At 66.0% G+C, this 56,856-nt stretch carries 53 protein-coding genes, 8 tRNA genes and 1 pseudogene (1 of these 62 only partly in view); 35 read left to right on the top strand and 27 right to left on the bottom strand.

What is annotated here, in order from left to right; translation table 11 throughout:
- Positions 1-714, top strand: partial view of a 3-mercaptopyruvate sulfurtransferase gene (gene sseA, locus EXR94_00310; protein MSR01173.1) — the 3' portion only. Its footprint begins 138 nt before the window's first position; 714 of the gene's 852 nt are visible here — the last part of the coding sequence; its start codon lies beyond the left edge, outside the window; its stop codon occupies positions 712-714.
- Here the strand turns inward: sseA and EXR94_00305 are convergent.
- A complete protein-coding gene (locus tag EXR94_00305; GenBank protein MSR01172.1) occupies positions 711-2,312 on the bottom strand; it encodes a hypothetical protein in 1,602 nt (533 codons plus the stop codon). The two genes, sseA and EXR94_00305, sit on opposite strands and share 4 nt — an antisense overlap.
- A 64-nt stretch (positions 2,313-2,376) precedes the next feature.
- Here EXR94_00305 and EXR94_00300 point away from each other — a divergent pair, with 64 nt between their 5' ends.
- The 4 genes and pseudogenes from EXR94_00300 (at position 2,377) to EXR94_00285 (ending at position 5,689) form a co-directional block, all read left to right on the top strand.
- On the top strand, positions 2,377-2,916 hold the full coding sequence (locus EXR94_00300; GenBank protein MSR01171.1) for a hypothetical protein: 540 nt from the start codon (positions 2,377-2,379) through the stop codon (positions 2,914-2,916).
- Positions 2,917-2,970: 54 nt separating this feature from the next.
- Positions 2,971-3,846 (top strand): sulfurtransferase, encoded by an 876-nt coding sequence (locus EXR94_00295; protein MSR01170.1) that lies wholly within the window; start codon positions 2,971-2,973, stop codon positions 3,844-3,846.
- A gap of 25 nt (positions 3,847-3,871) precedes the next feature.
- Positions 3,872-4,450, top strand: a pseudogene (locus tag EXR94_00290) (polyisoprenoid-binding protein).
- Positions 4,451-4,456: 6 nt separating this feature from the next.
- Positions 4,457-5,689 carry an NADP-dependent isocitrate dehydrogenase gene (locus tag EXR94_00285; GenBank protein MSR01169.1) on the top strand — a complete coding sequence of 411 codons (1,233 nt, stop codon included), beginning with the start codon at positions 4,457-4,459 and terminating at the stop codon, positions 5,687-5,689.
- Between the two features lie 17 nt (positions 5,690-5,706).
- Here EXR94_00285 and EXR94_00280 read toward each other — a convergent pair whose 3' ends face one another.
- Positions 5,707-6,606: a heme A synthase gene (locus EXR94_00280; protein MSR01168.1), complete on the bottom strand. Its 900-nt coding sequence runs from the start codon at positions 6,604-6,606 to the stop codon at positions 5,707-5,709.
- A gap of 470 nt (positions 6,607-7,076) precedes the next feature.
- On the bottom strand, positions 7,077-9,221 hold the full coding sequence (locus EXR94_00275) for a hypothetical protein (protein ID MSR01167.1): 2,145 nt from the start codon (positions 9,219-9,221) through the stop codon (positions 7,077-7,079).
- A 339-nt stretch (positions 9,222-9,560) separates the two neighbouring features.
- Here EXR94_00275 and EXR94_00270 point away from each other — a divergent pair.
- The 6 genes from EXR94_00270 (at position 9,561) to galE (ending at position 11,087) form a co-directional block, all read left to right on the top strand.
- Positions 9,561-9,634: transfer RNA gene (locus EXR94_00270), tRNA-His, on the top strand.
- A 32-nt stretch (positions 9,635-9,666) separates the two neighbouring features.
- A tRNA-Trp gene (locus EXR94_00265) sits at positions 9,667-9,739 on the top strand.
- Between the two features lie 17 nt (positions 9,740-9,756).
- A tRNA-Glu gene (locus EXR94_00260) sits at positions 9,757-9,833 on the top strand.
- A gap of 7 nt (positions 9,834-9,840) precedes the next feature.
- A tRNA-Glu gene (locus EXR94_00255) sits at positions 9,841-9,912 on the top strand.
- 77 nt (positions 9,913-9,989) lie between these two features.
- Positions 9,990-10,062 (top strand) — tRNA-Lys (locus EXR94_00250).
- Positions 10,063-10,076: 14 nt separating this feature from the next.
- Positions 10,077-11,087, top strand: coding sequence for a UDP-glucose 4-epimerase GalE (gene galE / locus EXR94_00245; protein MSR01166.1), 1,011 nt, complete (start codon positions 10,077-10,079; stop codon positions 11,085-11,087).
- Here galE and EXR94_00240 read toward each other — a convergent pair.
- The 4 genes from EXR94_00240 to EXR94_00225 are packed head-to-tail and all read right to left on the bottom strand — an operon-like array spanning position 11,014 to position 16,044.
- Positions 11,014-12,093 (bottom strand): FHA domain-containing protein, encoded by a 1,080-nt coding sequence (locus EXR94_00240; protein ID MSR01165.1) that lies wholly within the window; start codon positions 12,091-12,093, stop codon positions 11,014-11,016. The two genes, galE and EXR94_00240, sit on opposite strands and share 74 nt — an antisense overlap.
- Entirely contained in the window at positions 12,078-13,409 is a 1,332-nt protein-coding gene (locus EXR94_00235; GenBank protein MSR01164.1) for a serine protease, read from the bottom strand. Before EXR94_00235 ends, EXR94_00240 begins: the two co-directional genes overlap by 16 nt.
- Entirely contained in the window at positions 13,346-14,737 is a 1,392-nt protein-coding gene (locus EXR94_00230; protein MSR01163.1) for a hypothetical protein, read from the bottom strand. The genes EXR94_00235 and EXR94_00230 overlap by 64 nt, the downstream gene beginning before the upstream one ends.
- Complete coding sequence (locus tag EXR94_00225) at positions 14,734-16,044, bottom strand: aminotransferase class I/II-fold pyridoxal phosphate-dependent enzyme (GenBank protein ID MSR01162.1); 1,311 nt, start codon at positions 16,042-16,044, stop codon at positions 14,734-14,736. The genes EXR94_00230 and EXR94_00225 overlap by 4 nt, the downstream gene beginning before the upstream one ends.
- Before the next feature lie 100 nt (positions 16,045-16,144).
- On the opposite strand from EXR94_00225, the gene EXR94_00220 reads away from it, so the two are divergent.
- The 3 genes from EXR94_00220 to EXR94_00210 are packed head-to-tail and all read left to right on the top strand — an operon-like array spanning position 16,145 to position 19,270.
- The gene (locus EXR94_00220; protein ID MSR01161.1) at positions 16,145-17,488 is read left to right on the top strand and encodes an amidohydrolase; all 1,344 of its coding nucleotides are present in this window, start codon (positions 16,145-16,147) and stop codon (positions 17,486-17,488) included.
- Positions 17,489-17,495: 7 nt separating this feature from the next.
- Positions 17,496-18,794, top strand: a complete 1,299-nt coding sequence (locus EXR94_00215) for an APC family permease (GenBank protein MSR01160.1) — start codon at positions 17,496-17,498, stop codon at positions 18,792-18,794.
- Entirely contained in the window at positions 18,662-19,270 is a 609-nt protein-coding gene (locus EXR94_00210; GenBank protein MSR01159.1) for an acyl-CoA thioesterase, read from the top strand. Before EXR94_00215 ends, EXR94_00210 begins: the two co-directional genes overlap by 133 nt.
- 3 nt (positions 19,271-19,273) lie before the next feature.
- Here the strand turns inward: EXR94_00210 and EXR94_00205 are convergent, their stop codons facing one another.
- Positions 19,274-20,206, bottom strand: a complete 933-nt coding sequence (locus EXR94_00205) for an amidinotransferase (GenBank protein ID MSR01158.1) — start codon at positions 20,204-20,206, stop codon at positions 19,274-19,276.
- On the bottom strand, positions 20,203-21,912 hold the full coding sequence (gene ggt / locus EXR94_00200) for a gamma-glutamyltransferase (protein MSR01157.1): 1,710 nt from the start codon (positions 21,910-21,912) through the stop codon (positions 20,203-20,205). The genes EXR94_00205 and ggt overlap by 4 nt, the downstream gene beginning before the upstream one ends.
- Positions 21,913-22,435: 523 nt before the next feature.
- Here ggt and EXR94_00195 point away from each other — a divergent pair.
- Genes EXR94_00195 through EXR94_00175 form a run of 5 tightly spaced genes read left to right on the top strand, consistent with a single transcriptional unit; the run spans position 22,436 to position 28,145 of the window.
- The gene (locus EXR94_00195) at positions 22,436-23,008 is read left to right on the top strand and encodes an XRE family transcriptional regulator (GenBank protein MSR01156.1); all 573 of its coding nucleotides are present in this window, start codon (positions 22,436-22,438) and stop codon (positions 23,006-23,008) included.
- Positions 23,005-23,391 (top strand): PaaI family thioesterase, encoded by a 387-nt coding sequence (locus EXR94_00190; protein ID MSR01155.1) that lies wholly within the window; start codon positions 23,005-23,007, stop codon positions 23,389-23,391. Before EXR94_00195 ends, EXR94_00190 begins: the two co-directional genes overlap by 4 nt.
- Before the next feature lie 21 nt (positions 23,392-23,412).
- Positions 23,413-24,858, top strand: coding sequence for an APC family permease (locus EXR94_00185; GenBank protein ID MSR01154.1), 1,446 nt, complete (start codon positions 23,413-23,415; stop codon positions 24,856-24,858).
- The gene (locus EXR94_00180) at positions 24,855-26,327 is read left to right on the top strand and encodes a D-glutamate deacylase (GenBank protein MSR01153.1); all 1,473 of its coding nucleotides are present in this window, start codon (positions 24,855-24,857) and stop codon (positions 26,325-26,327) included. Before EXR94_00185 ends, EXR94_00180 begins: the two co-directional genes overlap by 4 nt.
- Positions 26,328-26,348: 21 nt before the next feature.
- Positions 26,349-28,145: a DNA mismatch repair protein MutS gene (locus EXR94_00175; GenBank protein ID MSR01152.1), complete on the top strand. Its 1,797-nt coding sequence runs from the start codon at positions 26,349-26,351 to the stop codon at positions 28,143-28,145.
- 72 nt (positions 28,146-28,217) lie between these two features.
- On the opposite strand, the gene EXR94_00170 is transcribed toward EXR94_00175, so the two are convergent.
- The 8 genes from EXR94_00170 to EXR94_00135 form a co-directional block, all read right to left on the bottom strand.
- The gene (locus EXR94_00170; GenBank protein ID MSR01151.1) at positions 28,218-28,877 is read right to left on the bottom strand and encodes a hypothetical protein; all 660 of its coding nucleotides are present in this window, start codon (positions 28,875-28,877) and stop codon (positions 28,218-28,220) included.
- A 202-nt stretch (positions 28,878-29,079) separates the two neighbouring features.
- Positions 29,080-29,976 (bottom strand): hypothetical protein, encoded by an 897-nt coding sequence (locus EXR94_00165; GenBank protein MSR01150.1) that lies wholly within the window; start codon positions 29,974-29,976, stop codon positions 29,080-29,082.
- Complete coding sequence (locus EXR94_00160; GenBank protein ID MSR01149.1) at positions 29,973-30,335, bottom strand: copper resistance protein CopC; 363 nt, start codon at positions 30,333-30,335, stop codon at positions 29,973-29,975. Before EXR94_00160 ends, EXR94_00165 begins: the two co-directional genes overlap by 4 nt.
- 69 nt (positions 30,336-30,404) lie before the next feature.
- A complete protein-coding gene (locus EXR94_00155) occupies positions 30,405-31,244 on the bottom strand; it encodes a hypothetical protein (GenBank protein MSR01148.1) in 840 nt (279 codons plus the stop codon).
- Entirely contained in the window at positions 31,190-31,804 is a 615-nt protein-coding gene (locus tag EXR94_00150; GenBank protein MSR01147.1) for an SCO family protein, read from the bottom strand. Before EXR94_00150 ends, EXR94_00155 begins: the two co-directional genes overlap by 55 nt.
- Positions 31,801-32,406 (bottom strand): phosphatase PAP2 family protein, encoded by a 606-nt coding sequence (locus EXR94_00145; GenBank protein MSR01146.1) that lies wholly within the window; start codon positions 32,404-32,406, stop codon positions 31,801-31,803. Before EXR94_00145 ends, EXR94_00150 begins: the two co-directional genes overlap by 4 nt.
- Positions 32,403-33,611 (bottom strand): alanyl-tRNA editing protein, encoded by a 1,209-nt coding sequence (locus EXR94_00140; protein MSR01145.1) that lies wholly within the window; start codon positions 33,609-33,611, stop codon positions 32,403-32,405. The genes EXR94_00145 and EXR94_00140 overlap by 4 nt, the downstream gene beginning before the upstream one ends.
- A gap of 45 nt (positions 33,612-33,656) precedes the next feature.
- Positions 33,657-33,730: transfer RNA gene (locus EXR94_00135), tRNA-Arg, on the bottom strand.
- A gap of 103 nt (positions 33,731-33,833) precedes the next feature.
- On the opposite strand from EXR94_00135, the gene hutC reads away from it, so the two are divergent.
- Genes hutC through EXR94_00115 form a run of 4 tightly spaced genes read left to right on the top strand, consistent with a single transcriptional unit; the run spans position 33,834 to position 38,216 of the window.
- Positions 33,834-34,577: a histidine utilization repressor gene (hutC, locus tag EXR94_00130; protein ID MSR01144.1), complete on the top strand. Its 744-nt coding sequence runs from the start codon at positions 33,834-33,836 to the stop codon at positions 34,575-34,577.
- Positions 34,574-36,262: a urocanate hydratase gene (locus EXR94_00125; GenBank protein MSR01143.1), complete on the top strand. Its 1,689-nt coding sequence runs from the start codon at positions 34,574-34,576 to the stop codon at positions 36,260-36,262. The genes hutC and EXR94_00125 overlap by 4 nt, the downstream gene beginning before the upstream one ends.
- A 5-nt stretch (positions 36,263-36,267) precedes the next feature.
- Entirely contained in the window at positions 36,268-37,800 is a 1,533-nt protein-coding gene (gene hutH, locus EXR94_00120) for a histidine ammonia-lyase (GenBank protein MSR01142.1), read from the top strand.
- An 11-nt stretch (positions 37,801-37,811) separates the two neighbouring features.
- On the top strand, positions 37,812-38,216 hold the full coding sequence (locus tag EXR94_00115; GenBank protein MSR01141.1) for a hypothetical protein: 405 nt from the start codon (positions 37,812-37,814) through the stop codon (positions 38,214-38,216).
- Here the strand turns inward: EXR94_00115 and EXR94_00110 are convergent.
- On the bottom strand, positions 38,176-38,997 hold the full coding sequence (locus EXR94_00110) for an SURF1 family protein (GenBank protein ID MSR01140.1): 822 nt from the start codon (positions 38,995-38,997) through the stop codon (positions 38,176-38,178). The genes EXR94_00115 and EXR94_00110 overlap by 41 nt on opposite strands.
- 68 nt (positions 38,998-39,065) lie before the next feature.
- Between EXR94_00110 and EXR94_00105 the strand changes: the two genes are divergently transcribed.
- The 6 genes from EXR94_00105 to EXR94_00080 all read left to right on the top strand — a co-directional run bounded on the left by EXR94_00105 (position 39,066) and on the right by EXR94_00080 (position 42,777).
- A complete protein-coding gene (locus tag EXR94_00105) occupies positions 39,066-39,740 on the top strand; it encodes a hypothetical protein (GenBank protein MSR01139.1) in 675 nt (224 codons plus the stop codon).
- 162 nt (positions 39,741-39,902) lie between these two features.
- Positions 39,903-40,322: a hypothetical protein gene (locus tag EXR94_00100; GenBank protein MSR01138.1), complete on the top strand. Its 420-nt coding sequence runs from the start codon at positions 39,903-39,905 to the stop codon at positions 40,320-40,322.
- Positions 40,319-40,843, top strand: a complete 525-nt coding sequence (locus EXR94_00095) for a hypothetical protein (GenBank protein ID MSR01137.1) — start codon at positions 40,319-40,321, stop codon at positions 40,841-40,843. The genes EXR94_00100 and EXR94_00095 overlap by 4 nt, the downstream gene beginning before the upstream one ends.
- Before the next feature lie 5 nt (positions 40,844-40,848).
- Entirely contained in the window at positions 40,849-42,537 is a 1,689-nt protein-coding gene (locus tag EXR94_00090; protein ID MSR01136.1) for a TonB-dependent receptor, read from the top strand.
- A gap of 49 nt (positions 42,538-42,586) precedes the next feature.
- A tRNA-Leu gene (locus tag EXR94_00085) sits at positions 42,587-42,668 on the top strand.
- 37 nt (positions 42,669-42,705) lie between these two features.
- Positions 42,706-42,777 (top strand) — tRNA-Thr (locus EXR94_00080).
- A 90-nt stretch (positions 42,778-42,867) separates the two neighbouring features.
- On the opposite strand, the gene EXR94_00075 is transcribed toward EXR94_00080, so the two are convergent.
- Complete coding sequence (locus tag EXR94_00075; GenBank protein ID MSR01135.1) at positions 42,868-43,380, bottom strand: hypothetical protein; 513 nt, start codon at positions 43,378-43,380, stop codon at positions 42,868-42,870.
- Between the two features lie 179 nt (positions 43,381-43,559).
- On the opposite strand from EXR94_00075, the gene EXR94_00070 reads away from it, so the two are divergent.
- Positions 43,560-43,817, top strand: a complete 258-nt coding sequence (locus tag EXR94_00070) for a hypothetical protein (GenBank protein MSR01134.1) — start codon at positions 43,560-43,562, stop codon at positions 43,815-43,817.
- On the opposite strand, the gene EXR94_00065 is transcribed toward EXR94_00070, so the two are convergent.
- The 5 genes from EXR94_00065 to EXR94_00045 all read right to left on the bottom strand — a co-directional run bounded on the left by EXR94_00065 (position 43,814) and on the right by EXR94_00045 (position 47,854).
- Positions 43,814-44,179: a zinc ribbon domain-containing protein gene (locus EXR94_00065; protein ID MSR01133.1), complete on the bottom strand. Its 366-nt coding sequence runs from the start codon at positions 44,177-44,179 to the stop codon at positions 43,814-43,816. The genes EXR94_00070 and EXR94_00065 overlap by 4 nt on opposite strands.
- The gene (locus EXR94_00060) at positions 44,176-44,751 is read right to left on the bottom strand and encodes a hypothetical protein (protein MSR01132.1); all 576 of its coding nucleotides are present in this window, start codon (positions 44,749-44,751) and stop codon (positions 44,176-44,178) included. Before EXR94_00060 ends, EXR94_00065 begins: the two co-directional genes overlap by 4 nt.
- The gene (locus EXR94_00055) at positions 44,748-46,781 is read right to left on the bottom strand and encodes a heme lyase CcmF/NrfE family subunit (GenBank protein ID MSR01131.1); all 2,034 of its coding nucleotides are present in this window, start codon (positions 46,779-46,781) and stop codon (positions 44,748-44,750) included. Before EXR94_00055 ends, EXR94_00060 begins: the two co-directional genes overlap by 4 nt.
- Positions 46,778-47,455, bottom strand: a complete 678-nt coding sequence (locus EXR94_00050) for a zinc ribbon domain-containing protein (GenBank protein MSR01130.1) — start codon at positions 47,453-47,455, stop codon at positions 46,778-46,780. The genes EXR94_00055 and EXR94_00050 overlap by 4 nt, the downstream gene beginning before the upstream one ends.
- A 78-nt stretch (positions 47,456-47,533) precedes the next feature.
- The gene (locus EXR94_00045) at positions 47,534-47,854 is read right to left on the bottom strand and encodes a hypothetical protein (GenBank protein MSR01129.1); all 321 of its coding nucleotides are present in this window, start codon (positions 47,852-47,854) and stop codon (positions 47,534-47,536) included.
- 141 nt (positions 47,855-47,995) lie between these two features.
- Between EXR94_00045 and EXR94_00040 the strand changes: the two genes are divergently transcribed.
- The 3 genes from EXR94_00040 to EXR94_00030 are packed head-to-tail and all read left to right on the top strand — an operon-like array spanning position 47,996 to position 50,285.
- Positions 47,996-48,253, top strand: coding sequence for a hypothetical protein (locus EXR94_00040; protein MSR01128.1), 258 nt, complete (start codon positions 47,996-47,998; stop codon positions 48,251-48,253).
- A 5-nt stretch (positions 48,254-48,258) separates the two neighbouring features.
- Complete coding sequence (locus EXR94_00035; GenBank protein ID MSR01127.1) at positions 48,259-49,518, top strand: class C beta-lactamase-related serine hydrolase; 1,260 nt, start codon at positions 48,259-48,261, stop codon at positions 49,516-49,518.
- A complete protein-coding gene (locus EXR94_00030) occupies positions 49,428-50,285 on the top strand; it encodes a sulfite exporter TauE/SafE family protein (protein ID MSR01126.1) in 858 nt (285 codons plus the stop codon). Before EXR94_00035 ends, EXR94_00030 begins: the two co-directional genes overlap by 91 nt.
- A 571-nt stretch (positions 50,286-50,856) precedes the next feature.
- On the opposite strand, the gene EXR94_00025 is transcribed toward EXR94_00030, so the two are convergent.
- Entirely contained in the window at positions 50,857-53,184 is a 2,328-nt protein-coding gene (locus EXR94_00025) for a hypothetical protein (GenBank protein ID MSR01125.1), read from the bottom strand.
- A gap of 42 nt (positions 53,185-53,226) precedes the next feature.
- Positions 53,227-53,484, bottom strand: a complete 258-nt coding sequence (locus EXR94_00020) for a hypothetical protein (protein ID MSR01124.1) — start codon at positions 53,482-53,484, stop codon at positions 53,227-53,229.
- Here EXR94_00020 and EXR94_00015 point away from each other — a divergent pair.
- Positions 53,345-53,701, top strand: coding sequence for an SDR family oxidoreductase (locus EXR94_00015; GenBank protein MSR01123.1), 357 nt, complete (start codon positions 53,345-53,347; stop codon positions 53,699-53,701). The two genes, EXR94_00020 and EXR94_00015, sit on opposite strands and share 140 nt — an antisense overlap.
- Here EXR94_00015 and EXR94_00010 read toward each other — a convergent pair.
- On the bottom strand, positions 53,683-55,854 hold the full coding sequence (locus tag EXR94_00010) for a hypothetical protein (protein MSR01122.1): 2,172 nt from the start codon (positions 55,852-55,854) through the stop codon (positions 53,683-53,685). The genes EXR94_00015 and EXR94_00010 overlap by 19 nt on opposite strands.
- 199 nt (positions 55,855-56,053) lie before the next feature.
- On the opposite strand from EXR94_00010, the gene EXR94_00005 reads away from it, so the two are divergent.
- On the top strand, positions 56,054-56,856 hold an 803-nt coding region (locus EXR94_00005; GenBank protein ID MSR01121.1), incomplete at its 3' end, for a fatty acid desaturase.

Genomic DNA, 56,856 nt, shown 5'->3' with positions numbered 1-56,856 from the left:
CACCACATTCCCGGCGCGGTGTTCTGGGACCTCGATCAGCTGGCCGACCCGGCCAGCCCGCTGCCCCACATGTTGCCGGACCCCGCGGTCGCGGGTGCCCAGGTCGGGGCCCTCGGCATCGGCAACGATGATGCCGTGGTCGTCTATGACGGCTCCGGCATCCAGATGACCGCCCCGAGGGTCTGGTGGCATCTCAAAGTGCTGGGCCACCGGTCGGTAGCCGTGCTCGACGGAGGGCTCGCCAAGTGGCGCGCCGAGTCCCGGCCGACCGAATCCGGTGCCGTGGTCCCGGTCCCGGTGCCCCACTCGGTTGACTGGCACGGGGCGTTGGTGAAAGATCTCGGCGCCGTGTTGGCGCTGGTCGGCGGGGAAGAGGTTACCCTGGTCGACGCCCGGGCCGCAGGGCGGTTCGAGGGGCGCGACCCGGAGCCCCGTCCCGGGCTTCGTCTCGGGCACGTCCCCGGGGCGCGTAACCTGCCGTTCGCGAGCCTGGTGGGGCCGGATGGGTTGCTGCTGGCCAAACCGGAGCTCGAGCAGCGGTTTCGGGCCGCGGGCGTGGACCTCGGCCGGCCGGTGGTGGCGTCGTGCGGATCGGGGGCCACCGCGTGCGTCGTTGCCCTCGCGCTCGAGGTCGTGGGCCATCGCGACTACGCCGTGTACGATGGCTCGTGGGCCGAGTGGGGCGCTCGCGACGATACCCCGATCGAGCGTTAGCGGCACCGCCGGAGGAGGCGGGCCGGCGCCGGGTGGAAGGGCAGGGCCCGCTTGGCGGCCAAGGCGTGCGGCAGTGCAGCCGGACATCCGGTTCGCGCCGCCAGCAACAAGTGCAGCCGGTAATTTCCCGGATCGAACCGGATCGCGGCCTCCATGTCCCTTGGCGACCATCCATTCCCCGCCGACAGGATGGTGGCGGCTTGGCCTCCGCTCTTGGCGGCCAGACCACCCGTTACCAGCACAAACCATCCGAGCGAGCGGAGCCGTCGGCCGGCAATCGCCAGATGGCGGACCGGCCGCGTGGCCGGCAGCAACGCGCCGATCCCGGCCATCACCACCATCGTCGGTGGCGCCAGCAAGAACACCGCATCGAACAGCCCTTCGACCGCCGCCCCGGCCAAGAGCGCGAGGCCGGCGATGGCCGCCGCGCCATGGTCGGGGTCCCGGGCCCGCCGGATCGCCACCAATCCGAAGGCCAGGCCGGTCACCAGCCACAACCCGGCCCCGAGCGGGCCTCGCTCCACCACCAGGGCGATCCAATCGCTCGACGGCCAGGGATTGGTCGGGATTGGATCGTCGCGGTCGAACGAGGGATCGTTAGGCGTCGTGACCAGCGGATACTTCACCAGCCAGTTTCCGGGCCCGGTGCCGAAGAAGGGATCTTGCCGGACCAACTCCAGACTGTTCTGATACTGGATCAGGCGCCCTCGCCCGGACCCCTCGCGGTAGTTGAGGACATCGCGGAACGAGTCGCGGTACGGTGACGAGGAGCGCCATTCCAAATGGTTGGGGACCACCAGCGCCGCCAGGGCCCCCAATCCTCCGGCCAGCACCAGTCCGGTGAGCCGCCGCCGCGAGATCCGGGGTGGGCCGCCCCGAGTCACCAGCGCCGCGAGCGAGGCCACCACCACCACGGTCCCCGCGCCGACCCAGGCTGCGCGCGACCGGGACAGGACCGTCGCCGCGATCATGACGGCGATCGCCACCCCCCCCAAGCCCCCGGCCAGCCGGCCGCGCGCCGAGGCCACCAACCACCCGGCCAGGGGCAGTCCGAGCACCATCAGGTGGGCCATGAAGTTGCGGTTGCCGAGGGTGCCTCCCGGCGCCCGCGTATCGGCCAGGACGTTGGAGGACCAGCCGTAGGCTTGGAACAGTCCGGTCGACCCCGCCATCACGACCGCCACGAGGAGGGGAACCACCACCGCGCCCCGGCCCAAGCGGCCGGCGATGATGCGGGCCACGAAGAACACCGCCAGGCCGCCGACGGTGATCCCGAGTGCCCGAAAGGAAATCCACCGGTTGGTGGCCGCGACGGCACTGGCGACGCTCAACAAGGAGAATCCAGCCAGCCCGAGCTCAGCCATGCCCAGTTCGATCCGATCGGCCCGAAGCAACACCATGACGCCGGCCAGCAACCCGGTCACCAGCAACGCCAACTCTTTCGGCACCGTGAACCGGTCAAGGTCGAACAGGGCCGAAGGCAGCACCGCCAGCACCACGGCCACCGCTCCGATGCCAAGGAGGGCGGCGGCCAGAATTCCGGTTGCCCGGTCCAGACCCGACGAGTCCAGAGCCCGAACGGACGGATTTTCAATCATGGCCGGATAGTAGACTGGCTGGCCCACCCGTCAACCGCTGGCGACCAACTTAGATTCACTCGTCATGTCTGAATCCGAATCCGAGGTCGTGGTCGCCGCCACCGACCGCCCCCTGCCCATCGCGGTCCGGCGGATTGCCGATGAACGGGTCCCCGCCGACCTGGTCGGGCTCGCGACCTACCTCGACGAGCGGCTGATTGCCCGGTGCGCCGTTCCCGAGGAAGTCGCGGCGTTGATCGAGGGCAAGGGCTTGTTCAGAGAGCCGGCCCAGCTGGTGTTGGCGGCCAAAGAGGAAGCACCCGGCCTCCAATGCCGGCTGTTTGCGCTCGTTGAGGTGGCCGGGGAGCGTCAGGGCGAACCGGAGGAGCCGTGGGCCGCGTCGGTGCCGAGCTTCGAGGCGACCACCCAGGCCGACTCCCCTGAGCCCACGCCCCAGGGCATGATATTCCTTGGCCTGATCGTCCGCTTTGCCAAAGACCGAAAACACCCCGACAATCTTGGGCTCGAAGCGGCCGATGTGCTCCGCCGGGTCGTCGAGGGCGAGACCTCGGAGGTCGTCGACCGGGTTCTCGACGACCTTCTCGGCGGCGGGCCGCTCCCTTAACATTCCGACCTTCCCGGTCGTAATACCGGGACCGTCCCAGGATCGAGAGCGACCATGAATACCGTAACCCCAATTGAATCAAGAGGTTATACCGCACCGGAAACGCTGGTCAGCACCCAGTGGGTGGCGGACCACTTAGGCGATCCGAAGGTCCGGTTGTTGGAATCCAACGAAGATGTCTTGCTTTACGAAACCGGCCACATTCCGGGCGCGGCCAAGATCGATTGGGTCACCGAACTCAACGATCAGATCGTCCGCGACTACCTGATGCCGGAGACCATGCAGCAACTCCTCCGAGCCAAGGGCATTGACCAAGACACCACCATTGTGTTCTACGGCGACCGGAACAACTGGTGGGCCACCTTCGCGTTCTGGGTCTTCCGGCTCTACGGTCTCGAGCGGCTCCGGATCATGGATGGCGGCCGGCAGCGGTGGGCCGAGGAAGGGCGGCCGCTGGTCACCGATCGTCCGACGCTCTCGCCCGGGAGCTTGATCGTGGGGCAACGCAAGGACGCCCCGATTCGGGCCCTCCGGGATGATGTCTTGGTGCATGTCCGGGCCGCCCGGCGGTTGATCGACGTCCGGAGCGGTGAGGAGTACCGCGGCGAGCGGATGCACATGCCCGATTATCCGAATGAGGGTGCCATCCGCGGCGGCCACATTCCGGGGGCCAAGAATGTCCCCTGGGCCCGGGCCGTCGATCCCGACACCCATGTCTTCAAGACCGCCGAAGAACTGCGAGCGATCTACGAGGGGGAGCAGGGACTGAAGCCCACCGACGACGTGGTGACGTACTGCCGGATCGGGGAACGTTCCTCTCATACCTGGTTTGTTCTGACCTACCTGCTCGGCTATGCGGATGTTCGCAACTACGACGGATCGTGGACCGAGTGGGGCAATGCGGTCCGGATGCCGATCGAACGACCGTGATGCGTCCAATCTGCGAGGACCTGAAATGCTGCTGTTGATTGCCGTTGCAACGCTCGCGACCGGCCCGGCGGTTTCCCACGTTGATTCGGTCAAGTGGACGGTCGACCCGGTCCACTCGGAGGTCTCGTTCAAAGTCCGGCATTTCGTGACCACGGTTCCTGGAACCTTTACCCAATGGACCGGCGAAATCTTGACCGACCCGGCCAAATTGTCAGGCGGATCAGTCGCGGTCGCGATCCAGGCGGCGAGCATCAGCACCAAGAGTGACCGCCGGGATACTCACCTTCGTTCGGCTGATTTCCTTGCGGTCGACAGCTTCCCGACGATCACCTTCTAAAGCACCAAGGTCGAGGCCACCGGCTCCGCCCTCCGGGTCATCGGCGACTTGACGATTCGCGGGGTGACCAAGTCCGTGGTGCTGCAGGGTGAATTCGGGGGTACCTTCGGTCCGGCCGAAGCGGGCAAACAGAAGATCGGATTTTCCGCCCCGACCAAGATCAACCGCCTCGAATACGGCCTCCGGTGGAACCGACTGGTGGAAGGCGTCAATAGGCTCGGCGACGAAGTCGAGATCATCATCAACATCGAAGCGACTAGGGCATAGCGAAACATGACAGGATCCTCGGCAAACCAAAGCGGCGCCCCGATTCGGATGGTGGCGGGCAAGCTCCAAGTTCCCAATGACCCGATCATTCCGTTCATCGAGGGCGACGGCACCGGCCCGGACATCTGGCGGGCGGCGCAACATCTGTTCGACGCGGCCGTCGCCAAAGCCTACGGCGGCACCCGGCGGATCGCCTGGCGTGAGGTGCTCGCCGGTGAGAAGGCCAAGAATCGGGTCGACAACTGGCTGCCCGAGGAAACGCTGGCCGTCATTCGCGAGAATCTGGTGGCCATCAAGGGGCCGCTGACCACGCCGGTGGGCGGCGGGATCCGGTCGCTCAACGTTGCCCTCCGCCAGCAACTCGACCTCTATGCCTGCGTGCGTCCGGTGCGCTGGTTCGAGGGGGTGCCGTCTCCGGTCAAACACCCCGAGCAGGTCGAGATGGTCATCTTCCGGGAAAACACCGAGGACATTTACGCGGGGATCGAATTCCAGGCCGGCACCCCGGAAGTCAAGAAGCTCCGGGACTTCCTGGTCAAAGAGATGGGCGTCAAGAACATCCGGTTTCCGGAAACCAGCTCGCTCGGCGTCAAGCCGGTGTCGGAAGAGGGCACGACCCGGTTGGTGCGGGCCGCGCTCGAGTACGCGCTCGCGAATGGCCGGGAAAGCGTGACGCTGGTGCACAAGGGCAACATCATGAAGTACACCGAGGGTGGCTTCCGGGACTGGGGCTACCAACTCGCCAAACGGGAATACGGCGCGGTCGAGGTCGACGGCGGCCCGTGGTGCAAGCTCCCGAACGGCTTGATCGTCAAAGACGTCATTGCGGATGCGTTCCTGCAGCAGATCTTGACCCGCCCCGCCGAGTACGACGTGATCGCGACTCTCAATCTGAACGGCGACTACATCTCCGACGCGCTGGCGGCGCAGGTGGGTGGCATCGGGATCGCGCCGGGGGCCAATATCAACTATGTCACTGGTCATGCGATTTTCGAGGCGACCCACGGCACCGCCCCGAAGTACGCCGGTCAGGACAAGGTCAATCCCGGGTCGGTCATTTTGTCCGGCGAGATGATGTTCCGGTATTTGGGGTGGGTCGAAGTGGCCGACTTGATCATTGGTTCGCTGGACAAGACCATCGCCCAGAAGCGGGTGACGTATGATTTCCACCGGCTAATGGAGGGCGCTACCCTCCTCAAATGCAGCGAGTTCGCGAACGCGATGGTCGAGAACCTCTAGTCCGGAAGCGACTGGGCTCAGGCCTCCCTGAGCCCGGCCGTCATGCCCACCGCGGCCACCCACACCAGGTCTGCCATCAGCAAGTGAAGCAGCTGGATCGGCACCGGTACCAGCAACACTAAGTTGACCACTCCGATTGCCACTTGGGCCACGAACAACCCGATCAACCAGCGCCCCGCCGTCTGAACCAGCTGCGTTTGGACGGCCCGGATTGCCCGAACCGCCACCCAGGTTCCCCCGAGCGCCGCCCCGATGGCGAGCGCCGGGTGAATGATTCGGAGCCGGAGCAGGAAGTGGGCGGTCAGCGAGGAGTCTTGCGCCAGACCGGCTCGGAGGGACTCCGCCGGAAACAACGTGTCGCCCAGGGCAGTGATCGCACCGGTGACGCCGACCACCAGGATGGCGGCTAGCGTGAACCAGCCGAGCCGAGCCAGTCCCGGCACGGTGGCCGGTTGGGGCCCCGGATCCGGTCGGTCGGCCCAGAGCCACGTGAGGGTCAGGAAGGCCAACAGGAAGAAGGTGTTGGCCAGATGCACCGCCAGATAGACCGCCCGGAGCCCGGAGTCATTGTCCGCCACGAGTTCGAGCAGTACCAGGCCGGCGCCCACCAAGGCCTCGATGATGATGAAGATCAGGCTCTGCACCGCGGCCCGCCGCACCCGGTGCCCTCGGGTGGTGGCCCGGAACGCCGCGACACAGAGCCACACCACCGCCACCAGCGCCAGGCCGCTGGTCAGCCGGTGGGCGAACTCGATCATGGTGTTGATCGCGGGGTCTCGGGGCACCACCACGCCGTTGCAGAGCGGCCAGTGCCGGCCGCAGCCCGCGCCGGATCCCGACGCCCGGACGTAGCCGCCCCAGACGATGATGAGGAGATTGTAGCCGAGCGTGGCCCGGGCTAGTTGCCGAAGTGACATGCCTCCAAAATAGCCGCCCGGGTCCTCGAATTCATCGGACCCGCTCCTTCCAGGCCTCCACCGAATCGGATGGGGCACCTGGCGGCGCAATCAGCCGGTGACTCACCACATTCGCCGCCCGCCCTCATTCGGCACCGCAAATTCGGTGACGAATTCTGGATCGACCCCGGGTTGGACTCGCTCGATGCCCTGCCGAACCCTCGTTGGAAGCGCGAAGTCCGGCCGGGCCACCATCTGGAAGACAGTGGAGTAGTCGGTGATCCGGGTCTGGTCTCGCTAGGCACGGTTGGCCGCCGTCACGTGGCCTTCGGCGTCGATGACCACGAGCTGGGATGACAAGGCTTCGAGGAGAATCGAGAGCTCGTCGGCCGCGGCCCGGGTGGAGGAATCAGGCATCATGGGCTGGATATGGAAGGAGGCCGGGTTGCCCCGGCCTCCACGGCCTCCCCTTATTCCATGCCCCAGTCAGGTCAGCGTTGGAACCGAATCTTGGTTGGCGCGGTCCGTTGCGCCTGGCTGCCGTCGCCGACGGTCCCGTATTCGTTGTCACCCCAACAGTAGGCCACGTTGCCCGTGGTCACACCGCAGGTGTGGAAGTCCCCGGCGCCCAAGTTCTTGAATCGGAGTCCGCCGGCCACCGCTACCGGCGCGTTCTGAGACGTCGTGCTGCCGTTGCCGAGCTGACCCTTGCTGTTCCGGCCCCAGCAATACGCTTCGCCGGTGGCGAGGAGACCGCAGGTATGACCGTATCCGGCCGAGATCGATCCGAATACCAAGCTGCCACCGACCGCAACCGGGATGTTGCTCCCCGCATTCCCGGCGTTGCCGAGTTGGCCGTCGGCGTTGTCACCCCAGCACCAAACGGCCCCGGCCCCGGTGAGGGCGCAGGAATGTTTGTAGCCCGCGGCCACCGAGTCGAACACGTTGCCGCCCGACACCAGTTGCGGGAAGTACCCGTCAACTAAATTCGCTCCGTTGCCGAGTTGGCCTTCGCGGCCCAGACCCCAACAGTACGCCGCGCCGCCCTGCCGGATGGCACAGGTGTGGACCCCACCGGCCGCGATGGCGGACCAATCCCAGGGGCCGAAGAAGTAGGTGCCGGCGCCGAACGGCGAGCCGAGCTCGACGGGGGCGTTGGCATCGTGGAACGTGATCAAGGTCGAGCCGGGAACGGTGGTGGTGTCGAACGCGATGCTCGCGCCTAACTGACCGCGCTCGTTGTCGCCCCAGCAGTAGCCCCGGCCGCCGATGGAAATGCCGCAGCTGTGGACCCGCCCAGCCGAGACGCTGATGAACGGAATTGCCGGCTTGATTGAGTTGGGCGAGTTGACCGACCGGGTGTTCGATCCGATCCCGAGTTGACCGTTGTTGTTGTCGCCCCAACAATAGGCGATGTGCGAGAAGGTGACGGCGCAGCTGTGGAACAGGCCGCCGTTCATCGTGGCGAACGTCTGGTTACCGATCGGGGGAACCGCCTGGGGTACCGCGTAGATCGGTCCGCTGCCCGCGGCATCCTGCCCAATCCCGAGTTGACCGTCTCCGTTGAAGCCCCAGCAGTAGAGGACGCCGCCGTCATCGATGGCGCAGGTGCTTCGTCCGCCGGCCGTGATCGACTCAAACACGACGAACGCCGCGCCGGAAATCGTGGCACTGACCGTTCCAGCGGTGGCGGTAAGCGACATCGGACCGCCGTTGGAACCGATGGTCCATTTGGCGGCCGTGCGACCGGTCGACTTGGACACGGTGGTCGACGGACTCACCGACCCGCTCCCTGCGCTCGCCGCCCAGTCGACCGTCACGCCGCCGACGCCGTTGCCGAATTGGTCGGCGACCTTGACGACGATCGAGTCGGCGAGCGGCCCGCCTGGCGTTCCGGTCTGGCCGGCGCCGCTGATCACCAGGATCTGCGCCACCGCTTCCGGGGTTGCCGTCGCGGTGAATGACAAGGGGGTAATCGATCCGGCCGAGGCGCTCAGGGCCTGGGTCCCGGCGATCGTGCCCAGAGTCCACCGGACTCGGCTGATGCCTTGGGCATCGGACAGAACCGTCGGCGAGGACACGGTGCCGCCGCCGGTGAGGACCGCGAAGGCCACCGGGACGCCGGTCTTCGGATTGTCGAACGCGTCGGTCACTTTGACTGTGATTTCGTTCGTTAGGGCATTGCCGACCTTGGAGGTCTGGGCATCGCCGGAGTTGACGGCCAGCTTGCTGGCGGGCGCGGTCGTCGCGTTGATCGCGAAGGACACCGCAGGAAGGTCAGCGAAGGTGGCGGTCACGGTTTGGACCCCGAGCGATCCGCCGAGGCGGTACGTCGTCTGGGCGAACCCGTTGGCGTCGGCGGTGTCGACTTGGGGTGTGGTGACCCCGGTGCCGCCACCAACCGCGAAGCTCACTACCGCGCCCTCAACTGGTTCGTCTCGCTGATCGGCCACTCGAACGACGAGGGGCTGGGGGAGCAAGGTACCGCTCGGACCGGTCTGGCCACTGCCGGAGACGATCTTGAGAGCCGCGATCCGGGGCCCGTTCGGGCCCTCATTCTGACTGCAACCTGCCGCGACCAGGGCAACGAGCGACGGAAGCGCCACTCGTCGAGCCCAGGCTGAACGCCACTGCATATGCGTCCTCCAAGTGTTCGACTTCTGAGTGCTGCGTTGACTGAATTCGAGTCGGTCAGGGGCCACGACTTGCCTCAGTATGTAACCGGTAACTCCTTGCATCTGTTCGCTTTGCGATCAAAAATCAGGGCGTTTTCTGGCGGTTATTCGGACCCGGGTACCGTCCAAAACTCATTGCGCCATGGCGTCAAGAAATTGTTCGCACCCCGAGTATTTGGCAAGTTCCAGGCCGGGGATTGGGCCGTCGGGTCCACCGGGGAGCGCCGGGCCAAAGCGGGTGATACCAAGGGCTTGACCGGCGGTGCCGGGGGGCCGTAGTTTTGCCGACTTGGCCGCGTGGTGGTTGTAGCTCAATCGGTTAGAGCGCCGGACTGTGGTTCCGGAGGTTGCGGGTTCGATCCCCGTCAGCCACCCTGGTTGACCGTGATTGTCATCGCCGGATTGTAGGTCCGTAGCTCAATTGGTAGAGCACCGGTCTCCAAAACCGGGGGTTGGGGGTTCGATTCCCTCCGGGCCTGTGGATGTGTAGTTGCGCCGCTATCGTCTAGAGGCCTAGGACATAGCCCTCTCAAGGCTAGAACACGGGTTCGAATCCCGTTAGCGGTATGACCACGATCCTGGCCTCATCGTCTAACGGTTAGGACACCACCCTTTCAAGGTGGTAACACGGGTTCGATTCCCGTTGGGGCTATAGAACTCGGCACCCGGCACCCGGCACTCGGCACTCGGCCGAGTCCCGAATGCCGAGCGCCGAGTGCCGAGATGGACGCACCGATAGCTCAATTGGTAGAGCAGCTGACTCTTAATCAGTAGGTTCCTGGTTCAAGTCCAGGTCGGTGCATTGCGGAGTTTGAAATGACGATTTTGGTGACGGGCGGGGCGGGGTATATCGGGAGCCACGCGTGCCTCGAACTGCTCCGGGCTGGCCACGACATCGTGGTCGTCGACAATCTCAGTAACAGTCACGAGGCCGCCCTCGTTCGGGTTGGCGAGTTGGCCGGCAAAGCGATTCCGTTTCACCGGGTCGACATTCGCGACCGGGCCGGCCTCGATCGAGTCTTCCGCTCCACCCCAATCGAATCGGTCATCCACTTTGCCGGCCTGAAAGCGGTCGGCGAGTCGGTGGGCCAGCCGCTCCGATACTACGACAACAACATCAACGGCACGATCGTCCTCCTCGAGGTCATGAAGCAGTTCGGGGTCAAGACCCTGGTCTTCAGCTCCTCAGCCACGGTCTACGGCGATCCGGATCAGGTCCCGATCACCGAGGACTTCCCGCTGGCCGCCGTCAACCCGTACGGCCGGTCCAAGCTGTTCATCGAAGACATGCTGCGGGACCTGTTTCGCGCGGAGCCGAATTGGCAGATCGCGTTGCTCCGGTACTTCAATCCGAGTGGGGCGGACCCGAGCGGCCGGATCGGCGAGGACCCGAATGGGGTTCCCAATAATCTGGTGCCGTACATCGCCCAGGTGGCCGTTGGCAAACTGGCCCAGTTGACGGTATATGGGACCGACTACCCGACCCGCGATGGGACCGGCGTACGCGACTACATCCACGTGACGGATCTTGCCATCGGCCACCTGAAGGCGCTCGACAAGCTCAAGACCAAGCCCGGTCTCGTGACCTATAATCTGGGGACGGGGCAGGGGTACAGCGTCCTCGAAATGGTTGCCGCGTTTACCCGCGCGGCCGGCAAACCGATCAACCACCGCTTGGCTCCCCGCCGGCCGGGTGATGCCGCGGAGTGCTGGGCCGATCCGACCCGCGCCAAAGTCGAACTTGGTTGGGAGGCTACTCTCGGGGTCGACCGGATGTGTGAGGATGTGTGGCGGTGGCAGTCGATGAACCCGGCGGGGTACGCCTAACGCCAGGTGTTTCGCCGGCTTCGGTCTCGTCGACCTTTGCCTTCAGGCCGGCCGCATCGTTGACGAAGCCGTCGAGTGTCGTGGCGGGAAGGTAGCGAACGTCGACTGGTTTGAGCGCTCCGGTCCGCCGGGTCACCATGCCTTCGCCGAGAGCCGCGGATCGGTTCAGCACCACGCCCGCAATCGCCAGGACCCCGGTGGCCGCCGTCGCGACGACCCACCGCTTGGTCCGGGACCACTCCGCCACCAGCTCGAAGTGACCGACCAACAGCAGCGCCCCGACCGACCACCAAATCAGGACATCGATTCCAGCGAGGTTGGCCGACGGCACGAAGAAGCCGGCCCACTCCCGCGCCGCGATCAACGCCGCCCCGACGGTCGTGATCAACACCGCCCACGCGAAGTGGGCCAGGAACCGAAACCGCTGCGCGATCAGCCGGTTGGTAAACGCCCAGCCGGTCGCCCAGAGCGACGTCAAGATCAGAACCGCCAGGCCTGGCGTGATCAGATCCGCGGCGTCGACGGACCGGGTGCTGCCGAGGTACTGGGTGGCCGCCGAGAACGCCACCGCGACCCCGAAGATGGCGATCATGATGCGGGGCTCGAACAACCGGCGGGCGATCCCCGCCCGCTGGGCCGGATCGAACAGGGCCGGGGGAACCGCCGCGTCGGGTGACACGAACCGCAGGACCGAACGCCCAACCTTGAGCTCGACCCCCGCCGCGATCCTGCCCTCCTGACGCCGGCCGAGTGCCGAGCGCCGAGTGCCGAGTGCCGAGGATCCGACCCCCACCCCGTTGACCGATCCGAGGTCGGCGAAGCGCCAGCCCCCGTCGTCGGTTGGCGAAATCACCAGATGCCGCGGGTCGGCGTACGGATCATCGAGGATCACGTCGCACCGAAGGGCCCGGCCCACCGTGATCTCCGGCGTTCCGGGGTCGAGGCGGGTTCGCGATTGCACCCGGCCCCGGTGATCGGTCACTTCGATGATCAGCGGGTCGCCCATCGGATCCGTTCCAGGTATTTCTTGGTCAGGCGCTGGGCGTTCTCGAAACTGACACCGGACAGGCTGAGTGAGGTCACCACACCCGCGTCACGCGCGCCCAGTACCGCCGCCTTGAGTTCCGCGTCGTAGAGCCCCTCGTACTTGGTGTAGCGCCGGACGCAGAACTGAGTCCGCATCACCATCCCATGGTGGCGGATGTTGTTGTTCTGGCATTGGTAGTCGGTCACGTCGTCCGGGAAGTCGAAGTCGTTCCGCTGCTGGCGAAACTCGGCGGTGTAGAGGCTGAAGAAGCGGAGCGGACTGAGCCCGCGGCTTACCAGCACCCGGTGGGTCAGCGCCACGATGCCGGAAGACTGGGAGCCGGAGAGGTAGATCGCGTCGTCGGTGGAGCACTGGTGGTCGACCGATTCGAAGAGCGCGTCCTCGTCCCGGTTGGCATCGGCCCAGCATCGGAAGAACGGCGCCGGCTGGGTCGGAAGCGCGAACGGACCGATCCGCACCGTCGAGTCGGAGCCTTGGAACAACGTGCTGAGATAGCCGGCCTGATTGTCCAAGATCTGGCGGCCGATGTCGGCGGCGAAATCCGGTTCGTCGTCGCCGGCCTCGGCGGCGCGGGCCAGCAACGGCAGCGCGGCGTCGATCGGCACCAGGAAACTGAGGGAGTTGCCGGCGTTGGCAACATTGACGCCGACCACCTCGCCGGTCCGGGTCAGCGCCGGGCCACCGCTCATCCCGGAGTTGAGGGGGCCGCTGAAATGAATCTTGGGGTAGAGCGTGTGTTCCAGGAGGCCGTTGTAGACCCCTTCGACGATGCTGAGTCCCAAATCCTCTGGATGGCCTAACGAATAGATCCGGGTCCCCTTGGCGATCGGCACCGGTCCGAGTGAGAAAAACCGAGTGGTGGGCCGGTCGGTGCCGACCACCGCGAGGTCCCGGATCACGTCCACCGCCAGGATTCGCCCGGCGTGCGCGGCCCCGGTTTGATCGAGCCACTCAATCCGGTACCGCGGGTCGTCGACCGCCTCCGCCACCACGTGATAGTTGGTGAGGAGGTGGCCGGCGGCGTTCACGAAGAAGGCCGATCCGAGCGAGGCCTTGGCACCGGATCCTGATTCGACGACTTGGATCTTGGCGGTGTGGTCGGCAAATCGCCGGAAGACCGCGGCCGACACTTCGTCGGCCGCCGGCGGTTGGGCGATGCCGGCGGCAGCCGGGACCAGCAGGAGCACCAGCCCGATCAGGGCCGGGCGGGTCACCGTGCGCCCCGGCGAGTCCAAATCAGAATCACGCCACAATTTTGGCCCATGGCCCGGTATTGGAGCGGCGCGCTGCCGGGTCCCTGGTGAATCTCGATGCCTTCGATGTCATCCGGGAGCACCGGCAAGGACAAGCCGGCCTCGGGGTCGAGCGGAATCCGAAGCCCGTCGATGAAGACCGACGGCTCGCAGACCGAGGAGAAGCCACTGCCGCCCCGAAGCGAAACGATCCGGTAATCGTTGATGCCGACCGGCTCGACCGTGATCCCGGCCAAACCTCGAAACAGGTCTTCCGTCCGGATCGATCCCTTGCGGACGATATCCTCCCGGGTCAGAAAATATCCGCCGATGTTCGTGAGCCGCCGTTGCTCGAACTCCGATCGGGTCCGGTTTCTGGCCGTCACGTTGAGCTCGGGCATCGTGGTGGCCGCTCGGCTCAGGGCCAACGTCGTGGTCACCTCGTGCGCCGGGCGAACTTCGATCTGAACTCGTTGCCGCGAATACCCGATGGCCCGCGCTTCGATCATCTGGGTGCCGCCCTTGAGGCCCTCGAGGGTAAACGCGCCGTCGGCGCCCGTCTTGACCACCTTGTCGGTGCCGAGCACCAACACTTGGGCGTCGCCCAGGGGCAGGCCGTCCGCGGTCACCTTGCCGGAGACGCGGGCGGTGGCCGGTCGAGTGGTGTCCGCCACGTCGATCGTAAGGCGGCGGATGGCGAACGGCCGATCCTCGAGCCGGAGCTCGATCGCCTGCCCAGTCACTCCCGAGGCGGTGGCCCGGACCAGGACCGCCACGTCGCTTGGAATGCCGCAGAGTTGGAACCGACCGTTCGGATCGACGGTCGCCCGGACTTGGCGCGGCCGACGGGTCATGGCGGCCGTTCGGGACACCGTGATCTCAGTCCATTCCCCTTTGACCTCCGCGCCGGGGATGACGGCATCGGACGCCGCATCGGCCAAGGTGCCAAGCAGCATGCCGGTCTTCGGCTCGGGCACCCCGGGACAGAGCCGACGGTAAAGCGAGGCCCCATTGGGAGTGGCCAGGGTGACGCTGATATCGATGCCGGCTCCGAGCTGGATGACTCGGTCGGCCGGGGAGAAGCCGATGCTGCTGAGGGTGGCGTGGGTGAATGAGAGGGTGTAACGCCCGCCCGGGACGCTGTCGAATCGAAAGACGCCCCGCGCGTCCGACAGGGTGGCCCGGCCGAGTTCGACCAGCTCGATCGTGGCATTGGCCAACGGGCCGTTGCCGAGGAGGCTGTCGACCACGATGCCCCGCACCGACCCCGACATCGGGCGGGGTGGCTGAGCCCCGGCCCCGGAAACGAGACCGAACAGCGCGGCCATCGCGAGTCCGGGAGCCCCGGCGATCCGAGTCGGTTGGGTCAACGAACCCGAAGGAGCAAAGCTTTGACCCGGGGGAAGGCTTGCTCGATATCGGCCAGCGAACAGGCGCCCACCGAAATCCGAAACCAGCCCGAGTCGCCGGCCAGCCCGAAGGCCTGAAACGGCACCACCGCGAGCCCGGCCTGCTCCAACAAGAGTTGGCGGATGTCCTCGTTCGAGCGGATCGGCTGCCCGTCGATGCTCCGGCCGACCAAATCCAACCGGAGCGACAGGTAGATCGCTCCCTGGGGATCGATGCAGTCGACCGTTAGGCCCTCGGCCTTGAGGCGCTCGAAGCCCTGGTACAGGGCGTCGAGTCTGGCCTTGATGCCCCGGTGCATATCCGTTCGGTAGGCGGCAATGGCCGCCGGGTTGGCCAAGAACTCCGCCGTGCCGACCTGTTCCGGCCTGGGCGCCCAGGCGCCAACGTGGCCAAGGAGGTCCTTCAGCCGGGCAATGATCGCGGGCGCGGCGAGGGTCCACCCGAGGCGGAGTCCCGTCGAGGCGAAGGCCTTGGAAATCCCGTCGAGGGCGATCACATAGGGCGCGGCCTCGGGCACCAGGGCCAACGGATTGAAGTGGAGCGCCGGCGGAAAGATGAGCGACCCGTAGATCTGGTCGAAGAACACAAAGAGCTCACGGCGACCGGCCGTCCGGCGCGCCTTGTTCTCCTGAACCACGGCCTGGAGAATCGCCCGGAGTTGCTCCGGGTCCATCATCGTGCCGGTCGGGTTCCCCGGCGAACAAAGGCACAGCAGGGCGGCGGTCGGGAGATGGGGCGCGATCTGCGCCAAGGTCGGCTGGAAACCGTTCTCTTGGGTGGCCTCGATCGCGATGGATTTCGCATCGGTGATCTCGGCATAGTAGTCGTTGTTCCACGACGGGACCGAATACACCACCGTGTCGCCCGGATCGAGGACGGCGCGAAACGCGGCGTAGACCACCGGCCGGCCGCCTCCGGCGACCAGAACGGACTCGATCGGGTAGCGGACTCCCTGCTCGCGCTCGACGTAGTCGGCGATGGCCTTCCGGAGCGCGAGCAGTCCCTCTGACGGGGGGTAGTTGGTTTCGCCGTTGGCCAGTGCCCGGGTGACGGCGTCCCGAAGCACGGCGGGAATCGGGAATTGCTTCGGATCGAAGTCGCCGACGGTCAGATTGCAGACCGGCTTGCCGGCGGCGATCATGGCCCGGACTTCACCCGCGATCCGGAGGATCACCGATCCTCGGAGCCGGCGGACCATGGCGGACAGGGAACGGTCGAGGTCAGGCTGGTTGCCGAAATCGAGGTCGGCGGAAGCGGTGGTCGCCATGACCTAAATCTAGGCGGAATGGGCTATTTCGGCACCGAAGGGGTTCGGGGCTTGGGGAACGACCGGCGCCATGTAGCTTACAGCTATTCCCGCTCACAATATGGAGGTCATCGTGGTCCGTACGCTTCTCGTCTTGATGGCACTGATTGGTGTGGTTCATTCGGCGGAGGCCCAGAAGCGGGGCGGCGACGATCTCGGCCGTGAGATTGAAACCCGGCTCGAGCAAGTCATGCCGAAAGTGGTGGCTTGGCGGCGCGACATCCACCAACACCCCGAGCTCGGCAATCGGGAATTCCGGACGTCCAAGTTGGTGGCCGAGCACCTCCGCTCCCTCGGAATCGAGATTCGCACCGGGGTGGCCCATACTGGCGTGGTCGGCGTTCTCAAGGGTGGGAAGCCGGGGCCGGTCGTGGCCCTGCGAGCCGACATGGACGCGTTGCCCGTGACCGAGCAGGCCGATCTGCCGTTTCGCAGCACCGTCCGAACCGAATACAACGGCGCCCAGGTCGGGGTCATGCATGCCTGTGGCCACGACAACCATGTCGCGATCTTGATGGGCGTGGCGGAAGTATTGGCGGGGATGAAGGCCGCCATTCCGGGCACGGTCAAATTCATCTTTCAGCCCGCCGAGGAAGGACCGCCGGCGGGCGAGGACGGCGGGGCACCGATGATGGTGAAGGAGGGCGCCCTTGAGAACCCGCGTCCGAGCGCCATTTTCGGTCTCCATGTCTGGCCGGGTCCAGTCGGAGAATTGACCTATCGGCCGGGTGGCGCGATGGCCGCGCCTGACGGACTCGAGATTGTCGTCAAAGGCCGCCAAACCCACGGCGCGATGCCGTGGGGCGGGGTGGACCCAATCGTGGTGTCCTCGCAGATCGTGTTGGCCCTCCAGACCATTACCAGTCGCCAAATCGACGTGACCTTCAATCCGGCCATCGTGACCATCGGGTCGATTCAAGGCGGCAACCGGGGCAACATCATTCCCGACAGTGTCGTCATGGTCGGCACCATCCGGACCTTCGACGAGGGGCAGCGGAAGGACATCCACATGCGGGTCCGGCGCACCGCTGAAGAAATTGCCAAGGCCTCGGGGGCGACCGCCGTCGTGAAGATTCCCGAGGGCGGGCTGTTGACCTATAACGACCCCGCGCTCACCGAGAAGATGCTGGCAACGTTGAAGCGGACCGCTGGGGCGGGGGGTCTGCAGTTGAGTGTCCCGATCACCGGGTCGGAAGACTTTCCCTCCTTCACCAAGGACATCCCCGGTCTGTTTTTCTTCCTTGGGGTCCTTCCCGAGGGGGCCGATCCGGCAACCGCGCCCCGGAATCACTCGCCTCTGTTCTTTGCCAATGAGGCTGCCCTGCCGACCGGCGTCCGGGCCATGGCCAATCTGGCGATCGACTATCTCAAGCTGAGCGCGACCGGCAAGACCGCCGATCGCTAAGCCGGCCATGTCCGACAAGTTGGTCCGCACGCTGGGCCGGTGGACGCTGGCCGGTCTGGTGCTGAACGGCATTCTCGGGAGTGGCGTCTACGGGCTTCCGTCGCTCGTGGCCGGCAAGGTGGGCCCGCTGGCCTGGGTGGCGTTGATTCTGGCGGCCGCGGCGATTGCGGTCATCGTGGCGTGCTTTGCCGAAGTGGCGTCGAGATTCCCGGGAACCGGGGGGCCGTTTCTGTACACCCGGGTTGCCTATGGCGACTTCGTCGGGGTCCAAGTCGGGTGGCTCCAGTATCTCACCCGGCTGGCCTCGATGGCCACCAACATCAATCTCTTCGCCATCTACTTGGCGGAATTTGTCCCGGCCGTCCAAGGCTGGTGGGGCAAAGCGATCGTCGGGATCATCCTGCTCGGTGGCTTGGCGTGGATCAACATCAGGGGCGTCAAGAGCGGGGCGTGGTTGAGCAACGTCCTGATCATCGTCAAAGTGGTGCCCTTGGCGCTGTTTGTGGTCATCGGCCTCGGACTCGTGCTGGCCCGAGGCGCCGTTGAATCGGTGCCGGGGCCGGCCCTCACGGCCTTTGCCTGGGCCGATGCCCTGATGATCCTGATCTTTGCCTACGGCGGGTTTGAGAACGCCATCGTGCCGCTCGGCGAGGCCAAGAACCCCGAGCGCGACGCGCCCTTCGCCTTGTTCGTGGCCCTGGTGGCGTGCGCCGCTCTCTACACCGGCGTCCAGGTCGTGTCGACGCTCGCGCTCGCCAATCCCGCGGCGCATCCTCGGCCCCTGGCCGAGGCGGCCCGGGTGCTGGTGGGCCCGGCGGGGGCCGCGTTCATGGTCATGGGCGCGCTGCTCTCCCTGATCGGCTGGTTCGGCGGGGCCATGGTGGCCACCCCGCGCCTGACCTATGCCATGGCCGAAGACCGGGTCCTGCCCGCGGCCTTCGCCAAGGTCCACGATCGGTACCGGACGCCGGTGGTTTCGATCGTGGTGCTCGCGGTCATTTCGATGGCCCTGGCTATGAGCGGCGGGTTCTTGAGCAACCTCACCCTGTCGGTCGCCACTCGGCTGGTGGTCTATTTCCTGGTCTGCTGTGCCGTGCCGGTGCTCCGGCGCCGGGACGGCAAAGACCCGGCCCTCCCAGCCGCCCGGTTTCGCTTGCCGGTCGGCCCCCTGTTCTGGATCACGGGGTGCGCCTTTTCGTTGGCCATGGCCACCCGCATGAGCCAGAAGGAGTTCTGGATTCTGTTGCTCGTCGTCGGCTTGGCGTCGGGCAATTGGTACCTTTCGCGGCGGGGGCGCCAGTCGTGAGCGTGGTCGGCTTTCAGATCCAAGTGACGGTCAGCCCAGCTGACATCGACGAACTGGGCCACGCCAATAACGTCAACTACCTCCGGTGGATGCTGGAGGCCGCGACCCGCCATTGGGAGGTGACCCGGGCCCGGGTTGACCCAGCGGCCGTTTCCGGGGTCGGATGGGTAGTGATGCGCCACGAGCTCGACTACTTCTTGCCGGCGTTCGTCGGGGAAGGGCTCACGGTGGTGACCTGGGTGCCGACCTGCACGCCGCTGACCTGCGATCGGTACTATCAAATCACCCGGCAGGCGGACCAAGCGCTCTTGGCACGGGGCACTTCGACCTACTGTGTGGTCGACATTTCCTCAGGAAAGCTCCGCCGGCTCGGGGAGAGCCTGCGAGGAGCTATCGGCAACCCGGAATTGGTGAAGCGACATCGAACAGAACGTCACTTTCCGTCTTTGCCTGGAGAAATTACAAAGCCAAGTTAGAGACTAGAAGAGCTCGCCCAGCAGGCAGCGAGCCGACCCACCGCCGAGCGCCTCGAACGCCGCGAGATCGGTGTGAAGAATCCTCGCGTGCCGCTCGATGATCGCCCGGTCCGGGGCCGGAAATCCGCGGTAGGCTTCCGTGGACATGACCAAGAGTGGCTCGCCCTGGTCGTTCACCAGCGGCAGACAATTTCCACAGAACGCGAGGACCTGGCGCCGGGTGATCGGCAGAATCTCGAACCCGCCGTCCCGAAGGCTGGCCTCGACCGCGGCGCGTTCTGCCATCCCGGCCCGCCCGGTTTCGGTGATCGATTCCAGGCAGATCCCGGCCAGGCCGTGGCCCAGGAACATCATCACATTGGTGTGATAGTAGGGAAGACCCTCGGCGTCCGTTGCGTCGAACGCCACCAGGCGGTAGTCGAGGGACCGGGCCCACTCGCGGGTGAGATCGAAATCGGTCCGGATCGAAATCGCGGCATAGGCCACCCGATTGGTATCGTCCAGGCAGAGGCTCCCGGTGCTTTCGAGGAACGCCCCGGTGGTCTCCCGAGCCGAGAAGTCGATCCGGCGCGGGTACCACTGGCCGAGCATCCGAACCAGTTCCGCCCGTCGTTCGATCCGCCGGCTCGGGGCCATCATCGGGTACAGGACCAGGGTTGCCGGGGTATCGGTCGAGGATTGATGAGTTGAGAACCAGTTGTTGCAGAACGCAGCGTCGGGGGTTTCCCGAAGGCTCCGGACAACCGTGGTCTGAACGCCATGATCGACCAGCAGATTCCGAAGCGCGCGATGTTGCTCGACCGCCTGGGCGGCCAGGATGCCGGCCTCGGTCGAGTCCACGGCGCGTTGGAACGCATTCGACTCGGCGGTCTCGGCGTTGGTTCGGTACTCGTTGGGTGCGACCAACAACACATGCGAAGCGGCCCGGGCGGTCATCGAGGAGACGCTTTCGAGTCGGCGCTCCGGCGGTCGGCGGCCCCCGAGGCGATCCGGGTTGTCGGGTCGATCACGATGCTATGTCCGTCCCCGATTTCCCCACCGATTCGGATCGTATGTCCGAGCGTCTTGAGCGCGGCCACCGTTGATTCAGGAATAGCCCCGGCCTCGAAATCCGCCCGATCCGGGAGCCACTGAGAATGGAACCGGGGTGCGTCGACCGCTTGGCGGGCATCCATGCCAAACGCGGTCACGTTGAGCACGATTTGATGAACCGTGTTGATGATCGTCCGGCCCCCGGGCGAACCGGTCACCAAGACGACCCGGCCACCCCGAGTCACGATGGTCGGGGTCATCGAGGAGAGCATCCGCTTTCCGGGGATGATCAGGTTCGGTGCCGTTCCGATATCGCCGTCGGTCGTCGTGGTTCCGGCCTTCTTGTTGAAATCGCCCATTTCGTTATTCAGCAGGAACCCGGCGCCGTCGACTACCACCCGGGAGCCAAAGCCGCCCTCCAGCGTGAAGGTGTTCGACACGGCGTTCCCGAGCCGGTCGACCACGGAGAAGTGGGTGGTTTCGTTCGGTTCGTCGTCGGCGGTCACCGGAATCCGGCCCTCGGCTAGCGCGACGCTGTTGGTGGCTTGGGTCGTGTCGATCGACCCCGCGAGGGTCCGGGCGTGGGCCTTGCTCGTGAGCCGGGTCACGGGAATGGTGGTGAAATCCGGATCGCCGAGGAACTCGGCCCGATCGAGGTACACCCGCCGCTGGGCCTCGATCATCAAGTGCAGCGTCATCGGCGCGAACCGGGGCCGCTTGGCGATCTCGAAGCGCTCCAGGATATTGAGCATGGCGACCAGGGCCGTGCCGCCGGAACTCGGCGGCGGCATCGAAATGATCTCGTGGCCGAGGAAGGAGCCTCGAACCGGCGGCCGCTCCACCGGCCGGTAGGCCGCAAGGTCCGCTTTCGAGATGATCCCGCCGTGGGCTTCCATCGCGGCCGAGATTTGATCGGCGATCCGGCCGGTGTAGAACGCGTTGGGCCCCTCGGTCGCGATCGATGCGAGCGACCGGGCAAGATCGGGGAGAACCAGGAGGTCGCCGGCCGTCCACTCTCCGCCGCCGGGTTTGCCGTAGGCCAACCCGGTTGAGGGGAACTTGCCGGCCGTCTCCTTGACCAGCCAGTTGAGCGCACCCGCCAAAGAAGGTGAGAGGGGAAAGCCGTCTCGGGCGAGGACCACCGCCGGCATCACCACCTGCTGCCACGGCAGCCGGCCGTATTTCCGGTGGGCCAGGGCCAAGCCCCGCACCGTTCCCGGTACCCCGGGCGCGAGATAGCCCTCCCGGGTCAACGTCCGCTCGATCCGGCCCGAGGCGTTGAGGTACATCGTCCCGGTCGCTCTTAGCGGAGCCCGCTCCCGGTAGTCGATCGTGGTGGCCGTTCCGTTGGCCAGCCGGATGACCATGAAGCCGCCCCCCCCGATGTTCCCGGCACCTGGGTAGGTCACCGCCAGCGCGAACGCCGTCGCGACCGCCGCGTCGACGGCGTTGCCTCCGGCCCGGAGGATGGCTGCGCCGGCGTCGGAGGCCAAGCCGGAGGTCGAGACCACGAGCCCGGTTTTCGAGGAAACGGTCGGAGCCGTGATCTGACCCGGCACGGCGGCCAGCCCAACAACCAGGACGAACCCGGCACAACGAGAAGTATCCATGGGGCGAAGGTTAGACGCCCGAGGCGCGAGCGTCTATTCCCCGTCCGGTTTTCGGGGCTTTCGAGGGTCGGCCGCCCCGTCCATGTCGGCCCATGTTTGCCAATGGGGGCAGTTTGATTCGCCGGGCTTGAGGCGGCCGCGCCAGTGTCCGTGCGGGCAGTCACAGGTTCCGATGGTGGCGTGCCGCGGGGTGTAGACCCGGCCTTCGTCCCGGCCGGCCCTTCGGCCTCCGGTCCAGTGTTGGCAGGTGGCACAATACGGCAAGATGTAGGCGTAGTGGAGCATTGGGGTCCGGTGGTCGAGGCTGCCCCAACGTACTGCGAGGTATCAACGGATTGTCAACCGGGACTCAACGCGCCAATTGGCAACAAGTTGCCCATCGCCTCTGGCGGAACGAAATCGGGGCGGTAGTTTACGACATCCCCAACAACCGACGTTCATGCTCAAAGAACGACGCCGAGGGCGCCCCCCAGCGCCGATAGCCGCCTCATGGAGCCGAGTCACCGCCCGCGTCCGAAGGCTGGTGGACGACGTCCATGATGGCGACCTGGTCGAGGCGTCGGCTCATGCCGGCGTCCCCTATGCGAGCCTCCGGGAAATCCACGCTGGTCGGGCCCGAAAGCCGGGCTCGGCGACGTTGGAACGGCTGGCTAGTGCGTACGGCCTTCCGGTTGAGTGGTTCCTCGATGGCTCCGCGAGTGACGACGGAACGATCCCGGTTGCCGGGTGGGCCGGCTTCCTGCCGGAATCGGGGAGCCCGGGTCGCCGGATCACGGTGCCGCATGCGGCCTGGCCGCTGATTCGAGTTCTAGTCCAGTTGGAGCAACGCCTTCGGGATCTTCCCGCCACGCCCGATCGACCGATCATCGGAGCGACGACCGACCCCCGCGTCATTCGGGCCAAGCTCACCGCCTTCATCTTCCAGCCGTTGTTGGCCGCCACGGCCGTGGGCTGTGATGGTCTCGACGGAACCCCGGGCGATCGCTGGGTGGCGATGCTCCGTGACTTGGGCCGGTTCTGGGAGCGGGCGTTGGGCGGACTCTTTCCTGACTTGATCCCCTCGGGCCCCGGCGTGCCGTTGGGCGGAGCCGCGTGACCCTTCCCTCGCTCCACGAATCACCGTATCAGCGTTTTCTCGGGCTCGAGTTGGTTCGCTCCGAGCCCGGCTTGGTTGAGATCAAACTCCCATTCAAAGATGATTTTCTCCGAGCTGAGGGATCCGATTGGTATCATGGCGGGGTCGTGGCGGCCCTGATCGATATCGCCGGCGACTACGCCCTCTGGACCGAAGTTGGCAACGGGCTCCCGACCATCGACCTCCGGGTGGACTGGCTCCGCCCGGCGCGGCGCGGTGCGCTCTTCGCCATTGGCAAGTCGGTCAAGGTCGGCCGGACCGTCTGCTGTGCGGACATCGAAGTCCGCGATGAGCAGGGCACCCTGGTGGCGGTTGGCCGGGGTACCTATGCTACTCCGAAATAGCCTGCCCTTACCGTTCCGGTCATGACAGAACTCAAGAAATCACTTGGTGGCGTGCAGCTCTTTTCCATCGGGTTTGGCGGCATCGTCGGCGTCGGCTGGATCGTCTACATGGGCCTCTGGTTCACCCAGGCGGGTCCGGTAGGAACGATGCTGGCGTTCCTGGTCGGCGGCCTCCTGATGGCGTTGGTCGGCCTCTGCTATGCCGAGATTGGGGCGATGTACCCGGTGGCCGGTGGCGAGGCGGTCTATGCCTACGGCGCCTTTGGCCGGATCGCGTCGTTCACGGTCGGTTGGGCGTTGGTCCTGATGATGACCGCCGTCGTTCCGTACGTCTCGATCGGGCTCGCCTGGATCTTGGATGCGCTGGTGCCCGGGATCGGGGGTCCGGTGCTCTACTCTTGGCGGGGCCAGCCGATCCACGCACTCGGATTGGTCATTGCCTTGGTCTGGACCGTCTGGCTCGGCGTGCTCAACTACCGGGGGATTCACGGCGCGGCCAAGTTCCAGGACTGGCTCACCTACGGCAAGATCGGCATTTCCGTCCTGTTCTTCGGCGCCGGCATCTTCGGAGGCTCCACTGCGAATCTCGAGCCGATGTTCGTCATGGCCAAGGACGGTACCATCTGGGGCGGTTTCATCGCGGTGCTGGCCACCACGCCGTGGTTCTTCGGCGGGTTTAACGAGATTTCTCAGGTCATGGAAGAGCGCTCCGAGGGAACCTCGACGCGAACCCTGGGCTTGATCGTGGTCCTGAGTATCCTGGCGGCCGCCAGCTTCTACGCGTTGGCGGCCCTGGCGGCCGGCATGGTGGGGCCCTGGCAGCAGATCGTGACGCAGGACCTCCCGGTCGCGGCGGCGTTCCGGATGGCGTTCGGGTCGGAGTTCCTGGCGCGAGTGGTCCTCGTGGCCGGTCTGTTCGGCATCGTGACCGTTGGGAACGGCGCTTCGATCGCCGCCACCCGGCTCCTGTTCGCCCTCGGGCGGGCGCGGATGATCACCCCGGCCTTCACGAAACTCCACCCCGTCTACGGATCGCCCGTGACCGCCATCCTGTTCGTCACGGCCTTCGGCCTGGCTGGCGATTTTCTCGGACGAAGCGGCATCGCGCCGATCGTCAATGTCGGGTCGGCCGCGGCGTGCCTCGCGTATCTGTTTACCTCGCTCGCGGTGTGGAAGCTCCGTCAGACCGAGCCGGAGCGGGCACGCCCGTATCGGATTCCCGCGGGTAGACTCGTGTCGATGCTGGCCGCCATTGGCAGCGTCTTCCTGATGGTGAGCTCGGTTCGGCAGCAATGGCTCGATGCGAAAGGGGGCTTTCCTCTTGAGTGGCTCGTCATGGCCGCGTGGGCGGCCCTCGGCGTGGCCATGTTCCGAGCGGCCGCCCCGGCCCGGGCCGGACTGAGCGAGGGGGCGGAGCGCCGCACGATTATGGGAGACGGGGAGTCGACGTCAGGGGCAACGTCATGAAACGAACGCTGGCACTCCTCCTGGCGCTCGCCGGCTGCAGTCCGACCGGTGACGCGCCGTTCGACCTGGTGATCGTGAACGGGCGGGTCATGGATCCGGCGTCGGGTCTCGATGCCTCCAGGTCGCTCGGCGTCCGCGGCGGTCGGATCGCGGCCATTTCCGAATCACCGTTGGCCGGCGCCGATACGATCGACGCGGCCGGATTGGTCGTCTCACCGGGGTTCATCGATTTGCACTCGCATTCGGTGGCGGCCGACGGGCAGCAATGGCAGGTCCAGGACGGGGTAACCACGGCGCTGGAGTTGGAAGAAGGCTCGTACCCGGTGTCCGAGTGGCTGGCGGGGCTCGAGGGGAAGTCCGTCATCAACTTCGGGGTATCGGCGGGCCATATCCCCGCTCGAATCGCGGTGGTCACCGGTGCCAAGACCTTGGCGGAGGCGGCCGCGGTCCGCCACCAGGGGGAGTTGACCGAGCCACCGGCCTGGTCGCACGGCGCGACGACCGCCGAACATCTCGCGGCGCTGGAGGCGACGGTGGAGCGGGGCCTCGACGCCGGCGGGCTCGGGATCGGATTCGAAGTGAACGAGTCGCCCGGGGCGAGCCGGGAAGAAATCGCCATGCTGTTCCGACTCGCCAAACGGAAGGGCGTGCCGATCTACGCCCACCTGCGGATGATGGGGGTCGATCCGATCAACGGCAGTTTGGCCGGCGTTCAGGAGGTTCTGGCCAATGCCGCGGTAAGCGGGGCGGCCACCCACTTTGTGCATCTCGGCAGCAGCAGCTCGGTCTTTGCCAAGCCCGTGGTCGACATGATCGAAGCCGCCCGGGCGCGGGGTCTCGATGTGACCGGTGAGGTCTATCCCTATACGGCGGCCTCGACCGGGATTCAAACCGGGCTGTTCGACGGCGATTGGCGGGCCCGCCTCGGGATTGACTATGGCGACATCGAATGGCCGGCCACCGGCGAACGGCTGACCGCGGCAACGTTTGCCCGCTATCACCGCGAGGGCGGCTATGCCATCATCCATCTGATGAAGGACGCCAACGTGGATTTCTTGGTCGCCCGGCCCGGGATCATGATCGCCAGCGATGCGATGCCGCTGGTGGAGGGGCGGGGACATCCCCGTGGCGTCGGCACCTTCGCCCGGGTGCTCGGCCGCTATGTCCGAGACAAAAAAGCGGTTGATCTGATGGAGGCGATCCGGAAGATGACCCTCCTCCCCGCCGACCGGGTGGCGGGTGCGGCGCCGGCCATGGCGAAGAAGGGGCGGCTGGCGGTCGGAGCCGATGCCGACATCACGATCTTCGATCCGGCGACGGTCATCGACAACGCCACGTTCGCCAACCCGGGGCAGGCCTCAACCGGAATTCCGTACGTGGTGGTGGCCGGAACGGTCGTCGTCAGGAAGGGGGCGTTGGTCCCCGGGGTTACGCCGGGAAAAGCGATTCGTCGCGAGCCGGCCCAGTGAGCCGCCGGATCCGGCGTTAGGGTGTCCGGGCCGGCAATCATCTACCAGCAGGAGCTCGCTCGGTCGGAGGGGCTTCTTTCCGGGCTGAACCGGCGATTTGCCCGTCTCGGATTCGCTCGGTTGGCCGTGTTCGTCGGCATCATCGCCCTGGCGGCGGTGGCCGTCGCCAACCGGGGCGGGGCCGCCGTGCCGCTCAACGGCGCACTCGTTGCGGGGTTCGTGGGCCTGATCGGGTGGCACGAACGGGTTGCCCGCCGGCGCGAGCGGGCCGAGCGGTCGGTGGCGTATTACCAGTGCGGACTGGCCCGGCTCGAAGACCGTTGGCTCGAAGGCGGCGACCCGGGCGACCGATTCCGCGACGACGCCCACCTCTATGCCACCGACCTCGAAGTGTTTGGCCAGGGCTCCCTCTTTCACTACATCTCGGTGGCCCGCTCGGAGACCGGGGCGTCGATGCTCGCGTCCTGGTTGCTTCAGCCCGCGGATGCCGCGACGATCGGGGCGCGCCATGACGCGGTGCGGGAACTCGCCCAAGACCTGGCTCTCCGCCACGACCTTGCGGTCGCGGCGTCCGCGGCGCGGGGTGCCCTCGACTCGACCGCGCTTCGGGCGTGGTTGGCTGCTCCGCCGGCGGGATTCCCCCCCGGGGTTCGTCCGGCGACGGCCCTCTTGGCCGTGGCGAACGTCGCGACCACCGGCGCCGCGCTCGCGGGTTGGATCCCTGGTTTCGTGGTCCTGGGGTCGTACTTGGTGTCGCTGGCGGTGGTGCGGTTCCAGAGCGTCCGCACCAATCCGGTGCTCCATTCGGTCGAACGCCCGGCCCGTGAACTCAGGGTCCTGGCAGCCCTCCTCAGCCGGGTTGCCGATCACCCGTTCGCGAGCGGCCGGCTGAGACACCTGGCCGGGGCCTGGAGTGGCGCTAGTTCCGCCGTAGCGGAGATCCGGCGGCTCGAGCGCCTGGTCGACCTCCTCGACGCCCGTCGCAATCAGCTCTTCATGCCGGTGGCCGCGCTCACGCTGTTCGGAACCCAGCTTGCGGTCGCGATCGAACGGTGGCGGGCCCGGGTCGGAACTAAGGCCGTCGGCTGGCTCGAGGCCGTCGGCGAGCTCGAAGCCCTCTCGTCGTTCGCCACCCTGGCCTTTGAGCATCCGGCCGACGCGTTTCCGGAAGTCGTGGCCGACGGCGCCTTCGTCGAGACGACCGGTATGGCCCATCCTCTGCTGCCGTCCGACCGCGCGGTCCCTAACGATTTCAATCTCGGCGGCTCCCGCCGGCTGGTGATGGTGAGCGGGTCGAACATGTCGGGGAAGAGCACCTTCCTGAAAGCGATCGGCGCCAATGTAGTGTTGGCCCTTGCCGGCGCTCCGACCCGGTCGACCCGCTTCCGGGTCGGCCAAGTCGCGTTAGGTGCCTCCCTCGTCCTCCGCGAATCCCTCCTGGAAGGCCGGTCTCGCTTCTACGCCGAGGTGCTCCGGCTCAAGGCCATCGTTACCCGGGCCGAGACCGGCGGCCCGGTGCTCTTTCTGCTGGACGAAATGCTGAGCGGTACCAACTCCCACGACCGCGCTATCGGCGCCCGCGGCATTCTCGAGGGCCTCGTGGCTCGTGGCGCTGTCGGGATCGTCACCACCCACGACCTGGCCCTGACCGAGATTGCCAAGTCGATGAAAGCCGCCGCCCTGAATTGTCACTTGGAAGACGAACTGATCGACGGCCAACTCCACTTCGACTACCGGATCAAACCCGGCGTCGTCGAGCGCAGTAACGCCCTCGAACTCATGAAAAGCATCGGTCTGACCTCGGCCCTCGACTCATAAGCCCGAGTGCCGAGCGCCGAGGGTGCCGATGGAGACGTTGGGAAGAACGCCTCCACCGGCGGGGTGGTCGACTTAGAAGCCGATGCGGAGACCTAACGAAATCACCGGGTAGTACTTGAGGTACTGGCGGCTTTCGATGTTCGCCTGGATATCCTGGCGTTCCTGAATCACGTTCTGATCGAAGATCGATTTGGCTTGGCCCGTCAGATTGGTGCTGCCGGCCAACGACACCTCGGGGAAGCCGGAGAACACGAGTCCAAGGTCGAACAACAGGGAGACCCGCCCCCGGCCGCCAAACCCGAGGCCAGCATACGGGGCGTAGCGCCGAGCATAGGACACCCGGCCGGTCAACGAGCCGACGTCGCTGGGCTGATAGGTCTGGGGGCCGATGGTGATCGGGCCGGTCAGTCGGGCCGCGACGGTGCCTTGGTTGGAATTCCAAATCATCCCGCCCGACAGATGCAACGAATTGCCGAACGGATGGAGATCGAGGATCCCCGACCCGCTCTGCAGCTTCAGTGTCATGTCGTACGCGATCCCATCGCCCGTGGCGCTCCGGGTGAAGGTCAGGTAGTTGCCGCCCACCCGAATGCCCAGGTACCGATTGGGTTGCAGCGACAACTCACCGCCGGCCCCGAGGGTGCCGGCGCGAATCGAAAGCCCGACTTGCGCCGAGGCCGCCGGCGCCACCGCCGCAGCCAGTACCAAGCCCAGCCATGCAGTTCGTTTCATGATTCGGTGTTCTCCCTGAAGTCGTCCCCGAGAACCGGTCGGTTCTTGCACCGAGTCTGTGGGCCCGGCTGAGGCTACCGTTCCTCTATGTAGCAATCCAGGGGCCAGAGGCAAGTGACGGCGCTGGAACACATGCCTGCCCGCGAGCCGCAAAATCAGGCTGGTGGGAGGCGGCAATCCTTGCTCGTTGCGGTGAAAATCACTACGGGGGAGTCTCGCTCGGAGCGGGAAGGGAAACCAGCACTGCGGTTATCGCGAGGAGGATGAGACCGACCACGGTTTCGAGGGTGGCTGATCGCGAGATCGGTGCGGGCTGGCCGATTTCGAGGCGGGGCAGGACGATCCGCCAATTGTACGCTCCGGCGGCGGCGATCCCCGCCAGCGCGCCGATCTTGACCAGCAGGACGTTGCCGTAGACGGTGGCGATCAGCGCGTCGAACCCGCCGACATATCGCCAGGCCACCACCAGGCCGCATCCAATCGTCACGATGCCGGCCGGCAGCGCCACGGTTGAGAACGCTCGGACCAAGGGCCCCAGGCGAACCGAGGGATCCGGCCGCCGCAGCACGACCACGAGCATGATGCCTAAGGTGCCGAGCCAGATGGCGCCGGCACCGGCGTGCAACACGGTCAGGGGGTAGCCAAGCCGCCCCGCGGCCGGCAAGCCGATGGCATGGCCGGTGAGCGGCAGGGCGAGCACGAGTCCCACCGCCGAGAGGGCCACCAAGGCGGCAGCGGGCCGCGCCAGCGCCGGCCTCGTCATGGCCCACCAGCCGGTCATGGCGACGAGCGCCACGGTCGCTTGGGCCAACCATCCCTTGCCCCAGGCGCTCGCGATGACCAAACGAATGATCTCCGGTGAGAGCGGTTCGTCGGGTTCGATCATCGAGCGGGATTGCAGATAGAGTTTGCCGAGCAGCGTGAGGGCCAAGACCACCGACGCCATCCGACCCGCCAGAACGCCCCGATCGACAAGGGCCTGCATCGGCACAGCCGCCATCCCCGCAATGCGGGGCGCCAGCCAGAGCCGAAACACCGTGGCGCCGATGACCCCGAACGCGGCGAGGTAACCGAGCCACCGAACGACGGCGTAGGTCACTTCACCGAGAATTTGAAGCTGCCCCGCACGGCATGTCCGTCGGTGCCGGCGGTTCGCCACCGGATCACATAGGCCCCGGCCGGAAGGGCCGTCGGAACCTCACTGACAATCGACTTGGGATCATCGGTTGCCTGAGGCTTCCCGATCTCGATCTTGGTCGAGTCCGGCTTCTGCAGCGTGATGCTGCTGAACTTCGGCTCGACCTTCTCGGCGAACCAAAGCCGAATCGTCTTCGGCGACGCCGGGAGGGCCGCGTCGGCCGCGGGCACGCTCTTGGTTAGCTCATTGTGGAACAGCAGGGCTGGCGCTCCGATGAACGCCACCACACACGCCACCGCACTGAAGGATCGAGTCATCACGGGCCATCCCTGCTCTGAAAGTCGGTACGCCGACCTGAAAGGTATCAGGCCGACGTCCCTCGCGCCGCCTCACCCACCCGGGCGATCCTCGCGGCGTTCGCGATTGGCCCAATGGAAAAACACCACCGCGATGGTCACCCACACGACCGGATCGCCGATCACTTTCATCATCAGCCCGGCGACCTGATGGTCGTACCGAGGTGCCAACGCGGCGGTAACCCGGGGCGCCAACTCGTAGAGCGAGTAGAGCGGGTAGCTCGAAAAGACCAAAAATGCGGCGGGGAGCGTTGCCGGAATCGTCTGAACGAACAGATAGCCCATCTGGACCGGAGGTCCCATCCGAGAGAACGGCGCGGGCGCTATGACCGGCCAATAGAGCAGGCACCCACAGAGCAGCCACAGGAGATCAATCGCGAACGAACCCAATTGCGAGGTCATCAACCCATCCACCACCAGCGGGACGTGGGTGACCAGCATGATGAGGTTGTATCCGAGAAACGCCGGGGCCGGATGAGCGAGGAAACGAAGCCAGTGCGCTGGGCCGACAGGGAGGGCCGAACCCCATTGGGCAAGCCGGGGCCGGAGTCCCAGCAACAACAGGGGCGGAGCGGCCAGCGCGATCAGCATGAACTGTCCGGTGTGGGCGGCGGCGAGGTAGCCGCCGAGCGCGCCGAGGGGATAGTCGAGGGCGATCCACAGCAGAAACAGGCCGAGGCCGAAATGACGAGTTGACGCTCCGCCGGAGCGGCCAAACCGGTAGAACCCGAGGCCGAGCAGGGCGAGGAAGAGCCAGACGCCGGGATACGGCTTCCAAGCCCATGCCCAGGGCACCCCGGTCGCCGAACACCACCACGTCATCGGGCCGGGCCTTTCCATCGTTCCAGTAGCTTGGGCAAGTCGACCGCCCATTGAGCTTGGCGGGTCCCGAATGGATAGCTGATGTGACCTGAGTCGTCCGGTGAATAGACCAGAACCTGGGCGGCATGCGAGACGGCATAACCCCCACTCGGGGTGTCTTCGCGAACCGCCACCCCGATGCCCGCGGCGATTTGGGCCGCCCGCAATGCCTCGGTTGACCCCACCAATCCGATGAGGTGAGGCTCGAAGTTCGCAAGCCACGGCCCGAGGACGGCCGACGAGTCCCGCTCCGGGTCGGTGGTGACGAAGATCGCGTCGATCAGTGCCCGCTCGCTCGACGACAAACCCCGGAGCACCGCGCCGAGATTGGCCATCGTCGCCGGGCAGACGTCAGGGCAGTAGGTGTATCCGAAGAAGAGCAGGGTAAGGCGGCCCGCCGTTCGGGCCCGAAACTCGTAGGGCTCGCCCGCCACCGTGGTCAGACCGAAACTCGGTCGGGGCACCGCGGCTGGGAGCAACGAGCCACCCAAATCACCGGCCAATTCCGGGATGCCGCGGCTCGAGCATCCGATCAACACCGCCGCGGCGAACCACGCCACTCGGAATTTCATCCCCGCCGCCCCGCCCACCAGCCGACCCCTGAGCCGCCCAGCGCGCCCGCGACGACGTCACTGAGAAAGTGCGCCTGGGCAAAGACCCTGGTGAGTCCGCACCCCGCGGCAAGCGCGAGGAGCACCGGTGCGGTCCGCGGGTACCGCCGGCCCAAGGTCGCGGCCCCCGCGAACGCCACCATGACGTGGCTACTCGGCATCCCCAGGTTCTTGGTGCTCAGGGGCGCCGAGGCGAATTCCCCGAAATGATACGAGGCAAAGTCACCATCCGGCCGTTCCCGCCGAATCAGAAGCTTGGCAACCTCGGCCAGGATCCCGCCGACGGCGACGGCCACCAGGATGGCCCGACCGGTTTGGGCCAAGTCGGCGGCGATCTCCGGCCGATCGGTCCCCGCCCGCGATTGCAACCAGAACAGCGCCGCGATCACCAGCCAGGTCGGGGCATAGCCCAGAATCCGGAGCAATCGGCCCCAATCCCGATCGTTGGCCGACGGCAGTCGGAGCGCACTCCCGGCCCATCCGTCGAGCCCGTGCGCGGTGAGCAACAAGGCCAGAGCGACTAGGACCGGGATAAAGCGGATGATCCTGGCCCGGCCAGTCATCGGGGGAGTCCGAGGGCGGCCGCGGCCGCCTCGAGCGCTCTGGCCACGGTCAGGGCGGGCACGTCCACTCCGCCGCCCCCTTGGACGATCCTGGTCCCGCCGCCTTTGCCGCCTCCAACGACCTCGAGTGCGGCCTGCAATGCCGGCCGGAGATCCATGGCCAACTCCTCGGAGCGAGCCAGGACGAACTGAGCCCGGTCGCCACCGGTACCGAGCAAGGCAAGAATGCCGGGGTTGGCCGTTAGGCGGAGACCAAGCCCCTTCAGGTCTTCGACCGCGCGACGATCGAATGCGTGGCGGACGACCCGTCCGCCCTCGTGGTTCGTGGCCTCGGCGAGCAGGGCGGCGGCCTCTCGGTCGAGTTCGCCCTCGTGGTACTTCGCGAGGGCTCGGCGGGCCTCCTGGAGGTCGCCCTGTAACCTCCGGACCGCGTCCGGCAATTCGGGTATCGAACAGGTCAGCGCCGCCGCGAGGTCCGAGGTGATTCGCTGCTTGGCGCCGTAGTCCCGGCGGGCCCGGCCACCGCAATGGAAAGCGACCCGCAGGCCGCCCTTGTATCGCTCACTCTTGATGCAGTGGATCAGCCCGATCTGGGCGGTGCGCGCCACGTGGGTTCCGCCGCACGCCGACCGATCGAAGTCACCGATCGCCACGACCCGGAGAGCCCCATCGACATCGGGCGTCTTCCGGAGCGAGAGGGCGGCCAACTCATCCTCGGCCGGGAACCACGCCCGGATCGCGAGATCCCGCTCAATCACGTCGTTGGCGAGTCCAACCGCCTGCGCCAGCTTTCCCTCGTCCACCCCGAACCTCTCGATGTCGATGGAGACGTAGTCGACGCCAAGGTGGAAGGACACCGTCGGCGCCGCCGCGACCTGAAGAAATGCCTGGGATAGGATGTGCTGCCCTGAATGCTGCTGCATGTGGTCGAACCGACGCTCCCAGTCGATCCGCCCGCCCACGGCTCCCAACCCACCCGCTTCATCGAGGATGTGAAGAACCGCCCCGTCGACCTCCCGAACCACCACCTCAACCACCCGCCGGTCCCCCAGCCAACCCGTGTCGTGCGGCTGCCCCCCCGACGACGGATAGAAGAAGGTCTCGTCAAGCACGATCGCAGGCCGACCACCAACGTCGGTCACCTCGATCACCTTCGCCGAGAATTCAATGCAATAGGAGTCGTCGTAATAGCGGCGGGAAGCCAAAGTATCCTAAGGAAGAAGCCAAGCGCCGAGTGCCGAAACCCACCATGCGCCCGGAGGGACTCGAACCCCCAACCCTCAGATCCGAAGTCTGATGCTCTATCCAATTGAGCTACGGACGCGATAGCCGGATAATCTCGACCGGTCGGCCCGGGGAGTCAAACCGCCGCTCAGGAGAATCCTCTTGTCTTGACATGTATATACAAGGCCGCTATCGTCGAGTCCATGTCCGTTCGCGCCGTTCCCCCGCGCCCCGGCGAGCCCCAATACCTTCGGCTCAAGCGCCACGTCCTCCGCCAAATCGCCGCGGGCGTCTGGACCCCTGGCGACCGGGTGCCCAGCGAAGGCGACTTGACGCGGGAGTTCGGGATTTCCCGGATGACGGCCAACCGGGCCCTCCGGGAACTCGCCGATGCCGGGGCCATCACCCGGGTGCAGGGAATCGGTTCCTTCGTCGCCGGACCGAAGGCCGAATCGACGATGGTCGAGGTGCGAAGCATTCGGGACGAAATTGAGCAACGAGGCCAGCGTCACTCGACCGACGTCCTGGCCCTCGGCCCGGCCACCGCCGACTCGGCCCTGGCCACCGCGTTCGGCCTCCCGAACGGAGCGCCGCTCCTTCACTCCCGCCTCCTCCATCGCGCCGATGGGCGTCCGCTCCAACTCGAGGATCGGTACGTCAACCCGGCCTCCGCGCCAGCCTACCTCGAACAAGACTTCCGGGTCGCCACGCCCCACGCGTACTTGACGCGGGTCGCCCCGCTCGAGCAGGCGGAGCACGTCATCGAGGCGGACTTGCCGTCGAAGGACGTGGCCCGCGAACTCGGCATCGGCGCGACCGAACCGGTATTGGTCCTCAACCGTCGAACCTGGTCTCGGGGCCGGGTGGCCAGTGTGGCCCGGTTGATTCACCCAGCTCGCCACTATCGGTTGTCGGGAAAGTTCTCGTTTCTCAAGGAGTCGCCATGACCGTCGTCGCTGGTCCTCGTCCGGTTCGATCCCCGCGGGGCACCGAACTGACCTGCCGGAACTGGCTGATCGAAGCGGCGTACCGGATGATCCAAAACAACCTAGATCCCGAGGTCGCGGAACGGCCCGATGATTTAGTGGTCTACGGCGGGATCGGCAAAGCCGCCCGCAACTGGGAGTGCTTCGAGGCGATCCTCGAGGCACTCCGTCGGCTCGAGCCGGAGGAGACGCTGCTGGTCCAGAGCGGCAAGCCGGTGGCGGTCTTCCGGACCCACCTCGACGCGCCGCGGGTCCTCATTGCCAACTCGAATTTGGTGCCCAAATGGGCCACCTGGGATCATTTCCATGAGCTCGATCGCAAGGGGCTCATGATGTACGGCCAGATGACCGCGGGGTCGTGGATCTACATCGGCTCGCAGGGCATCGTGCAGGGGACCCATGAGACCTTCGTCGAGCTGGGCCGTCAACATTACCAAGGCAATTGGGCCGGCAAGTGGATCCTGACCGCGGGGCTCGGCGGGATGGGCGGCGCCCAGCCGTTGGCCGCGGTCCTGGCGGGAGCCCACTGTCTCGTCATCGAATGCCAGGAATCGCGGATCGACTTTCGCCGCCAGACCCGATATGTCGATCATAAAGCGACGTCGATCGAGGAGGCGCTGGCGATCCTGGCGTCCGCCACCAGCCCGACGTCGGTCGGGCTCCTCGGGAACGCGGCGGAGTTGCTGCCGCAGTTCGTCGACTTGGCCAAGCGGGGCGGGCCCCGGCCGCACGCGGTGACCGATCAGACCTCGGCGCACGATTTGGTCAATGGCTACCTGCCGGCCGGCTGGACGGTTGCGGAATGGCAGGCCGCCCGGGCCGGCACGCAAGCGGAGCGGGCCCGGTTGGTCGATGCCGCGGCGGCATCCTGTGCGGTGCACGTCCGCGCCATGCTCGAGTTTCATCGAATGGGCGTGCCCACGATCGACTACGGGAACAACATCCGTCAAGTCGCGCTCGATCGCGGTGTCGTGGATGCGTTCGCGTTTCCGGGCTTCGTGCCCGCGTGCATTCGCCCGTTGTTTTGCGAAGGGAAAGGGCCCTTCCGTTGGGTGGCCCTGTCCGGCGACCCCGAGGACATCTACAAAACCGACGCCAAGGTCAAGGAACTGTTTCCGGAGCACCACGCGCTCCACCGGTGGCTCGATCAAGCCCGCGAACGGATTGCGTTTCAAGGCCTCCCGGCCCGGATCTGCTGGCTGGGCCTCGGGGAACGGCATCGGGCCGCGCTGGCGTTCAACGCGATGGTCCGATCCGGCGAACTGAAGGCCCCGATCGTGATCGGGCGCGATCATCTTGACGCGGGGTCGGTGGCCAGCCCGAATCGCGAAACCGAGGCGATGCTGGACGGATCCGACGCCGTGTCGGACTGGCCGTTTCTGAACGCCCTGTCGGCGACCGCCGCCGGCGCCACCTGGGTGAGCCTCCACCACGGGGGCGGCGTCGGCATGGGGTATTCCCAACACTCGGGCGTGGTCATCGTGTGCGATGGCACGCCCGAAGCCGATGCCCGCCTGGCCCGGGTGCTCTGGAACGATCCGGCGATTGGCGTCGTCCGTCACGCCGACGCCGGGTATCCGCTGGCCAAGGCGGCGGTGCGGACCCATCACCTCAACACCCCGGCCATCGCGCTTGGGGAAGGCTGACGCGTATGCGGATGGTGACCCCGGGCCGCCTAACGGTTGCCGATTTGCGAGGACTGGATGCCGGGTTCGAGCCGGTCAGTCTCGACCCCGGCTGCCGGGCGGTCGTCGCCGCCGCTGCCGCGACGATCGAGGCGATCGTCGCGAAGGGCCGTCCGGCCTACGGGATCAACACCGGTTTCGGAAAGTTGGCCCGGGTCGGGATTCCCGCCGACCAACTCGGGCGCCTCCAGGCCAACCTGGTGCGATCGCATGCGGCCGGCGTCGGGCCGCTCCTGGACGATGACACGGTCCGGTTGATCCTGGTCCTCAAGATCGCGTCGCTGGCGCGCGGGCACTCGGGGGTGCGGACTGAGGTCCTCGATGCGGCCGTCGCCCTCCACAACGCCCGGATCTGGCCCTGTATTCCAACCCAGGGATCGGTTGGGGCTTCCGGGGATTTGGCGCCGCTGGCCCACCTAACGCTCGGGCTGATGGGTGAAGGCCAGGTTCGAGTCGGCGGGGTGATTCAGGACGCGGGAGCGGCGCTCGAGGCCGCCGGCCTTCGCCCGATCACACTCGCGGCCAAAGAGGGATTGGCGTTGCTGAACGGGACCCAAGTGTCCACCGCCATGGCGCTCCGGGCCCTGTTCGAGGTCGAACGAGTCTACGCCGCGGCGGTGGTGGCGGGGGCGCTCACCGTCGACGCCGCCAAGGGATCGGATACGCCGTTCGACGAAAGGATTCAGCGGGTCCGCGGTCATCGGGGTCAGATCGATGCGGCCCGGTGCTATCGCGAGCTCCTGGCCGGAAGTGCGATTCGAGTTTCGCACCTCGAGGGCGACGACCGGGTCCAGGACCCGTACTCGCTTCGGTGCCAGCCCCAAGTCATGGGGGCATGTCTCGACCTGATGCGAAACGCGGCCGCGACGTTGGTGACGGAGGCCAACGCCGTCTCCGACAACCCACTCGTGTTTCCCGAGACGGGCGAAGTGATTTCCGGCGGGAACTTTCACGCCGAGCCGGTGGCATTTGCCGCCGACACGCTGGCGATTGCGGCCGCTGAGATCGGGGCGCTGGCCGAGCGGCGGATCGCCCTGTTGACCGACGCGTCGGTTTCGGGGCTCCCGGCTTTTCTGGTGGCCGAGCCGGGCCTCAATTCGGGGTTCATGATCGCCCATGTCACCGCGGCGGCCCTGGCCAGCGAGAACAAGACCTTGGCCCATCCGGCCAGTGTGGATTCGATGCCGACGTCCGCCAATCAAGAGGACCATGTCAGCATGGCTACCTTTGCCGCGCGAAAACTCGGCGACATCGCCGTCAATGTCCGGCGGATTGTCGCGATTGAGCTGTTGGCCGCGGCGCAGGGCATCGACTTCCACCGGCCGCTCGTCACCAGTCCGGTTCTCGAGCGAGTCCATTCGGCGGTGCGGGCCCGGGTCGGCCACTACGGCGAGGATCGGTACTTTGCCCCCGACATCGGCGCGGCCGAGGACCTCATTGGCACGGGGCTGTTCGCTGAACTTCTCGGTCCGCTAGCCCTCCTCGATCCGGTCGGCTAAGATCGGTGCCTATGGCCCGTCCCGAGTTGCCGAAGCTGCCGTGCTTTCCCTGTCCTCATGATGCCGCGTGCTGTGCATACGGCAGCACCTGTTCCGACGACGAAGCTGCCGCGATTATCGCTGAATTCGGAGATGGGAAGGTCTATCGTACTCGGTGGGGCGAGTGGCGAACCCGGGTCAAGAACGGTCGTTGCGTGTTCTTCAACGGCCAGGGCTGTTCGATACATACCCGGCCGTACTATCCCTCGGTGTGCCGGGGTTTTCCGTGGATCGACGCGGAGACCGGCGGCCCCTATGAATACGATCGGACGATTTGCCCGGAGTTCATCACCCGCCCCGAGTTGGTCCAGATTTTCCCCTTCGAGCGGGCCGGGGTCAGGGCGGCACGTCGGACACCGTCGGCCGACGGCGAATGAACACCAGCCCGAATCCGAGTGCCGACCCGGCAATCAGGAACCACTGCACCGCATAGGACAGGTGAGGGCCGTCGTCGAGGGGCGGCGGGTCGAGCCGGACCGGAAGCGAGCGCCCGCGGATCGTGTGCTCTGCCGTGGTCGAGTCGGCGGTCCGGATCACGTAGTACGGCGCGATCGGGTAGGGAAGCCGCGAAGCCATCGCGGTCCGGTCCAGTCGGCGCCAGGTCTCCCCGTCCGGCCCCACGAGCGGCTGTCCGTCCCCGTCGTCCGGGATCGCGACCGCGATCCCTTCAAAATCCGCGTCGACCGGCTCGGCGTAGCGCCCGGGGCCGAAGGTCGAGATGGCGTCGGGGCTCGGGACGAATCCCCGGTTCACCAGCACTACGGTGTCCCGGTTCGGCAACCGCAGCGGCGTGATGATCTGAATGCCCGGGGTCCCCTGGAACAGGCGGCCACGAATGATGAACGGGCGGTCGGGATCGAATTGCCCGGCGAGTCGGACTCGCCGGAATCCGATCGGGCCCTCGAGGGATTGGGTCGTCAGGTCGGCCTTGGCCAACCGGCTCTGTTCGACCGCCAAGCGGTTTCGTTCCCGCCGTTCGAAGAGCCGACCGAGCTGCCAGCTACCCAGGCCGGCGCACGCTAAGGCCACCAACACGGTCAGGGCGAAGAGGAGCTGGCGTCCAAAGGGCATGGATCGAGTGTCTGTAAAGGTGGACAGCGTGAGTTGAACCGGCGAGGCCCGCCCGCCCGCCTGATCGTGGATAAGCTCTTCGCGCATAACAACATAACTTGGTGGGGACGAATACGGCCCACTGCTTGCTCTAAGGGGTTCCGTTCAAGTCAGACATGCTGTCGTGGACATCTAACCAGGAAACAGCCATGGGTCACAGGGTTGCGTTTTTGTCGCTCACTTTGCTTCTCGCCCTGACGGTGACGGACCAGGCGGCTGGGCAGCGTCGCCGAGGTTTGACCGACATCACGCCGGCCAGTGACCGCCACGGGTTTTGGATCAGTCTTGGTCTGGGCGCGGGCACCGAGTCGAGCCGGTTCGAGCCTGAAACCGAGTATACCAGCGGGCTCACCAAGCCCTCGTTCTCGCTTCGGATGGGGGGCACCGTCAATCCGAATCTCCGACTGGGGGTCGAATTGGCTGGGTGGGGCGATCGCCGATATGACGGGAGCATTCAGGAGAACGTCACGAGTTATCTGGGCGGGTTGACGTTGATCGGCCAGTTCTATCCGGTGAAGAAGGCCGGGTTCTTCCTGAAGGGCGGCGCCGGATTGACGCGGTCGGGTGAGGTTCTCGAATCCTCGAATTCCGATCTCCACGAAGATGGCTTCGGCTGGGCCGCCGGGGCGGGCTACGAGATCAAGCTGAGTCGGTCGCTGTTCATCACGCCCAGCGTGGACCTCCTCAAGCACCGATCCCAAACCAGGGGAAGTAACGGCAATCTGTTGCCCCCGCTGCACGATCGGTTGGCTATGGTGAGCGTGGCACTCACGTTCCAATCGGGCCGGTGAGATAGGGGGCGGGGGTAGGGCGGGAGTTTCTATCACAACCACGCGTCTCCGACAAGACCGGGCTTCCGTCCTACCGTTGTACCCTCTTTCTTTCGAGTTGTTTCGTGATCCACGATGCCGCCCTGACCGGGGCGGCTCTCGGTTTTTTCCTAGGGGGCGGATGTGAGGCAATTCTGGATTTGGCACCTGGCACTGGCCACCCTGATCGTCGGATGTGGCGATCCGGTGTTGGGCCCCGCCGACATTGCCGGTCAATATCAGGCTAAAGCGTTCGTCATCGTAGTGAACGGGACCACCAACGAGCTGTTGTCCCGGGGCGCAACGGTCAACCTTCGGCTCAACGCCGACTTGACGGCCAGCGGGCGAGTCACGATCCCGATCGTTCCTGGCGTGCAGGTCACCGCCGTGGACGATGATTTGACGGGAACCTACACCGTGAACAACGGCGTGGTCAGGCTGACGGGGAGCAGCTACCTCGACGGACTGGCCTTCACGGCAGACCCACCGGAGCTTCGAGCCTTCATCGCGTTCTCGGCTCCGGACCGGGTGGGAACCTTCAGCCTGACGCTGTCCCGCCAATGAAGCCAGGCTCCGGAGGCGTCGTCGTCGTGATCCTCGCGGGGCTGTTGGCCCGCGGTGTCCCAGCCGCTGCGCAATTCAGGGAACGGCCCTCTCCGGCGGTCAGTTTTTTGGCCGGCCCGTCGAGCTATGACCTCTCGGGCAGAGGCACCGCGGTGGCCGCGGCCGTCCGGGTCGACGTCCCGACGGGCCGGTTGTTCATTATCGAACCGGGCATCGGGTTCTTCCGATATCGGACCCGGTTCGGGCAAACCATCAAGTACCTGCTACCCGAGATCAGCTTCCAGCTCCAGCCGGGCCGCGGCGCCGTTCGCCCGTATGTCGGGGTCGGTGCGGGGTTCTCGGAGTATCTCACGGGCCCTGGTGCATCTCCCGGAACGGTCCACGCGGCTGCTGGCGTGCGGGTTGCCGTGACGGGGAACTACGGATTTCGGGGAGAGGTCCGGATCCGCGGGCTGGACCCCTTCTCGGGCCAACGGATGACCGACTTATCCGTTGGGGTATCGAAGCGTCTGGGACGGTAGCGACGGTGATGTTCCCGTGCCCGATGTTTGGAATTCGGCCACCCCGGTCGCCGCTTTCCGCCCCCACCGTTCTGATTGCCTTGGTTGCCGGGGCGACGCTGGTTCCGGTGGTGGGGGCGGCCGGCCAGGCGGATTCGACCGGACGGGATAGTGTCCCGGTACTTCCCACCGTGACCGTTACCGCGGAACGGCGGGGCCTCAGCACCTTTTCCATACCGATGGCGACGACCACGGTCGGTCAGTCCGCATGGCTCGGCGGGCGGGGCGTTGGCCTGGATGATGCCTTGAGGATGATCCCCGGGGTGCTGGCGCAGTCTCGGTCCGGGACCGGCGACATTCGGTTGGTGATCCGGGGGTTCGGCGCCCGCGGCGCGGGTGATCGCTCGAACGCGGGAACCTCTCGCGGCATCAGGGTCTTGGTAGACGGATTCCCCGAAACCGAGCCGGACGGACGGACCTCCTTCGATGGCGTCGACTTGGCGGCGACCCAGCGGATCGACGTCATTCGATCGAATGCCGGCAGCCTTTGGGGCAACGCGGCCGGGGGTGTCGTCAGCCTTTCGACCGTGCCTGATTTTTCAAAGGCGTTCGGCGAAATGGAGGTCGGGCGGGGCGGGTTCGGGCTCGAGCGATACGCTGGACGAGCCGGCCTCTTGCTGGGGGATTCTCGCCTTGCGGTCACGGTGACCCGTACCGTCTTCGGAGGATGGCGGGCGAACTCCGGGACCCGTCGTTGGCTGATCAACACCACGATGGTGAGTCCGGTCGGCCCGGCGACCCACCTGGGATTGTTCCTGATGGCGGCCGACAACAGTTTCGAGATCCCGGGGCCGCTCACCGGCGAGGAGGTCGACGAGAATCCGGCCGAGGCCAATGCGACGTACCTGGCGCGACGCGAACGGCGGCACAACCGGCTTGGCCGATTGGGTGCGGCCATCGACCACCGCTTTCCCCATGGTGGCGTGCTTTCGAGTCTGCTCTACATCAACCCGAAATTTCTCCAGCGATCGGAGCGCGGCACCTTTCGGGACTTCACGCGGGTTCACGTCGGCGGGAACGTGGTCTACGCCAACTCAGTCGATCTGGGAGGGACGACCCGGGCGCGGTTCCTGGGCGGACTGGACGAGGCCTACCATGACGGTACGATCCTCTTCTACTCACTCACTCCCGAGGGCAATCGGGGCGGCACTCTTCGAGACAACAAGCGAGAAGGGGCCAATAATTTGGGCTTCTTCCTTCAGGCCGAGCTGGATGTGAGCCGGAAGGTCGGCGTGTCGGTTGGGGCCCGGCGCGACGCGATCACCTACTACTCCGAGAGTTTCCTCAATCCGAAGCTCAGCGATGAAAAGGTGTTTGCCCGCGTGACGCCGAAGTTGGGGGTCAACTACCGGTTGAGCCCAACGCATTCGATGTACGCCAACGTCGGCGGCGGGGTGGAGGCCCCGGCGGGCAACGAGACTGATCCGGCGGGCACCTTCGGGCAGGACACTGTGTTGGCGATCAACCCGCTGCTCGAACCAATCCGGTCGACGACCTACGAGGTCGGCACCAAGCACCTGGTCACGTTTGGGGCGGAAAGTGCCGTGAGCGATGTCAGCTACGACGTGGCATTCTATCGGACCAATGTGACGAACGAGATCGTGCCGTATCGCGGTGGCCGGTTCGGTGGCCGTGGGCTACCGGTAAGTCAATGACGGGAAGGGATTTGACCTCGGTTGGGTTACCGCCTATAATGGGTTCCGCGCCCTGGTGGTGAAACTGGTAGACACGCTATCTTGAGGGGGTAGTGCCGAAAGGCATCTCGGTTCGAGTCCGAGTCAGGGCATTTTGAAGTTCTGCAGGATGGTTTCTCACCGGTTGTTGCCAGCGTAGCTCAGTGGTAGAGCACTCGATTCGTAATCGAGCGGTCGTCGGTTCAATCCCGACCGCTGGCTCTCTCCAAACTTCGCACTGGCTTTGCGTTACTCCACGGGCACTGAGTTCCGCGACCTGGGCAGCTCGGGTCGCGGGGTGGCGAGGCGGCCCTACGCCTTGTCGTAAACCGTCTTCCGGGTCATTTCGCCGCGGGGCGTGGTGGCAGTCGAGACGATGGTCATGGTCTTGCTGTCGTCGCTCATGCTCCGGACTTCATGGCTCTTGATGGTCATGTCGCCCATCGGGGTGGTGAAGGTATTTTCGCCGTCTGTCACGATGGTGTTTTCAACCCAAGTGGATTTGGTCGTCATCTCGGCGCCCCGCATGCCGGGGTTCTTGCTCTCCCGGCCGTCGAGGTAGTAGGTCAGCAATACGGTCCGCTCGCCCATCTTCTGCTCGAAGACCATTTTGCTGTCGGAATGGGTGATGAACATCTCGCTCGGACGGATGCCGGCCATGCCCCCGGGGCGCTGCCCGCCGCCCCCCCCGCCCCCGGAAGGGACAAGCATCGGGTCGCTCTTTTCGGTATTGATCTTCCAGGTGCCCGAGAAATCCGGCTTTTGGGCCCCGAGGGGTCCGGCCAGTAGGCTGATGGCCGCGAGGGCCGGGAGCGCGTAGTTCATGGGGTGCCTTGGGTTGAGGTGCGAGATTAACAGTACGGCCAAAGCGGGCCGACCGTTGAGGAGCCGGCGAGGGGCGGCAATCCGATCCGCTTCTCGAGGCGTAGTCCCTGGCGTAGTTTGGGAGGGGCCCTACCGGGAACTTTCCGGGCCTCCGCGCCATTTCTCACACCCAAGACCTCATGACCAGCATTGATATCCCCAGGCTGCAAACGAACCCCGGGGCGGTCCCGAGCGGGGGCGGGCAGGGTGTGGCTCGCCGGGTCATCGACCGGGTCACCTACCCGGCGGAGCGCCGGTTCTCGAGTGTGACCGCGTATTACGTGCTGGTGGTGGCGGTCGTCTCCGTAATCCTGTATTTCGTCCCCTCGGGCCGGGCCATGGTCTCGGGGGAGCGGCTGGCCCAGATTCTGGCCCGGGTTCGGTCGCGGTTTTCTTAGGCGGCTGGGAAGCCGCAGGCTGAACAGAAGCGGGCCCCGGCCTCGGGGCGCGGACCGCACTGCGGGCACCCTCTCAATGTCGTCACCGCCGGGGCGCTGACCGCCGCGGATCGACCCAGTACCTCGGTGGCCTCAAAGGCCAGGCGGCCGCGAATGCTCTGGTAGTCTTCGTCGGATACCTTGCCGGTGGCCCGGTCAAACTCGAGTTCTTTGATGGCGAGCAGGGCCCGTCCGCGCGGCGTCTCCTCGAGGGGATCGGCCTCTTCGAGACCATCGTCTGTAGTCTGGGTTCCGAGCGCACCGAGGGCCATCCACAGCACCAAGGCACCAAGGAGCATGGCGGTTATCAGTTCGAGAATCATGCGTCGAGCTCGTTCAACGCCTGGTCGAGATTGGCCTGTTGTTCCGCCGTCAGACCAGAACTCGAGGCCGATCGGATCGGCGCGGCGGCTTGGGCCTCGAGGCGGAGCCGATGTCGGCGCACCAACACGAAGCCAAGGGTGCCGGCGGCCAGCACCACGGCCACCGTCGGGAGGATATAGCCCAGGATGTTGAATCCGCGGGCGGGTGGGGCGAGCAGAACTTGCTCGCCGTGTTTGGCGACGAACGCGGCCACAATCTCATCGGCGTTCTGGCCGGCCTGATAGAGGGCGATGACCTCTTTGTGAAGCTCGGGCGAGTAGGTGCAGGTGAAGTCGGTGGTCCGGCAGGTGAAGATGTCGAGGTTGCATCCGCAGGTGCACTTGAGCCGCCGCTCGATATCCTTGACGGTTTCATTGTTGTCGAGCGGGTTGGCCTCGGCCCGCAATTGGCCGACCGACGCGGGGTCGCGGAGAGGGTCGGCGGCCCCGGTCTTCGGGGCCTGGGTCTGAGCCACGAGCCGCTGAAGGGCGACTGGGGCCACGAGGGCGGCCAACAGGGTGCGCCGGTTCATCCGACGGCCGCCGGTTCAGGGGCCGCTGGGGTCCGCTCCCGGATTGGCGGGAGATTGGCATTCCAGGTCGAGGGCCACATCGTAATGAGTCCTCCAATGATCAGAAACACGCCGCCGGCCCAGACCCACCAGACCAACGGATTGACCGTAATCCGGAACGTGCTTCGTTCGGTCCCGTCGACCGAACCGGCGTACACGACGTAGAGGTCTTCGCGGAGATCGCTCCGGATCCCGACTTCGGTGGAGGGCTGAAAGGTCGGCTTGCCGAAACTGTCGACGTGCTGCCGTTTCTCCGAGGTCATGATCCCGAGCTTCTTCCCGTTTCGGGTCACTTCCATCGATGCCACCGAGACCTGGCGGTTAAACGCGGCGTACTGGGAAATCCCGAGGAACTTGAGGGCGTACTCGTATCCGAACGGGCTCCCGATCGTGGCCGTGTCGCCGACGCTCAGGGTGGCCTCGCGAGTCCGGGTAAACGCCATCCCGGCGAACGCCACGAAATAGACCACCATTGCGATGTGGACCAAGTAACCGCCATAGCGACGGCGATTCCTGGTAATCAGACGTCCCAACGCGAGCACCGGATGTTCGCCGTGCATCCGCTGGCGGGCGCGGACGCCGCGATAGAACTCCTGGGTGACGGTTCCGAACACGAAACCTGCCAGACCGAAGGTCATCATCGCGTAGGGGTCTCTGACCCCGAGGGCCAAGAGCACGACGGTGACGACGATCCCGGTGGACACCGGGAAAATGAACTGGCGACGGAGGTTGGAGGTGGACGTCTGGCGCCAGGCAATCAGCGGACCGATCCCGGTCAGGGCCAGGAGGCCGAGACCTAACGGGATATTCACTTGATTGAAGAACGGCGGGCCGACGGTGATCTTGGTGCCCCGGACCGCTTCGGAGAGGATCGGGAAGAGGGTGCCCCAGAGGACGCTGAAGGCGATTCCGACCAACAGCAGGTTGTTGAACAGAAAAGCGGCTTCCCGACTGGCCAAGGAGTCGAGCTGACTCTCGGGCTTGAGGGACGGCCACCGCAAATAGAGCAGCGAGAAGCTGGCGAACGCCGTCAGGACCAGAAATCCGACGAAGAACGCGCCGATGTTGGATTGGGTGAAGCTGTGGACGCTCGCGATCACGCCGGAGCGGGTAATGAAGGTGCCGAAGATACTCAGGAGGAACGACCCGATGACCAGGCCCAGGTTCCACCGCTTCAACATGCCCCGTTTTTCCTGGATCATGACCGAATGGAGAAACGCGCTCATGGTGAGCCAGGGCAGGAAGCTGGCGTTCTCGACCGGATCCCAGGCCCAGTAGCCGCCCCATCCGAGCTCGACGTAGGCCCACCACATTCCCAAGGTGATCCCGGCCGACAGGAAGAGCCAGGAAAGCAGGGTCCAGCGCCGGATTGCGTGGATCCATCCAGTATCGACTCGGCCGGTCACCAGCGCGGCGATCGCGAAGGCAAACGGAATGGTGATGCTGATGTAGCCGAGGTAGAGGAGCGGCGGGTGGATGACCATCCCGGGATTTTGGAGCTGAGGATTGAGTCCGTTGCCGTCGGCCGGCGTGAAGGCGAGCCGTTCGAACGGGTTGGCGCTCCCCGACAGCAGCATCACGGCCAGGAAGAACAGGACGACTGTGCTGGTGACGCCTCCGACGGTCGGCAGGAGCACGGCGTACCGGCGACTGGTGACGGCCTGCGCAATCGCTCCGAAACTCGCCAAGACCAAGGCCCAAAACAGCAGCGATCCCTTCTGGCCCGCCCACAGCGCGGCAAAGACGTAGTAGTCGGGCAAGTTTCGCGAGGTGTACGACGCGACGTACTCGACATTGAAGTCGTGCGCGAAGAGGGCCTTCCAGAGCGACACCGCCGCTACCCAGAGGACGATCGCGATCGCGTAGCTCGACCGTTCGACGACGACCCCGGCGTCGGGACGTTGGCGCCAACTGGGAATGAAGGCGAAGGCTGCCACGTAGATCGAGAGCAGGAATGCCATCCAGAGCGCAAATTGGCCCAGGAGTGTCATGGTTTGGCTTCTTTGAGAAAGTTGTCGAGCAGGTTCTGGTGGCCCGTGTACTCGGGGCGGGTGAGGGCGATCTGGGCCGGGTAGGCCGCCAGAAATTCCCGGTGCGCGGCGGCGGCGGCGGCGGGGTCCCGCCGGAGCCGGGCCACCGAGCCCCGAATCAAGGGGGCGAACAAGTGGCCGGGCTGCTGGCTGCCAATGGTATCGGCCAAGGCGGCGGCCCCGGCAGCGTCCCCGGTGGCAATTCGAAGCATGGCGGCGTGAAACCGGGCATCGGCGTCGACGGCCTCGAGCATCCCGTAGGCGGCGAACGCCATCGGGGAGAAGGTCCTGACGGTGGCCGAATCGCCGCCTTCGCTAGCCCGCATGATCCGCTCAAAGAGCCGGTCGAACCGCTCCCGGGTGGTCATGGCGCTAAGGTCGGGAGGGGTTCCGGCCTCCGGTCCACCGGTGGCCTGGACTGGCAAGGGCGGGGGGGGCGTTTGGTCCCGATTGGACCAGAACACCGAGCCCAGCAACGCAACGACCAACGCCGCGCCCAACACGTAGGGGACGGTATTCCGGCCACCCGCGGGCCGGGCCGAATGGGGGGCGTCAGCGGCCGTGCCGCACGCGCTGCAGAACCGCCCCTGGAGCGGAGCCCCGCAGGACGGGCAGTAGCGGAACGTCTGAGTCACCGAAGGATCTCCATCAGGCCGGAAAGGTAATCCCTAAATCTACCGAGGCTACGTGAAAGGACCGTGAGGCTAGCCGGGTCAGGGAGGCGGCTGGGGCGGCCCAAAGCCGCGGCGTTCCATGGTGCCCCAACTGTGTTTCTTCTGGAGCAGGTTGACCATCCCGCGAAGCCGCCAATAGGTCGTCAGCTGGCGGTATCCGAAGTTCTCGATGACCGCCAGGCCGATCAACCGATAGAGGTCCTTCCGCTTGGGATAGCGGCGGAACCCCATCTCCTCAAGGGCCACCGCGGTAATGGAGAGCCCGATCCCGATCCCGATCCCGATCCCGATCCCGATGGCCAGGGTCAGGAACGCGGCCGCATAGATATCGGAGACCCGCCCGAGGATCAACGCGATCACGAAGGTGGCATAGCCGGACACTTCGACCAGCGGTGGCTCAATCTACCGAGCGGAACAAATCACGGTGCGAGGAAAACTGCTCCTCCGCGATTAGCTTATGGTCCGGTGTCCGGGTCACCCGTTTTCTCCATCTCGTGCGGCATGTCGACTTATCATCTCGCGGGCGATTATGCCCCTCCGGGTCAGCTGACCCTTGGCCTCCAGATCGAAATCGATCCGGCCGGCCCGCTCTCGAGCCTTCACCCGGGAGACCGGTTCTTGCTGGCGGCCGGTGATATCGAGGGCAAACTGGTGAGCTGGGGCAGCGGATCGATCACGGTCGCGGTTCGGGGATCCGACGATCGTTGGACTCGAACGACCTGGTCGCCCAATACTCAGGTTCGCCGAATGAGAGGATAATCCAGATGACAATTCACTCCAGGACGACGCTCGTTCTGGCGGTCGCGGTCCTGATCGGCTGCGCCGACTCGGCCTCCAAACCGGTTGCCACGATCGACTCGCTTGGCTTGGCCGAGAATATTCTGTTTCTGCGGCCCGACCAGCAGGTGCCCCGGTATCGACACATGGACCAGGCCTCGCCGGTTCGAGCATTCGCGCGGGGTGCCACGGTCTTCCCGCTGCCGAAGTCGGCCTCGCCGCTCCCGGCGATCCGGTATCAGATTGGGAGCCGGGCCTTGGGCATCGACAGTTTCATGGTTCGCAATCACGTCACTGGATTGCTGATCCTCAAGGACGGCAAGATCCTCGATGAGCGATACCGGCAGGGGAACGACGCTGCCACCAAGTGGATTTCCTTCTCAGTCGGGAAGTCGTTTGTTTCGACCCTGGTGGGGGCGGCGGTTCAGGACGGATCGATCAAGAGCATCGAAGACCCGCTCACCAAGTACCTGCCGGCGCTCACGGGATCGGCATATGACGGGGTCACGATTCGGCAGGCCCTGCAGATGGCCTCGGGCGTCAAATACAATGAGGCCTATACCGACCGGAGTGCTGACATCGCCAAGATCACGCAGTGTCTCACGGACCGGCTGGCGGGCTGCATCCTCAACGTCATGAAAGCGTTGCCCCGAGCCGGTCCGGCGGGAACGATCTACAACTACAATACCGGCGAGACCCAACTGGCTGGGATGGTGGTCCAAGCGGCCACGGGCAAGACTCTGTCGGACTACCTGTCCGAAAGAATCTGGAAGCCGTTCGGGATGGAGAGCGACGGGTATTGGCGCCTCGAGTCCGACGGGGGTCAGGAGTTCGCGGGGGGCGGCGTCAACGCGACACTTCGCGACTATGGCCGGTTTGGGCAGTTCATCTTGGGCGGCGGTACGGCCGGGGGCCGGCAGGTGCTGCCGGCCGGATGGGTCGCCGAGGCGAGCCACCCTCGAGCCGACTCTCCCGCGAACGGGTACGGCAAGTTGTATCCTGACTATCCGCTGGGCTATGGCTATTTCTGGTGGTCGTACCCGAAGGGTCCAGCCGCGCTCCCGAACCACGACGGCGCGTTCGAGGGGGAAGGGATCTTCGGGCAGATCCTCTATCTCAACCCGGCCGAACGGATGGTCGTCGTGATCTGGAGCGCATGGCCCGAGCCGGACGCCGCTCCGCGGTGGGCCGAGTCCCGGGCGTTTCTGGGCGGGGTCGTCGAGGCCGCGCGCGGCGTGACGCCCTGATGCCAGTTGGATCACTCCTGCTGGCCGCGCTCGCGGCACTGGTCGGTGGCGCGATCAACTCGATCGCCGGCGGCGGGACCCTAGTCACCTTTCCGATCCTCGTGGCGCTCGGCATCGCCCCGCTCACGGCCAACACCACCAACACCATGGCGCTCTGGCCCGGCGCGTTCGGCAGCCTCTGGGGCTACCGGCGCCAGTTTGCCGGCGTGGGCGGCTGGGTGGCGAGTATCGGCGTGACCGGCATTCTGGGCGGAATTCTCGGCGCCTGGCTCTTGCTCACCACCGGCAACGACCGGTTCGAACGGATCGTGCCGTTCCTGGTGCTCGGCGCTACCGTCCTGTTCGTTTCGAACGGGCCGCTCGTTCGGTGGCTCCGCGGCCACCAGCCGCTCGGCGAGGTGGCCCCAAAACCTCCCCCGGCGTTCCTGGTGGTCCAGTTCCTTGTCGGGATCTACGGCGGGTACTTCGGCGCCGGCATCGGCATCCTGACGTTAGGCGTGCTCGGCCTCTTCGGATTGACCGACATTCACAAGATGAACGCCCTCAAGGTCTGGGGCGCGTTGTCGGCTAATCTGGTGGCGGCGCTGTTGTTTGCCGCCAAAGGCGCCGTGGTCTGGCCGCTGGCGTTGGTGATGGCGGCCTCGAGTCTGGTCGGCGGATACGTCGGGTCGCGACTGGCTCAACGGGTCGGTCAAGAGTGGGTTCGGCGGGCCGTCGTGGCCATCGGATTCGGCTCGTTTCTCTGGCTCTTGGCCCGAGCCGGGTGAAGTCGGCGGGGCCTACCGTCCGCTCGGCGGGGGGCCAGCGGTAAAGAACGCGGTGAACTCCGGCGCGCTCGCCAGGAAACCGGCCGGCGCCGCCCCCGCGAAATCCCGAAAGTCCCGGATCAAATGCGATTGGTCGAAGTAGCCGCACTCCGCCGCGACGCGGGCGAGTGTGGTTGGATCGGTGCGCCAGCGTGAGGTCGGGCCCCTCGATCAGCGCAAAGTCGAAGCCGAGCCAAGTAAGAAAGGCGCCGAGCAGCTGCTGATCGGCGCCGATTTCGTCGGCCAGGTGGGGGCCATTCGCTCCAGGCGATCCGACCCAAACTCCTGTTCGGCGAGGGTGCGGTCGTCGGCGAACTCGGGGCGGTGCGCGAATCGGAGCAGTTTGGAGAACGCGTCCGTCCGCTCCGCCCGGGGGCCGGGCGCTCAGATTTCACGGTACCAGGGGTTTGGGCGCCTCGAGTGGAACCCCGAGCGCCGCCCGCGTGAGCGCGAGGCCATCCAAGGCGGTGTATTCGGAGGGTTTCATCCGGGATATGGTACCGTGTGGTTTTCCGGGCCGCCAGCCGACCCGCTAGAGCCGAAGCAGATAACTCCACTTGAGGAAGAAATTGTCTCGCGACCGGCTGAGGCCCCGGAACCGGAACGCCTCCTCCTCGGCCATACTGCTTCCATAACCCGCGAAGAACACCGTGCCCGGCGTTGGCTGATAGGAGAACAACAGGTCGAGCCGGAAGGCGTTCTGGTCGACCGGGAGGGCGAGGTCCCGGCGATACCGCCCGGTGCCCGGGTCTCGGATCAGGATCGGGGCGTTGGTCCGGGTATCGTCACGGAGGCTGTCGCGCTGGAAGGCCTGGTACTCGCCCACCACCCGGAGGAACACCGCCCGCGACAGCTGATATTCGACCTTGAGCCGCGGGAGGAGTTTCCGCGACACGAACGACCCGTCCGATGCCCGATGAAAGATCTGCAACGGCAGCGTCGACTCGGCCCGGAGTTTCGGGGTCGGCCGGTAGGCGAGCCCCAAACGGCCGACGGCGATGTCGGCCGCAGACCACTCGGCGTAGTTGATATCCTTGCCGAAGGCGACGTAGACGTCGAGCAGGAACCCGGCGAGTTCCGGGGTGCTGATCGTGAGCCCTCCGGCGAGCGACGGGAGGCGCTGAGCGGCGGGATAGGGTACGGTGTCGCGTCCCGCGCCGGCGGGCACTTGGATGGCGTAGTCCCGGAACAGCCGGCGGTCGTAGCCATAATTGAATCGGTATCCGGTCAACCCGATGTCCCAGCCGCCCCGGAGGGTCAGGTTGAGACGCTGCATCACCCGCCGGTCGCGCGAGGCCTGGCCGCTCCGGAAATCGGGATAGGCCCAGATCAGATCGGCGTAGAGCGAGGTGCTGATCCGTTCGACCAGGGCGCCGCGCCGGCCATAGAAGGTGACCGACGGGCCGATCGAGACCTGGACCATATCCGGCTCGCTGATGAACCCGCTCCCGGCCACGAACTGGTCCGACACCGCGTTGAGGGTGGCCTGAAGCCCGAACCGCCGCCCGGTGTGGCGGAACTCGGCGTATCCGATCGGGGCAGTCCGGGTGCCGGTTGCGTTCCGGTCGCGGCTGACCGCGCCGAAGAACGAGAAGCTAGTGAGCGGGCTCAACGCCAGCCGCCCGTCGATCTCGCCGACCCGGTTGTAGTCACGGCCGTCGACCCGGTCGGTGTAGGCCATGCCTAACCGTGACCGGCTCCCGATGGTGCGCTGAAGCCGGAGCAGGTTGTTGACCGGATGGCTCCGTCCGGTGGCCGAGGTGGCCCGGTCGTCGATCGCGGAGAGAAACCCAAAGCTCATTCCGGAGACTCGGCCGGTGATCTTGGCGGCCCCGATCGGCGCGGCGATCCGCCGGGTATAGATCACCTGACTCGGCGTGGTGAAGTACTCGAACCCGTCGAGGAAGAACGGCCGTTTCTCGGCAAAGAAGATGGCGCGCCGGGGATCGGTCACCAACTGGCCGGCGTCGGACTCAACCTGGGAAAAATCCGGATGGGCCGTGCCGTTGAAGGTGAGGTTGGCGGAGAGGCCCCATTTGAGGTTGCCGCCGAGTTCGGGCCGGCCTCCGCCGTACGCCCAGCCGCCGAGGCGCGGTGCGCCGCTCACGGTGCTGGTGGCGATGGGGGTGACCTCGAGCACCCGGCCGCGACGGAGTCCTTCGAGTCCGACCATGATGCCGCTTTGGCCCACGAACGAGGTCGCGGCCCGCTGGGCCGGGGCCCAGGTGTCTTCGCGTCCCGTGGCGGCGACCCGCCGGACGATCTGAAGCGACCAGTCCTGCCGCTCACCCGCTTGGTAGCGGAGGCTCTTGAAGGGGATCCGGACTTCCACCTCGTAGCCGGTTTCGGTGAGCCGCCCCTTCGACTCGAAAGTGAAATCGGGGGTCAGGTTGGGGTGTTCGCGGCCGCCCCGGTCAGCGCCCTCGCCGTAGGCCGACCGGCGGGTCGACCCTTCCATGATCGAGCCGTCGGCCTGAACACCGAGCGGATTGACCGCAAAGACAAACGCCTGACGGCCGTCGTTGAAGGTGCCGAGGTAGATCTCGATGTAGTCGTCGCTCTGGATCCCCTTGTCGCGGTCGGTCAGGTGGGCCCGAACGCTGCCCGGCGGCGCCGTGGCGCGGGCGGCGAAGTGGATCGCGGTGGAGGAGTACCAGACCAGCACCTCGGTCGGGTCTTCGGCGGGCCGACCGTCGGAGGGGCTGAACTGGGAGAAATCGGTAAGCCGCGCCGCGCGGGCCCAGACGGGTTCGCCGAGGATGCCGTCGATTCGCACTTCGGCTTCGATCCGCGGGGGTGTGACGTGCGGCGCAGGGCGAACTTGGCCGGTCTGGAGCGCGGTGACGACGGCGAGGAGCATGGCCTGTAAACTAGTGCTGTTTGCCGGTCGCGCGCCCGGATCTCAACCGCCCCACACCCGGCCCCAGACCCGAAGCCAGTTTTCGCCCAGAACCAAGTCGGGTTCGCGCTCCGTCCACCCGCGCTTTCTCAGTCCGGCGATCAGGGCGGGGAGCTTCGAGATGTCCTCGAACCCCGCGACGGTCCGGACGGGGCCGGCGCTCAGCCTTTCAGGGGTGAAGGTCGCCGCATCGCTGGGATCGACGGCCGTCGAACTCGGGCCCCGTCGCATCCTGGTGAACTGTGTCTGCCCCGGCACCATCGACACGCCGATCAATCAGCAGGCGGGTGCGGAGGCCAAGCTCGGGATCGTGAAGACGATCGCCCCGCTCGGACGCCGCCGGCTATACCACCGGCAGCGCGGTCGAGGTGGATGGCGGCTGGCTGGCCGGGCCGTCGCTTGCGCTGATCGGGCGAGTGATGGGAGTCTGATGATTCGGTTGCAGCTACCCATCGTGCGCTACCACCGCGACAGATAGGTCAGTTTGACCAGACCGGCCCGCTCCCGCGGAGCCCAGAGTCGGGTGCCGTCGCCGCGCCGCTCGTTGAACACCAGGAACAGGTCGCTCCCCGTGCGAAAGGTGTAGCCGACCCGGAAGTTCGCGCCCAGATCCCGTTCGAACGCGTTGTATTGGAGCAGGGTGTTGGCAACTAGTTTGGTCGAGAGGGCCACCGTAAGCCTCATGGTGGCCAGATCGGCCGTGAAGCTTCCGCCGGGCAAATCGACGAGGCTCCGATTGACGTTGAAGGCAAGCGCGAGGTTGGGCGATGGCGCGGCCGACAGTTCGCCCCCAAGGGAGTGGATCGTCCCGCCATACATCCCTTGCAGCGTGAGGTTGGTTCGAAGCACGATCGGCCGTCGCTGGCTGGTGCTCGCGAACCAATTGAATGACCACGTGTCGTACTGCCCCGCGGGAACCGGCACACTGTCGGAGAGCGCGAAACCCTCATCCAGCCGGGTGGAACCACCGGTATACCAGGCAAAAAGGCGATCGCCCGAGTTCCAGTCGGCGGAGAGGTTCGGGGACACCATCCAGTCTTGGACCGTGCCGGCGCCATTGGTGATGAGTTGTCCGTACATCAAGAGATCGAGACGGCGGAGACCGAGCAGCTTGGGGCGGGTCGTGACCCGGACATTCGCGTCGCTCCGTTGGATATCGGTCCGGGTGACGAATCCGAGGTCGGCCCGGGCGTTCCCGTCGACGAAGAGATGGGCCAACTCGGCTCCGAACCGGTCGGTCTGATACTGGGCGTCGATCCGGCCCGAGTACCCGGCCCGGGCCGCTTGCGCGGTCGTGATGGCCGCGTAGCCCTGCACGGTGAACGAGGGGCTTGGCCGCATCAGGAAGTCGACGCCGCCCGCGGTGTTCCAGTCATCGCCTGAGCGTTGGTCGGTGGCCATCGCGCCAAGGTATCCGCCGGTGCTGAAGTCGCGCTTGACCCGGACCACAGCATGGTTTTGACGGGGGACCCCGAACGCGGGGTCGGTCACGACATTCAAGACGCCGATCGACTGGCGCCCGGCGCGGCCGGTGAGGCGGAGCCCGCCCAGCAACGGCACGGGGCCGTCGTTGGCCACTCCGATCCGGCGGGAAAAAAACATCAGGAACGGCGGCGGCTCGAATGAACTCCTGAATCCGAACTCGAAGATCCCGGCGTTCTCGAGAAAGAAGTCCCGCTTCTCCGGAAAAAAGAGGTTGAACCGAGTCAGGTTGACCTTTTCATCATCGACCTCGGCCTGGGCAAAATCGGTGTTGGCGGTGAGATCGAGAAGCATTCCGGGCGCGATCTCGGTCTTGAGGTCGAGGCCGGCTTCGATCCGGCCGCTGTTCGTGACCAGGTCGCCGTCGACTTCGCGGCTGGTTCCGCCGAGGAGGTACGGTTTGACGTCGAGGTTGGTGCCGGGGCGGGGCAGCGCACCGATCCCGGCGAGGTGCCCGCCGTTGCTCACCCGATGAAAGCCTTCAGGGTCGCGTCCCCACGAGGTCCAGAGTGATTCCTCGTTGCTCCGGGCCTGATAGCGAACGACGTTGAATCCCCAAATGGCCGCGCTGTCGGAGGGATACCGGATCGATCGAAGGGGAATCGCGAATTCGGCACTCCAGCCTTCGGCCGTTCGGCTCGCGGCGACTTGCCAGACGCCCCGCCAGTCGGCGTTCGTGGCTTGGCCGTCGTTGCTGACCAGGGCGTCGAACTCGGCGCCATTGGCGTTGGTCGCGAACACGTATGCCGAACGGCGATCGTGCATCGGATCGAGGAGAATCGCGACCACATCGTCGCCCTGGTAGTGGAGCCCGGGTTCGAAATCACTAACCCGGACGACTTGGTCCCGCTGAAGGATTCGGGCGATCACTTGCTCGGGCCGGGAGTCCCGGGCCAGGATGCCGATGTAGACCGTGGCACCGTCGATCACGACCCGGACCTCGGTGGCCTCGGTGGCCGGTTGGCCGACCGCGGGCTCGCGCTGGCGGAAATCCGTGGCGGCCGGGACGGCCTGCCAGAACGGTTCGGTGAGTTGGCCGTCGAGCCGCACGGCGGTGCCTGGGGCGATGCGGACGACGGCCAGTTCGGGGGACCGGTGCTCCTGAGCGGAGAGGGGAACGGTCAAGCCGAGGAGGAGCAGTCGAAGCACCGGAACAAGATACACCATATACGGCTTCGCGGACCCGGGGTGGTGGGGGCATCGCGCCGAGCCGGGCCGAGTTGGTGGCGGCCGCCTGGAGGCAGTAGCTTTGACGCCGGTCGGGGAACCGTCCGACCCTATCCCCGAAGGACCTCATTGATGGACTCACCGCCGAGGGGCAGGCTCTTTGTAAGGGAGGTCGGCTCTGATGGAGAGAACTACGTGGGGCGCTGTCGTCGCGCGGTACCAGCAACCGGAGACCCGTCGCGCCGTCGTCCAGTTGCTCACGACGCTGCTGCCCTTGGCCGGGTTGCTCTGGCTGATGCACCGGTCTCTCGCCGGTTCGTATCTCGTGACCTTGTTGCTGGCGGTTCCCGCGGGCGGGTTGTTGGTGCGGACCTTCATCATCATGCACGACTGCGGCCACGGGTCGTTCTTCAAGTCGCGGCGGGCCAATGAAATTGTCGGCTGGATCACCGGTGTCCTGACGCTGACGCCCTTTGCCCAGTGGCGGAAGGACCATGCGTTGCACCATGCCTCCGCGGGTGACCTCGATCGACGCGGACACGGCGACATCGAGACCATGACGGTATGCGAGTATGCCGAACTCACCCCCGAACGACGACGGCGCTACCGCTTTGTGCGCCATCCGCTGGTGCTGCTTGGGCTCGGGCCGATCTACTTGATGTTGAGCCAGCGACGGCTGATCAAGGGGGTTCCGCTCAACCAGCTCCAGCGGTTCAGCGTTTGGTCGACGAATCTCGCGATTCTGGTCATCGGCGGCGCCTGTTCGGTGTGGATCGGTTTCGGTCCGTTCTTCGCGATCTACTTCCCGGCCATGTTCATCGCCGCCTCTGCGGGGATCGGGCTGTTCTACGCCCAGCATCAGTTCGAGGATACCTATTGGCATGAGCATCGGGAATGGGACTACGCGACGGCCGCGATTCGCGGCAGCTCGTACTTCAAGCTGAATCCCGTGTTGCAATGGTTTACCGGCAACATCGGTCTCCA

Source organism: Gemmatimonadota bacterium (assembly GCA_009692115.1).
Lineage (GTDB): Bacteria > Gemmatimonadota > Gemmatimonadetes > Gemmatimonadales > GWC2-71-9 > SHZU01.
This window is presented reverse-complemented; position numbering and strand designations above follow the sequence as displayed.

Bases quoted from the DNA above. Each gene is read 5' to 3' on its own strand.
- EXR94_00305 (MSR01172.1), bottom strand. From the start codon at position 2,312: ATGATTGAAAATCCGTCCGTTCGGGCTCTGGACTCGTCGGGTCTGGAC.
- EXR94_00300 (MSR01171.1), top strand. From the start codon at position 2,377: ATGTCTGAATCCGAATCCGAGGTCGTGGTCGCCGCCACCGACCGCCCC.
- EXR94_00295 (MSR01170.1), top strand. From the start codon at position 2,971: ATGAATACCGTAACCCCAATTGAATCAAGAGGTTATACCGCACCGGAA.
- EXR94_00285 (MSR01169.1), top strand. From the start codon at position 4,457: ATGACAGGATCCTCGGCAAACCAAAGCGGCGCCCCGATTCGGATGGTG.
- EXR94_00280 (MSR01168.1), bottom strand. From the start codon at position 6,606: ATGTCACTTCGGCAACTAGCCCGGGCCACGCTCGGCTACAATCTCCTC.
- EXR94_00275 (MSR01167.1), bottom strand. From the start codon at position 9,221: ATGCAGTGGCGTTCAGCCTGGGCTCGACGAGTGGCGCTTCCGTCGCTC.
- galE (MSR01166.1), top strand. From the start codon at position 10,077: ATGACGATTTTGGTGACGGGCGGGGCGGGGTATATCGGGAGCCACGCG.
- EXR94_00240 (MSR01165.1), bottom strand. From the start codon at position 12,093: ATGGGCGACCCGCTGATCATCGAAGTGACCGATCACCGGGGCCGGGTG.
- EXR94_00225 (MSR01162.1), bottom strand. From the start codon at position 16,044: ATGGCGACCACCGCTTCCGCCGACCTCGATTTCGGCAACCAGCCTGAC.
- EXR94_00220 (MSR01161.1), top strand. From the start codon at position 16,145: ATGGAGGTCATCGTGGTCCGTACGCTTCTCGTCTTGATGGCACTGATT.
- EXR94_00215 (MSR01160.1), top strand. From the start codon at position 17,496: ATGTCCGACAAGTTGGTCCGCACGCTGGGCCGGTGGACGCTGGCCGGT.
- EXR94_00205 (MSR01158.1), bottom strand. From the start codon at position 20,206: ATGACCGCCCGGGCCGCTTCGCATGTGTTGTTGGTCGCACCCAACGAG.
- ggt (MSR01157.1), bottom strand. From the start codon at position 21,912: ATGGATACTTCTCGTTGTGCCGGGTTCGTCCTGGTTGTTGGGCTGGCC.
- EXR94_00185 (MSR01154.1), top strand. From the start codon at position 23,413: ATGACAGAACTCAAGAAATCACTTGGTGGCGTGCAGCTCTTTTCCATC.
- EXR94_00180 (MSR01153.1), top strand. From the start codon at position 24,855: ATGAAACGAACGCTGGCACTCCTCCTGGCGCTCGCCGGCTGCAGTCCG.
- EXR94_00170 (MSR01151.1), bottom strand. From the start codon at position 28,877: ATGAAACGAACTGCATGGCTGGGCTTGGTACTGGCTGCGGCGGTGGCG.
- EXR94_00155 (MSR01148.1), bottom strand. From the start codon at position 31,244: ATGGGCGGTCGACTTGCCCAAGCTACTGGAACGATGGAAAGGCCCGGC.
- EXR94_00150 (MSR01147.1), bottom strand. From the start codon at position 31,804: ATGAAATTCCGAGTGGCGTGGTTCGCCGCGGCGGTGTTGATCGGATGC.
- EXR94_00145 (MSR01146.1), bottom strand. From the start codon at position 32,406: ATGACTGGCCGGGCCAGGATCATCCGCTTTATCCCGGTCCTAGTCGCT.
- hutC (MSR01144.1), top strand. From the start codon at position 33,834: ATGTCCGTTCGCGCCGTTCCCCCGCGCCCCGGCGAGCCCCAATACCTT.
- EXR94_00125 (MSR01143.1), top strand. From the start codon at position 34,574: ATGACCGTCGTCGCTGGTCCTCGTCCGGTTCGATCCCCGCGGGGCACC.
- hutH (MSR01142.1), top strand. From the start codon at position 36,268: ATGCGGATGGTGACCCCGGGCCGCCTAACGGTTGCCGATTTGCGAGGA.
- EXR94_00115 (MSR01141.1), top strand. From the start codon at position 37,812: ATGGCCCGTCCCGAGTTGCCGAAGCTGCCGTGCTTTCCCTGTCCTCAT.
- EXR94_00110 (MSR01140.1), bottom strand. From the start codon at position 38,997: ATGCGCGAAGAGCTTATCCACGATCAGGCGGGCGGGCGGGCCTCGCCG.
- EXR94_00105 (MSR01139.1), top strand. From the start codon at position 39,066: ATGCTGTCGTGGACATCTAACCAGGAAACAGCCATGGGTCACAGGGTT.
- EXR94_00095 (MSR01137.1), top strand. From the start codon at position 40,319: ATGAAGCCAGGCTCCGGAGGCGTCGTCGTCGTGATCCTCGCGGGGCTG.
- EXR94_00075 (MSR01135.1), bottom strand. From the start codon at position 43,380: ATGAACTACGCGCTCCCGGCCCTCGCGGCCATCAGCCTACTGGCCGGA.
- EXR94_00070 (MSR01134.1), top strand. From the start codon at position 43,560: ATGACCAGCATTGATATCCCCAGGCTGCAAACGAACCCCGGGGCGGTC.
- EXR94_00065 (MSR01133.1), bottom strand. From the start codon at position 44,179: ATGATTCTCGAACTGATAACCGCCATGCTCCTTGGTGCCTTGGTGCTG.
- EXR94_00060 (MSR01132.1), bottom strand. From the start codon at position 44,751: ATGAACCGGCGCACCCTGTTGGCCGCCCTCGTGGCCCCAGTCGCCCTT.
- EXR94_00055 (MSR01131.1), bottom strand. From the start codon at position 46,781: ATGACACTCCTGGGCCAATTTGCGCTCTGGATGGCATTCCTGCTCTCG.
- EXR94_00040 (MSR01128.1), top strand. From the start codon at position 47,996: ATGTCGACTTATCATCTCGCGGGCGATTATGCCCCTCCGGGTCAGCTG.
- EXR94_00035 (MSR01127.1), top strand. From the start codon at position 48,259: ATGACAATTCACTCCAGGACGACGCTCGTTCTGGCGGTCGCGGTCCTG.
- EXR94_00030 (MSR01126.1), top strand. From the start codon at position 49,428: ATGGCCCGAGCCGGACGCCGCTCCGCGGTGGGCCGAGTCCCGGGCGTT.
- EXR94_00025 (MSR01125.1), bottom strand. From the start codon at position 53,184: ATGCTCCTCGCCGTCGTCACCGCGCTCCAGACCGGCCAAGTTCGCCCT.
- EXR94_00015 (MSR01123.1), top strand. From the start codon at position 53,345: ATGTCCTCGAACCCCGCGACGGTCCGGACGGGGCCGGCGCTCAGCCTT.
- EXR94_00020 (MSR01124.1), bottom strand. From the start codon at position 53,484: ATGGTGCCGGGGCAGACACAGTTCACCAGGATGCGACGGGGCCCGAGT.